This window comes from Pararhizobium sp. DWP3-4, assembly GCF_049898205.1.
GTDB lineage: Bacteria > Pseudomonadota > Alphaproteobacteria > Rhizobiales > Rhizobiaceae > Pararhizobium.
The window spans coordinates 1-57671 of the sequence record NZ_JAFCXF010000016.1; the positions used below are offsets into that span (position 1 = coordinate 1).

Genomic DNA, 57671 nt, shown 5'->3' on the forward strand with positions numbered 1-57671 from the left:
AGCTCGTCAGGCTCATAACCTGAAGGCCGCAGGTTCAAATCCTGCCCCCGCAACCAAATCAATACCAAAAACACACAAAAAGCCCGCCATCCGGAAACGGAGGCGGGCTTTGCTGCGTTTGGAGGATAAGCGAAGAGGCCGAAGGAGGGCAAAGGGCAGCGGAAAAGGATCAATTCGCCTTTCAAGCCACCGAACAGACGTAGCGTCTCGCACCCATCCCTCCGTCAGCGCCCGACAGGCTCACGCCATAACCCCGTAAATGCCGCTGATGGCCGAGAAGGACGTTCGGTGGGGCGGGGGACGTCGGCAGTGCTGGTTTGCCGAAGGGGTCTGTCTCACCTCAGTTGACGCGCGGTGTCGTAAGCGGAAAAACCGAACGGCGTTTGTACTTCGGTAGATCCCGACGATATCCGTCATCAGCCTGACAGACCGTAGAGGTTTTCAAGTTTTTCCCAATTCGCGTCCATCGCATAGGTTGGCGAGAGGAAAGGGATGCTGAAATGGCCGAAGCGGATCGACAATTGGCGTTCGGCCGTATCCTCGTCTGCGCCGGCAATCCGGTTCAGATAGAGCACGGAGGCAAGGCCGGTCCGGTCGGCGCCCGATTTGCAATGGATGAGGATGGGTTTCGGCGCATCGCGCAACAGGGTGACGAGGGTGTTTGTTTCCTCGATCGTCAAGGCTTGGGTGGCCGACATCCTGAAATCGATATGGTTGATGCCGAGGCTGCGGGCTGCCGCAACCTCATCCTTATACCAGGCCGCCCCCTGGCCACTTCCGCGCAGGTTGACAATGGTCTTGATGCCGTAGCGCTGCGCATAATCGGCCACATTCAGGGCCGTTGGCTGGTTTGAACGATAGAGCGCGCCCGGCACGACCTCGGCAAAATTACCGGTGGCCTGAATGGCGAACAGATAGGTTCCAAGCCCCACCGCTGCGGCGCAGCCTGCCATCAAAGCCAGCTTCCAAAATCCGTGCATCATCCACCAGCGGCCTTTGCGATGGGATCAGCTTTGCAGTTTGGGCTGACAACAGCCTGAACGGCGTGCGATGACGGTGGAAGTGGCGGTTTTGCAGTGGCCCGGCGAATGGGTTGGGTGTTTGCAGCGAACGCGCAGGATTTCGCGTCCTTCACAGCCAGGGCATCCGAATGTGTGAAATATATTTCATGGTATGAATTATATTGACTTTGCTCGGTTGTTGCGATTATCTGCCCATACCGGACTTCGAGGAGGAACTCCGGTCTTCATTGGATCATCGGGCCGCCGCTTAAGGCGCCGCCGGGTATTTGGGAGGGGCTTCGGCCTCAAGGAGGAATCTTGCGTAAATTTCTAAGCACGACCGCATTGGCGGTCCTTGCATCGACGCTTTTCGCCGGTGCTGCCAGCGCCGAAACGGACAATCCGTTCCGCTGCAAGCCGGGCGAAAAATACGTCATGAACGTCATGGTCTCGGGCGTCGAATACTGGTTCCCGGTCTATGAAATGTTCAAGCAGGCGGGCCAGCAGCTCGGCTGCGAGACCGCCTATACCGGCACGCCGGAATATGACGTCAACAAGCAGATCGCCACGTTCGACCAGGCGCTGGCCCAGAACCCGGCCGGTATCCTCGTTCACCCGATGAACTCCGACCCGTTCATCGAGCCGATCAACCGGGCGATCGACCAAGGTACGGCTGTCGTTACTTTCGCCGCCGATGCGCCGCTTTCCAAGCGCATCTCGTTCATCACCTCGGACAATACCCGCGAAGGCACCTATGCCGCCGACGCGATCGCCGAGAAGATGGGCGGCAAGGGCGAATATGCCGTTCTGGAAAATCCGGGCCAGGACAACCATGACAAGCGCATCGCCGCCTTCATCGCCCGCATGACCGAAAAATATCCGGACATGAAGCTGGTCGGCCGTGCTGCTTCCAACCAGGATCCGACCAAGGCCTATCAGGCGCTTTCGAGCCTCATCCAGGCCAATCCGAACCTCGGGGCCGTGTTCATGCCGGAGGCCAACTCGGCCATCGGCGCGTCGCAGGCCAACAAGGAAAGCGGCGGCAAGATCCTGGTGATGTGCGCCGACGTCAACGCCAACATTCTCGACATGATCAAGGCGGGCGAAGTGTTCGGCTCGATCAACCCGAACCAGGGCATGCAGGGTTACATGGGCTTCATGCTGCTGTGGCTTGCCAAACACCCGGAACTGATCGACCCGATGAACGACGCCAAGCGCGTCGGCTTCAATCCGATGAGCATTCCGTTCGTCGATAACGGCCTGTCGATCGTCACCGCCGACAATGCCGACGACTTCTACTGGGACAAGTACCTGAAGCGGCGTGGTACGAAGGGCATCGAGGAGTAAGCCCACTGCACAATCCTTAAATCGGTATCGATTTAAGGACAAATTATGCAGCAGGCGGCGCTGTAGGTGCCGGCTGTCCGGGGCTTCATGCCCCGGACAGCCACCGCAAACGTAGGGAGAAGCATGTCATGGCGCCGATGCCGGTTCTGGAAATCCGCAATGTCAGCAAGCATTTTGGTGCTGTGAAGGCGTTGACGGACGTGAGCTTCAGTCTGGAAAAGGGCGAGGTTCATGCGCTGTGCGGCGAAAACGGCGCGGGCAAATCGACGCTGATGAATATCATTGCAGGCGTCCTGCAGCCGACCGAGGGTGAAGTGCTCGTCGATGGCGCGGCGGTCAAGGTGACCTCGCCGGCCGTGGCGCAATCGCTCGGACTTGGCCTCGTGCATCAGGAAATAGCGCTCTGCCCCGATGCGACGGTGGCCGAGAACATGTTCATGGCCGCCACCAACCGCCGCCGCTCGCCTTTCATGAACTATGGCAGGCTGGAGCGGGAGGCTCAAGGTGTGATGAACCGCCTGGCGCCGATCGACGTGCGCCAGAAGGTGGCTGAGCTACCAATTTCCAGCCAGCAATTGGTGGAGATCGCCAAGGCGCTGACGCTCGACTGCCGCGTGCTGATCTTTGACGAGCCGACGGCGGCACTGACGGAATCGGAAACCCAGGTGCTGTTCGGGATCATCCGCGATCTGAAGGCGCAGGGTATCTCGATCATCTATATCAGCCATCGCATGGCCGAAATTTTCAGCCTCTGCGACCGGGTGACCGTGTTTCGTGACGGGCGCTATGTCTCGACCGAAAAAGTCGCGGATCTGACGCCGGATGATATCGTCCGCCGCATGGTCGGGCGCGAGATCACCCAGCTCTATCCGGAAAAGCAGGCGCCGACGGAACGGACGGACGAGACCATTTTGAGCGTCCGCAATCTTGGTGACGGCGATCGCTTCAACAATGTCAGTTTCGAATTGCGCCAAGGCGAAATTCTTGGCGTCGGCGGGCTGATCGGCTCGGGCCGCACCGAGATTGCCAAGGGCATTTGCGGATTGCGGCCGGTGAGGGAAGGCGAGGTGCAACTGCATGGGCAGCGGCTGCGGGCGCGGTCCTATGCGCAGGCCGTACAGGCGGGCGTCGTCTATCTTTCGGAGGACCGCAAGGGGTCCGGCGTCTTCCTGGAGCTGTCCATCGCCCAGAACATTGCCGTGCTCGATCTGAAATCGCTGACCGGGCCGCTCGGCCTGTTGAATTCGAAGGCCGAGGCGGATCGTGCGCGGGATTTGACCAGGCGGCTTGGCGTGCGGATGGGCGGCATCGACATGCCGGTCTCGTCGCTGTCGGGTGGCAACCAGCAGAAGGTGGCGATTGCCAAGCAGCTGGCGGTCAATCCCAAGGTCATCCTGATGGACGAGCCGACGCGCGGCATCGATGTCGGCGCGAAATCGGAAATCCACCGGCTCTTACGCGATCTCGCGCGCTCCGGCATCGGCATCGTCGTCATCTCGTCGGAACTGCCGGAGCTTCTCGGTCTCTGCGACCGGGTACTGGTGATCCGCGAGGGTACGGTTGCCGGTGTGGTCGAGGGCGAGACGATGACCGAAGAGGCAATCATGCGGCTGGCATCGGGTGTCGGCGCTCATAACAATTCAAAGGCATCAGAGCATGCCGCATAAAGAACAAGCAGGGGCAGGAGACAAGGTCATGGCGGACGCTACGTTGGCAACGGCACATCAGGCACGCGCGCCCGGCTGGAAACGGCTGGGGACGATGCGCGAGGCGGGACTGATCGCGATCATCCTGGCGCTCTGCATCGCCATGAGCTTTGCCTCGCCGCATTTCCTGACGCTCGGCAATTTCCGGGCCATGCTGATGTCGTTTTCGGTCGAAGGCATCGTCGTCGTCGGCATGACCATCCTGTTGATCGTCGGCGGTATCGACCTGTCGGTCGGCTCGGTCGTCTGCTTTTCGATGGTGCTGTCGGGCTCGCTGTTCCTGATGGGGCTCGATCCCTGGAGCGCATCGCTGATCGGCATCATTGCCAGCGGCCTGATCGGCTGCGTCATGGGCTTCTTCGTCACGGTGGTGGGGCTCAACCACTTCATCACGTCACTTGCGGCGATGGTGATCGTGCGCGGCATCTGCCTGATCATCACCAAGGGCACGCCGCTGTCGCTGTTTACCTTGCCGCCGTCGTTCAAAGCGGTCGGGCAGGGGACGTTCTATGGCGTCCCCTATGTGATCCTGATCTTCGTCGCCGTCGTCGTGCTGTTCGATTTCCTGCTGCGCCGGGCAACGGCTTTCCGCAAAGTGTTCTACACCGGCAGCAACGAGAAGGCGGCGCTCTATTCCGGCATCAAGACCAACCAGGTGAAATTCTGGGTGACGGTGCTCTGCGCCACGCTATCGGGTGTGGCCGGCGTCATCTACATGTCCCGCTTCGGTGCCGCGACGCCGACCTTCGGTGTCGGCATGGAACTCAACATCATTGCTGCCGCGGTGATCGGCGGCGCCTCGCTGAATGGCGGCTCGGGTACGATCCTCGGCGCCATCCTCGGTATCGCTCTGCTTTCGGTCGTCACCAGTTCGCTGATCCTGCTCGACGTCTCCGTCTATTGGCAAGACATGATCAAAGGCTGCATTCTGCTCGCTGCCGTCTCGATCGACCATTTCCTGCACAAGCGGAAGGCTGCCTGATATGTCGCCCATTAGGCCCATTGCCAAGCTCAAGCCCGCCAATGCGCCGCGCGAGGAAATCGTCATCGCCCGGCAGATGCACCAGGCGCTGGTCCTGCATTTCCTCGAAGGACTGACGCAGGCGCAGATCGCCGATCAGCTCGGCATCTCGCACGCCACCGTCAACCGGCTGATCAAGCGCGGCCGCCAGCTGGGCCTGGTCGAGATCAAGATCAAGTCGCCGGTCGAGCCGCTGGTGGATATGGAAGAGCAGCTCCGGGCATTGGGCGGCATCGGCCGCGCCGTGGTGGTGCCGACCGTATCGGACAATCCGCAGACGGCACTTCAGGCGGTTGGCGAGGCGGCCGCCCGGCTTTTGCTGGAAGAGATTACGGATGGCGATACGATCTGCATTACCGGCGGCAAGGGCGTCAGCGCCGTGGTGGCCGGATTGCAGGCGCAGCGCCGTTTCGATGTCGAGGTGATCCCGGCGACGGGATGCGTCCAGGGCAAGCACTATACCGACGTCAACCACGTCTCGACGATGATGGCCGATCGGCTCGGCGGGCGCTCCTACCAGATCCATGCGCCGCTGTTTGCCGATAGTGCGGCCGAGCGCGGCATGCTGATCAACATGCGCTCGGTTGCCGACGTGTTCAAACGGGCGCGAGAGGCAAAGATCGCCGTGGTCGGTATCGGTTCGATCCTGTCGGACGACTCGAGCTATTATGACCTGCATCCGTCTTCGAGCACCGACCGTGCCGCAATCGAACGCTCCGGTGCATCCTGCGAATTGCTGGCGCACCTACTCGATAACCAGGGGCAGGTCTGCGACTACAGCCTCAACCGGTCGCTGGTATCGCTGACGCTTCCCGAGTTCGCCTCGATCCCCACCAAGATCGGTGTGGCGAGCGGGCCGAACAAGGCCGGGCCGATCCTCAGCGTATTGCGGGGCAATCATCTGGATACGCTGGTGACCGACGAGGCGACGGGTGCGCGGGTACTGGCATTGGCGAATGGCGAAGGAAAATGGGCATGAGCGGACAGCAGTTGACACGTGAGATCGGCAAATCCGGCGTTTCCGCCTCGGCGGTTGGGCTGGGAACCTGGGCGATCGGCGGCTGGATGTGGGGCGGGACGGATGAAAACGAGTCCATTGCCGCGATCCAGGCCTCGCTCGATGCCGGCGTGACGCTGATCGATACGGCACCGGCTTACGGGCTGGGGCGCTCGGAAGAAATCGTCGGAAAGGCACTGGCTGGCCGCCGCGACAAGGCTGTGATCGCCACCAAATGCGGCCTTGTCTGGCATACGCAAAAGGGCCGCCATTTCTTCGATCAGGACGGCAAGCCGGTCCACCGCTATCTCGGCCGCGATGCGATCATGCACGAGGTCGAGGAAAGCCTGACGCGGCTCGGCACCGATTACATCGACCTCTACATCACCCATTGGCAGGACCCGACGACACCGGTCGAGGAGACGATGCGGGCGCTGGAGGACTTGCGGACATCCGGCAAGATCCGGGCGATCGGGGCGAGCAATGTCAGCAAGGACGATCTCAACGCTTATATTGCGGTTGGTGGTCTCGATGCGATCCAGGAGCGGTTCAGCATGATCGACCGTGAGATCGAGATGGATCTCCTGCCGCTGACCCAAGCCAATGGCATTGCGACGCTCAGCTATTCGTCGCTGGCGCTGGGGCTGTTGTCCGGCGCCATCGGCCCGGACCGGGTGTTTTCCGGCGACGACCAGCGCAAGGACAATCCGCGCTTTTCAGTCGGCAACCGGAAGAAGGCAACGGCGCTTGCCGATGCCATCCGGCCGGTCGCGGAAAAGCATGGCGCCAGCATCGCCCAGACCGTGATTGCCTGGACGCTGGCACAGCCCGGCGTGACCTTTGCGCTCTGCGGGGCGCGCAATCCGGCGCAGGCAATCGACAATGCGCGGGCCGGGACCATCCGGCTGGATGCGGCCGACCTAGCCGCCATCGATACGGCCATAGCGGCGAAACTAACTGATATGGACAGGTAGCGGATCGCCATCATGGAACGTCAAGAGATATTGGACGGGCTGCGCCAAAGCCTGAAGGTGGACGTGTGTGTCATCGGCGGCGGCATCAACGGCATCAGCGTCTTCCGGGAGTTGGCGCTGCAAGGGCTCAGCGTGCTGCTGGTCGAGAAGCACGACTACTGCTCCGGCGCCAGTTCGGCACTGTCGCGCATGGTGCATGGCGGGCTGCGCTACCTGGAAAACGGCGAATTCAAGCTGGTGCAGGAATCGCTGGTCGAGCGCGACCGGCTGTTGCGCAACGCGCCGCATTACGTCGCGCCTTTGCCGACGACGGTGCCTGTCTTCGATATCTTTTCCGGCCTCGGCAATGGCATCGTCCGGTTTTTGGGCCTCAGCCGCCGTCCAAGCCGCCGGGGTGCGGTCGCCATCAAGGCAGGCCTCAGCATCTATGATTTCCTGACGCGCAAGCGGGCGATGATGCCGCGCCATCAGTTTCGCGGACGCCGCACGACGCTTGAAAAATGGCCGGCACTGCATCCGGGCATCAAGAGTTCCGCCACCTATTTCGACGCCTGGGTCAGCCATCCGGAACGGCTGGGCATCGAACTGCTGCAGGATGGTCTTTCAGCAAAGTTCGGCGCGGCGGCACTGAACTATGCGGAGCTGCGGCGCACTGACGATGGCCGGTATCGCGTCGAGGACCAGATCGGCGGCGCGTCCGTTTCCGTCGAACCGGCGCTGATCATCAACGCCACCGGCGGCTGGATCGATATCGCCAATCAAAGCCTGTTTTCGCCGGAGGCGCGTCCGGCGCCCTTGATGGGCGGCACCAAGGGCTCGCATCTGATCATCGACAATGACGCGTTGCGCGATGCTCTTGCCGATCACATGATCTATTACGAGAACGAGGACGGGCGCATCTGTATCCTGTTTCCCTATCTCGGCAAGGTTCTTGTCGGCTCCACCGATATTCGCGTCGATGATCCGGAAACGGTGCGCTGCGAGGCGGATGAGCGCGACTACATCCTGCAATCGCTCGCCTTCGTGCTGCCGGATATCAAGATCAAGCCCGAGGAGATCGTCTTCCAGTTTGCCGGCGTGCGGCCGCTGCCGGCCAGCAATGACAGCTTTACCGGCCGCATTCCGCGTGATCATTTCTGCACGGTCGTCGAACCCAAAGATGGTGGCCCGCCGGTGCTGTGCATGATCGGCGGCAAGTGGACGACGTTCCGGTCGTTTGGTGAACTGGCAGCCGACATGGCGCTGGAAAGATTGGGCAGGAGGCGGCGCGTCGCGACAACCGAGAGGCCGATTGGCGGCGGGCGGGCATTTCCCGCCAACGCGCCGGTCTGGCTTGCAAGTGTAGCTGTTGCCAAGGGCATTTCCGGCCAGCGTATGGCTACGCTGTTTGGCCGCTATGGTACGGATGCCGAGGCCGTCGCCGGTTTCATTGCCACAGGCGCGGATACGGCACTGCCGCATGCCGGTTACTCGGTGCGTGAATTGCAGTTCCTGATCCGCGACGAGGCCGTCGAACATCTCGATGACCTGCTCTTGCGGCGCACGACGCTGGCCGTCTCGGGCGAGCTTTCGCTCGACATGATGGACGCGGCGCTCGATCTTTTGGCGCAGGAAAAGCGCTGGACACCAGCGCAGCGCGCCAGCGAGCGCGACCGGTTTCTCACCCTTCTCAACGGACGCCACGGCGTCGATGAAGACATGCTTTCCGCAAGGAACGAACCAAGGAGTACAGAATGCGACACAACAGCAAAGTCCGGATGAACCGGCTGTTCGGCAACGGCCGCTGCCTCGACGTGGCGATCGATCACGGCGTCTGCAACGAGCCATCCTTCCTCAACGGATTGGAAGACATTCAGGCGGTGGTCAAGGCGCTGGTGTCTGCAGCACCCGACGCGATCCAGATGAACTACGGCCAGGCGGACCTGTTGCAGGACGTTCCCGGCAAGGACAAGCCGGCGCTGGTCATGCGCATCGACATGGGCAATCCCTATAACCGCATCCGCCACCGCGACATGTGGGCGGTGTTGCAGAACGAGGCCGAGCCGCTGATCGGCGCGCTTGAGATGGATGCGGCCTGCGTCGTCGTCAACCTGTTCATGCTGCCGGACGAGCCGGACCTGTTCCGTCAGTGCGTACAGAACATTTCCCGCGTGCGGGCCGATTGCGACAAATATGGCATGCCGCTGATGATCGAGCCGCTGGTGATGCAGCCGGTCACGGAAAAAGGCGGCTACATGGTCGATGGCGATGCCGATAAGATCGTCACGCTAACGCGCTTGGCGCGCGAGATGGGTGCCGATATCGTCAAGGCCGATCCGACCGACAATGCCGAGGATTTCCACCGTGTGGTGGAAGCGGCACGCTGCCCGGTTCTGGTGCGTGGCGGCGGCAAGGAAGATCTGCGTGCGGTGTTTGATAAATCCGCGGCCTTGATGCGGCAGGGCGCGATGGGCATGGTCTATGGGCGCAATATCTATCAGCACGCCAATCCAAGCGCCGTGGTGCGCGGGCTGATGGCGATCATCCATGAGAATGCCAGCGGCGAAGAGGCATTTGCTGTTTATCAGCAGGGGTAAGTGGTGAATTCACTTCTCCCCACCGGGGAGAAGTGCCGAGCGTATGCGAGGCGATGAGGGGCGGCTAATTCAGAGCCTGTCGCCCCCTCATCCGGCCCTGCTGGCCACCTTCTCCCCGCTGGGGAGAAGAGGAAGTCAGGTCTGTGTTTTCGGCCGGAATCGCGCAAAACTCTGTCAGAACCTTGGGAGGGGTTCAGAATGAAGCAATATCTTTTGGGGCTGGATGCCGGAAACACGGTCATAAAGGCAGTGATTTTCGACCGGGCGGGCAACGAAATCGCGGCTGCGGCTGAAGAGGGGCATAGCCGCATGCCGAGCCCTAGGCATGTCGAGCGTGGTCTGGACGAGCTTTGGACCAATGCACGGCAGGTTATCCGTGCTTGTATCGAAAAGGCAAAGATCCAGCCGGAGGAGATTGCCGCGATCGGTTGCGCCGGGCATGGCAACGGTCTCTATGCGCTCGATCGCGATGGTGCCCCGCTGCTCGGCATCCAGTCGATCGATACGCGGGCGGCCGGGCTGGTTGACGAATGGCGCGAATCTGGCGTCGGCGACCGGACCTATCCGATTGCCCGCCAGCGTCCGTGGCCATCGCAGACCCCCACATTGCTTGCCTGGCTGAAGCGCCACCGGCCGGAGCAGTTCAACCGGATCGGCACGGTGTTCTTCTCCAAGGATTTCATCGTCAACCGCCTGACCGGCGAGCGTGTCAGCGAGGTGTCGGACATGTCCGGCGCCGGTCTGCTCGATCTTGCCGAGCGCCGTTATGACAAGGTGCTGATGGAGGCCTATGGCCTTGGCGATTGCATGGATCTCTTGCCGCCGCTGATCGAAAGCGCCGATATTGCCGGTACGGTCACCGAAGCGGTTGCCAAGCAAACCGGGCTTGCCGCCGGCACGCCGGTGGTCGGCGGGTTGTTCGATGTCGTCGCTTCGGCGCTTGGCTCGGGCGTTACGCGCACCGGCAGCGCCTCGATCATTGCCGGCACCTGGAGCATCAACCAGGTCATCATCGACGGTCCCGATCTCGACGGACCGGTGTTCATGTCCTCGACCTTCGATCGCAGCCGCTACATGGCCATGGAAAACAGCGCCACCTCGGCCGCCAATCTCGAATGGCTGGTCAGGGAGTTCTTCGAAGGCGAGCATGCGGACGGCGTTTCGCCGTTTGATGCCTGTTGCGCGCTGGCAGGCGCAATCGAGCCCGCGGCAGACGATCCGCTCTATCATCCCTATCTCTACGGCGCCCAGCAGGATGGCCACGCACGCGCCGGCTTCTACGGCATTGCCGGCTGGCACACCAAGGGGCATCTGGTTCGCGCGCTGCTCGAAGGTGTCGCTTTCGGCCATCGCCAGCATATCGAGACGATCCGCAAGGCCGGGGCGGTGTTCAACGAAGCCGTGCTCTCCGGCGGGGGGTCTCGCAGCCTGATCTGGCCGCAGATCTTTGCCGATGTGCTCGGCGTTCCCGTGACCGTCGCCCGTTCGCGGGAAACCGGTGCCCTGGGGGCGGCGATTGCGGCCGGAACCGGCGTCGGCATCTTTGCGGATTTTGAAGCGGGTGCGGCGGCCATGGTGCAGACCGAGCGGCATTATCGTCCGAACGTCTCGCTTGAGGCGCATTATGCGCGACGATACGCTCTGTATAACGATATCGCCGAAGCGATGGCGCCGCTCTGGCGGCGTCTGGCGGCGGTGCAGCCCGTTGTTGCAGGAGTGGCGGCGTGACCATGCGTGTGAATGATGCAGCGATTGATGCGGGACGCTACGATTTCATCGTCGTCGGTGCGGGATCGGCGGGATGTGTTCTGGCCAAACGGCTCTCGGCCGATCCGAAGAACCGCGTGCTTTTGCTCGAAGCGGGCGGCAGCGACCGGTATCACTGGGTTCATGTGCCGATCGGTTATCTCTACTGCATGGGCAATCCGCGCACCGACTGGATGATGAAGACCGCAGCCGAAGCCGGGTTGAACGGCCGGTCGCTGCCCTATCCGCGTGGAAAGGTGCTCGGCGGCTGCTCGTCGATCAACGGCATGATCTACATGCGCGGGCAGGCGGCGGATTACGACGGCTGGCGGCAGGCGGGCAATTCCGGCTGGGGCTGGGACGACGTGCTGCCCTATTTCCTCAAATCCGAGGACAATTATCGCGGCAAATCGCGGGTGCACGGGGCAGGTGGCGAGTGGCGGGTGGAAAAACAGCGGCTGTCCTGGCCGATCCTCGATGCGTTTCGCGATGCCGCCGAAGAACTCGGTATTCGCAAGACCGATGATTTCAACGATGGCGACAACGAGGGCTCGGGCTATTTCGAGGTCAACCAGCGCGGCGGCCTGCGCTGGAACACCACCAAGGCCTTCCTGCGCCCGGCGATGAAGCGGGCCAATCTGCGCGTGCTGACCGGGGCCGAAACCGAAAGGCTGGAATTCGACGGCAGGATGGTGACCGGCGTGCGGTTCCGGCTGAACGGACAGACCCATGTCGCCCACGCTAGCCGCGAGGTCGTGCTGTCGGCAGGAGCAATCAACTCGCCGAAAATCCTGGAGCTTTCCGGGGTCGGCCGTCCGGATGTGCTGTCCCGTGCCGGAATCGAACCAACCCATGAACTTGCGGGTGTCGGCGAAAATCTGCAGGACCATCTGCAGATCCGCACGGTGTTTCGCATCGAGGGCGCCAAGACGCTGAACCAGCTCTATCACAACCTGTTCACCCGGGCGGGCATGGGGCTTGAATATATGCTGCGGCGGTCCGGCCCATTATCGATGGCGCCGAGCCAGCTCGGCATCTTCGCCAAAAGCGATCCCGCCTTGGCGACCGCCGACCTCGAATATCATGTGCAGCCCCTGAGTACCGACCGGCTCGGCGAGCCGCTGCATAAATATCCGGCCGTTACGGTCTCGGTCTGCAACCTGCGGCCGGAAAGCCGGGGGACGGTGCATGTTGCGGGGCCGGAGTTTTCCGCTGCCCCGGACATCCGCCCGAATTATCTTTCGACGGGGGGCGACCGGATGGTCGCGACCAGTTCGATCCGTCACGCCCGTCGTTTGATGGAGACGGGTGCGATTGCCAAATACAGGCCGCAGGAGATGCTACCCGGCACGGAATACCAGAGCGAAGAGGACCTGATTCGCCGTGTCGGCGATATCGCCACGACGATTTTTCATCCGGTCGGCACCTGCAAGATGGGCAGCGATGCGATGGCCGTGGTCGATCCTCAATTGCGGGTGCATGGGCTGTCGAAATTGCGGGTGGTCGATGCGTCGATCATGCCGACGATCGTCTCGGGCAATACCAATTCCCCTGTGATCATGATCGCGGAGAAGGCGGCGGAGCTGATTGTTTCCGGCGTTTGAGGAGACCCGGCTGCAGGCGGCGGCGCTGCTTCAGTCCGGCGGGGACACAGGCAAACCTGGTAGGCCGGAATTATGCGGCATACCGGAAGTGTCGTCGAAGCTTCGATAGGCCATGCGTTTATACGCCTCGACCAGCGCGCGCCCTTCTGTCTCGCCGGTCGAGAGCGCCAGCCGCATGACGCATTCGCCGAAATGCATCACCAGCAAGGCCGATACCTTGAGCCGGTCGAGATCTTCATCCGGCAAGGCGCGCTTCAGCGCTGCCGCAAGAAGAATTGCATTTTGCCGGCTTTCGGCCAGTTCGATCTCCCGCAGGCCCTTGTCTGCCTGCATCGCCGACCAGATGTCGCGGATCACCGGCTCGGCCAGGAAGATGTCGTAATATTCGTCGATCAGCACGGAGAAGGCCTGACGCAGGTCTTCAACCGTCTTCACATGGGCAAGGCCTTCGGCGATGCAGGCGCGCGAGACGGCATTGTAGCGCTCGGCCAGCGTCCGGATGATTGCAGCCTTGTCGGGAAAATACTGGTACAGCGAGCCGATCGAAATGCCGCTCAATTCAGCGACTTCGCTCATCCGCATCGTGTCGCTGCCGCGCTCGGCAATCAGCCGGGAAGCGCTCGCCAGAATATGCTCGACCCTCTCGCGGCTGCGCTTTTGCGTCGGTGATTTGCGCATCGCCCCTTCCTCCTCCTGTGCCGGCGAGGGCGCTGTCTGGTCCACGGCCAAGATCTGTCCTTTCAGGTTTTCTTTGATCGAAATTTCGCTTGACGATCAAAATACGAGGGTTTATCACATTTGGCAAATGTGAGTATCACTCATATTGTTGAGATCAGCGGGAGCGAGACGATGAGCAACGAAACGATTTTGATCCTGGGTGGCAGCGGCAAGACCGGCCGCCGTGTGGCGGAGCGCCTGACGGCAGCAGGCAAAGATGTCCGGCTGGCGTCGCGCTCGACTGTTCCTGCGTTCGACTGGACAGATCCGTCGGGCTGGGCACCAGCGTTTGAAGGGGTCGATGCCGCCTATGTCAGCTACCAGCCGGATCTGGCCGTGCCGGGTGCCGTCGAGGCGATTGGTGCTTTGTCCCGGCTTGCGCTCAAAAAGGGCGTCCGGCATCTGGTCCTGCTTTCGGGACGCGGAGAAGACGAAGCCCTAGCGGCGGAAGAGGCATTGAAACAGTCCGGTATTGGCTACACCATCATCCGTGCCAGCTGGTTCTTCCAGAATTTCAGCGAGGCTTTTTTGCTCGAAGGCATTCAGGCGGGCGAACTGGTTCTGCCGGTCGGCAATGTCAGGGAACCGTTCATCGATGCCGATGATATCGCCGATGTTGCGGTTGCCGCTTTGACGGGACCGGGACATGCCGGAAAAACCTATGAGGTGACGGGGTCGCAGTTGATGACATTCGGCGAGGCGGTGGCGGAGATCGCCCGGCAGACCGGACGCGATATCCACTTCACCACTGTCGATATCGGCGACTATGTCGCCATGCTGGAAGAAGCGCAGATTCCGGCAGATTATATCTGGCTGGTGCGATACCTTTTCACCACCGTGCTGGACGGCCGCAACGAGAGCGTGACGGATGATGTCCTGCAGGTGCTTGGCCGCCCGCCGCGTGGCTTTGCTGATTTTGCGCGTGAGGCTGCTGCAACCGGTGTCTGGGAGGGCCTGAAATGATTGCCGCACTTTTCCCCTGGTTGATCTTTTCGGCCGTGATCGGGACCGGGCTGAATGCGGGCCTGTTCTTCATCTTCTCAGTCTGCATCATGGCGGCGCTCGCCCGTTTACCGGCTGAGCAGGGCATTGCCGCCATGCAGGCGATCAATGTGGTGATCCTCAATCCCTGGTTCCTGCTCGCCTTCATGGGAACGGCGGCGCTGTCTCTCGTCCTCATTGCCGGCGGTTTCGTCTATGGCGGCCCGGCGCGGTTTTATCTGATTGCAGGCGGGCTGCTGTTTCTTGGCGGCGTCATCCTGGTGACGATGATCGTCAACGTACCGATGAACAATGCGCTCGAAGCATTGCAGCCGGGCAGCGAGGAGGCTGCGCGCCTGTGGACATCGACCACTCTCGTCGATTGGGTCCGGTGGAACCACGTGCGCACATTGTCGTCGATCGGCGCACTGGGGTGCTTCGTCCTGGCTTTTCGCGCGGCCTGACCATCAGTCCAGCGCATTGGCCCGCGTCTTGAGGATGGCCGAGAAGCGCGGGTCGAAGGCGCGGCTGATCGGCTCAGCCGCTGCACCCAGTGCGACGGACCACGGATCTGTCATGCCGAGTTGAAGACGGGGTATCGATCGGCCCGGGCGGTTGGCGTTGGATGGAAGCAGCGGGTGGATGGCCTGCAGAAGCTTGCGGGTCAGCGCCTCCGGTCCTGTGGAGCAGAGTATGACGGTCTGCGGATCAAAGATCGTCTCGATGATCTGCACGCCCCAGCGCAATTCTTCGGCGGCGGCATCGATCCATGATGCCATCGCCGGATCGCCGGTATTGACCAGCATGGTCAGCCGTTCCGGCAGGCCGGGATCGGACGGATCGGCGCCGAGATGCTGGTAGAGCGAGGCAAGCGACGCGCGGTGTTCAAGCGACGTCTGGTCCGGGCGCCGCAGTGTGGGGGGTAAAAGCACCATGCCGATTTCACCGGCATTGCCGTTGGTGCCGGCATAGAGTTCACCATTCAGAATGAGGCCAGCGCCGATACCGTAGCCGACATAGAGGCAGACGGCGTGATCGATGCCGTGGGCGGCACCCACCATGCGCTCGGCGGTGGCGCAGGCGGCGGCGTCGTTCTGCAACGCCACTTCCAATCCGGTGCCGGCGGCCAGCGTTTCGAGCAGCGGAAAATTCTGCCAGGCGGCCATCATCCACTGATCGTCATTGTCGGTCGCAAGGCCAAACGGACCCGGCATGGCGACGCCGAGACCGACGAGCCGCTTCTCTGCCTGTTTCGCACTGCCGGCGAGTTCGGTGCGGACCTGTTCGATCAGGTCGAGAATGACCTTGGCGCCGGTGGCCGGGCCGCCCGGCGGCAGGTTGGCGTGGGCGCGCACCAGAACGGTGCCGACGAGATCCACCGCGATCGCCCGTGTCACGTGCCGGTCGATCTGCAGGCCGATGGCAAAGGCGCCGTCCGGCACCAGCCGGTAGGGCGTCGAGGGCTGGCCGCGACCGTTGCGCACGGCGGCGAGCGATACCACCAGTCCGTCCCGTTCCAGATCCTCGATGATGTTGGACACGGTCTGCTTGGTCAGCTTCGTTGCGCGTGCAAGATCGGCGCGCGACAATTGCCCGTTCAGCCGCAGCGCATCGATCATCACACGGCGGTTATGGGCGCTGGTGCCCTCCTGATTGGTGCCGCTTTTGGCCCGGATCGGTCGCATCTCATTCATCCCGCGAAATCCTCTTGACACCATTAGATTATTCAACAAGACTTAAGTCAACGCAATTGACTTAATAAAGAAGCCGCAGAGCTTTTAGGGAACAAACGGCGGCACGGGACCAGTCCTAGTGGCCGCGCAACACTTCGACAAGGCATGCCGGAGGCCGCTTTCAAGTGGTTTTGCGGAAAGGCGCGTGTTTTTGCGGGCCGACGAGACGACTGTTGTTATCACTGGAGAGAAGAACATGCTGAAAGCCAAACGCAATGCGCTGATGGGGGCCGCGCTGGTCGGCGCCTTTTTTGCAACCAACGCCTATGCCGAAACGACGCTCAATGCGTTGTTCATGGCGCAGGCCGCCTATAGCGAAGCTGATGTCCGGGCCATGACCGGTGCATTTGCCAAGGCCAATCCGGACGTCAAGGTCAATCTGGAATTCGTGCCTTACGAAGGCCTGCACGACAAGACCGTGTTGGCCCAAGGGTCCGGCGGCGGCTACGATGTCGTGCTGTTCGACGTGATCTGGCCGGCCGAATATGCCAGCAACAAGGTTCTGGTCGACGTGTCCTCGCGCGTCACCGACGACATGAAGAAGAACGTGCTGCCCGGTGCCTGGACGACGGTTCAATATGACGGCGCCTATTACGGCATGCCGTGGATTCTCGATACGAAATACCTGTTCTACAACAAGGAAATCCTCGAAAAAGCCGGCATCAAGACGCCGCCGAAGACCTGGGACGAACTGGCCGAACAGGCCAAGACGATCAAGGACAAGGGCCTTCTGGCCACCCCGATCGCCTGGAGCTGGTCGCAGGCGGAAGCGGCTATCTGCGACTATACCACGCTGGTCAGTGCCTATGGCGGCGATTTCCTGAAGGATGGCAAGCCCGACTTCCAGACCGGTGGCGGCCTCGATGCGCTGAAATACATGGTGTCGAGCTATTCGTCCGGCATCTCCAACCCGAATTCCAAGGAGTTTTTGGAGGAGGACGTCCGTAAGGTATTCGAGAACGGCGAAGCCGCTTTCGCGCTGAACTGGACCTACATGTACAATCTCGCCAATGCCGGCAAGGACAGCAAGGTTGCCGGTAAGGTCGGCGTCGTTCCGGCGCCGGGCGTCTCCGGCAAGAGCGAGGTTTCGGCCGTCAACGGCTCGATGGGCCTTGGTATCACTGCCACCAGCAAGCATCCGGACGAGGCCTGGAAATACGTTACCTTCATGACCTCGCAGGCCGTGCAGAACCAGTATGCCAAGCTCAGCCTGCCGATCTGGGCATTGTCTTATGAAGACGCGGCCGTCAGCAAGGATCAGGAGGAGCTGATCGCCGCTGCCAAGCTGTCGCTGGCCGCCATGTATCCGCGCCCGACGACACCGAAGTACCAGGAGCTTTCCGTCGCGTTGCAGCAAGCCATCCAGGAAGCGCTGCTTGGCCAGACAAGTCCGGAGGATGCCCTGAAGACCGCCGCCGAGAATAGCGGTCTCTAAGACGCCGGGGTCCGCCCCTTGTCTCGCATCCACCGATCTCCGGGCGGCACCCTCCCTGCCGCCCGGACCCCTTGATCGCCCCTTGCATCCCATGATTTTTTCAGGAAGAGTTGCCCCATGTCCGGGACATCGATGACCACACGTGCATGGCTGCTGATGCTGCCGCTGCTCGCCGTCATGATCGCCGTCATCGGCTGGCCGCTCGCCGATACGGTCGGGCTTTCCTTCACCGATGCCAAGCTGGTCGGCACGGCCGGCAATTTCGTCGGCGTCGACAATTACGTGAAGATGCTCACCAGCGCCAATTTCCAGCGCACGCTGACGACGACAACGATCTTTGCAGTCGTCTCGGTCTTTGCCGAAATGGTTCTCGGCGTTCTGGCGGCCCTTCTGCTCAATCAGCAATTTTACGGCCGCACCGTGCTGCGCGCTTTGATGATCCTGCCCTGGGCATTGCCGACCGTGGTCAACGCCACGCTCTGGCGGCTGATCTACAATCCGGAATATGGCGCGCTGAACGCTGCCTTGGTGCAGATCGGCATGCTGGATGCCTACCGTTCCTGGCTGGGCGAACCGGGCACGGCGCTTACGTCGCTGATCATCGCCGATTGCTGGAAGAACTTTCCGCTGGTGGCGTTGATCGCGCTCGCCGCCCTGCAGGCGGTGCCGCGCGATATCACCGCCGCTTCGCTGGTCGATGGCGCGGGACCCTTCGCTCGCTTCCGCTTCGTCATCCTGCCTTATCTGGCCGGACCGCTGATCGTGGCGCTGGTGCTTCGAACCATCGAGGCCTTCAAGGTGTTCGACATCATCTGGGTCATGACCCGCGGCGGCCCGGCCAACAGCACCCGCACGCTGTCGATCCTCGTCTATCAGGAGGCGTTTTCCTTCCAGCGAGCCGGGTCGGGCGCGTCGCTGGCGCTGATCGTCACGCTTCTGGTGGCGGTTCTGGCGGCGGCCTATGCCGTGCTTGTCCGGCGAACTGCGGGGAGTACGGCATAATGGAGCGCAAGAGTTTTCTATTTTCCGTCTTCCTCCATGCCTGCGCGCTTTTGCTCGCGGTCATCATCCTTGCGCCGGTCGTCTGGCTGTTCATCATGAGCATCTCGTCGGCTGGCGATCTCACGGCCAAGCCGCTTGTCTGGTGGCCGCAGACGGTGGATTTTTCGCGCTATGGAATATTGCTGTCCAGCGTCGAAAACAGCGCTGGTGCCGCCTTCGTCGCGTCGCTGGTGAACAGTATCCTGGTTTCCGGCATGGCCACCATTGCGGCGCTGGCGCTTGCCATTCCGGCCGCCTGGGCGGTGTCGCGGACGCCGTCGGTCGGCTGGTCGCTCTATATGGTGATCGCCACCTATATGCTGCCGCCGGTGGCGCTGGCGGTGCCGCTTTATTTCGGGCTTGCGCATCTCGGCCTGCTCAACAGCGTTTTCGGTCTGGCGCTGGTCTATCTGACCATCCTTGCGCCATTTACCACCTGGCTGATGAAATCCGGCTTCGATGCCATTCCGAAGGAGATCGAGGCGGCGGCGATGATGGATGGGGCGGGGCTGTTTGCCACCTTGCGGATCATCACCCTGCCGCTGGCCGCCCCTGTCATGGCGACGTCGGCGCTATTTGCCTTCCTGCTCGCCTGGGATGAATTCTTCTACGCGCTGCTGTTCACCTCGGACCTGCGCGCCAAAACGCTGACCGTTGCCATCGCCGATCTCGCCGGTGGCCGCGTTTCCGATTACGGCCTGATCGCAACTGCGGGCGTGCTGGCCGCCCTGCCGCCCGTGGTGATCGGTCTTGTCATGCAACGCGCCCTGATTTCCGGGCTCACCAGCGGCGGCGTCAAGGGATGACCATGACCTCAAACGATAATCGTCCATCCGGGCTTCAAGCGATCGACCGCGAAATGGCAAGGCAGAATATCGATGCCATCGCGTCTTTCGAGGATAATGCGGAGACGGCGAACGCCGTTGCCGCGTCGCTGCGCTCGACCGGCCGTGTGCTGCTGCTAGGCATGGGAGGGTCGCATGCGGTCAACCGGGCCGTCGAGCCGCTTTACCGGGCGCTTGGCATCGAAGCGATTGCGATCACCCTCTCCGAACAGCTTGGTATGCCGCTTGCGATCGATGGGCGCAGCGTGCTGATTACTTCGCAATCAGGGGAAAGCGCCGAAGTTCTGCGTTGGTTTTCCGAGACCGGCGGCAATCAGGATACGTTTGGTCTGACGCTGGAGGGGGCATCCTTTCTTGGCAGGACGGCGCCTTGCCTCGTTGGTGCGGGCGGCACGGAGCTTGCCTTTGCCGCGACACGCAGCTTGACGGTCAGTTTCGCGCTGCATCTGGCGGTGCTCTCGGCGCTCGGCGAAAATCCGGCACCGGCGCTGGCCGTGCTTGCGGCGCCCGCCACCAACGATATCACCGCAGCGCTTGCCGCTTTTGAAAATGTCGCAACCGTGGTCACCTCGGGCCGCCGTCTGCAGGGGCTGGCGGAAGCGCTGGCATTGGGGCTGACCGAGCTGTCGCGCTATCCCTGCTTCTCGCTGGAGGGCGGACAGCTTCGGCATGGCCCGATGGAAATGCTCGGCCCGAAGGTCGGCGTCGTGCTGTTTCGCGGCAATGATGCGACCTCCGATCTGGTGACCGCGATGGCCATATCGGCGGTGGAGACGGGGGCTCCGGTCATTATGTTCGATGCGTCCGGTCAGCCGCCGGTGGAGGGGGCGACGACACTCAGCTTCGCACCGGCAACGGGGCTTGCGGCAATCTTCGCGATGCTGCCAGTGGCTCAGCGCTTCATGATCGCCTTTGCCGAAGCCCGCGTCGACAACGCGGGAACGCCGGTGCGTTCCACCAAGATTACCCGGAGCGAATGACATGCGTCCGCTTGCCGTGATCGGAAACGTCAATGTCGATCTGATCCTCGGGCCAGCGGAGCCCTGGCCGAAGGCCGGAACGGAGATCATCGTCGATCACGACGAATTGCGGGTCGGCGGCTCGGCTGGCAATGCAGCTCTTGCCTGGAAGGCGCTCGGGGTCGATTTCGATATCGCGGCCAATACCGGTACCGACGAATTCGGCCGCTGGCTGCGCGAGGCCTTTGGCCGCCAGGCGGAGAAATGGCCGATCCGCCCGGAGGGAACGACGCTCTCGGTCGGCATCACCCATCCCGACGGCGAGCGGACGTTTTTCACAACGCGCGGACATCTGCCGCGGTTTTCGCTCGATTGCGTGTTCGCAACTCTCGACGGCGCCCGGTTATCCGGCGGCTACACGCTGCTTTGCGGCTCGTTCCTCACCGACGATCTGACCACGGATTATCCCTCTCTGTTCGATTGGGCTGACACGCATAACATTACACTGGCGCTTGATACCGGCTGGCCGCTCGATGGCTGGACCGAAACCAACCGGCAGGCGACGCGCGGCTGGCTGTCGCGCTGCGGCTGCGCGCTGTTGAACGCGGTGGAGTCGACGACGCTGTCCGGCCTTGACGACCCCATTGAAGCCGCCCGTGAACTCAAGCGTCATATGCCGGCGAATGCGATCGTCGTCGTCAAGCGGGGTCCGGATGGGGCACTAGCGATCGGTGCCGATGGCGCGCTGGTGTCCGTGACGGCACCGAGCGTTGCGGTTGTCGATACAATCGGCGCCGGTGACGTCTTCAACGCGGCGTTTCTGGCGGCGCTGGCAGACGGCAGACCGCTTGCGGATTGTTTGCAGGCTGGAACAACTGTCGCCTCGCGCGCCATTTCCACGCTTCCCCGCAACTATGGTGGCCCTTTGGCGACTGCTACCGGAGAGACCGCATCATGAGCGCGCTCGAAATCGAGAATATCCGCAAGACCTATGGCGCCCTCGAAACCCTGAAGGGCATCGATATCTCGCTGGAAAGCGGCGAGTTCCTGGTGCTGCTTGGGTCGTCGGGTTGCGGCAAGTCGACCTTGCTCAACATCATCGCCGGCCTTGCCGACGCATCGAGTGGCGATATCCGGATCGGTGGCCGCTCGATCCTTGGGGTGCATCCGAAGGATCGCGACATCGCCATGGTGTTCCAGTCCTATGCGCTTTATCCGAACCTCTCCGTTCACCGCAACATCGGCTTCGGGCTGGAGATGCGCAAGGTGCCTGCGGCAGAGCGGGAAAAGGCAGTGCAGGAAACCGCCAAGCTGCTGCAGATCGAGAATTTGCTGGACCGCAAGCCCGGCCAGCTTTCCGGCGGCCAGCGTCAGCGCGTGGCGATCGGCCGGGCGCTGGTGCGCAAGCCGCAGGTCTTTTTGTTCGACGAACCACTGTCCAATCTCGACGCCAAGCTGCGGATGGAGACGCGCACCGAGCTGAAACGGCTGCACCAGATGCTCGGCACCACAATTGTCTACGTTACCCACGACCAGATCGAGGCGATGACGCTGGCGACGCGGATCGCGGTGATGCGCAACGGCCGGATCGAGCAGCTCGGCACGCCGGAGGAGGTCTATGACCATCCGGCAACGCTTTGTGTCGCCGGTTTCGTCGGCTCGCCGCCGATGAATGTGCTGGATGGCGTGGTCACAAGCGAAGGCGTGCATCTGGACGGATCGGGTGCCATCATCGCCCTGCCGGCCCGGCTCAGGAATGCAGCACCAGTGGGAAGGCGGGTCAAGCTCGGCGTGCGGCCGGAAGCGCTTCAGCTGACGGGGGACGTGTCAGAGAGCCCGGTGCTCGACGTCGAGATCGAGGTTGTCGAACTGACCGGCCCGGAACTGGTGGTGACGGGCCGCGTCAGCGGCCAGCGGGTCACCGCTTGCCTGCCGCCGCGCACCAAGCTGGCGGTCGGCATGAAGCACGCTTTCGGCTTCGACGAGGATGCGCTGCATCTATTCGACGCGCAGACCGAACTGGCGCTTGGCTGACTGGGGCTGCCGGTCTGCGCCGGTTGCAAACAACGCTGCAGGCCCGGTTCCCAAGCGTGATGCTATGTTCTAGAAACGCATCTGATGAAGATCGCATTCTATAGTCCGCTCAAATCCCCCAATCATCCCGTTCCCTCCGGCGACCGGTTGATGGCGCGCCTGTTGATGGCGGCGCTGGTTAAGGCGGGGCACGAGGTGGAGATCGCTTCGGAGTTGCGGGCTTTTTTGCCGGATGCTTCGGCGGATGCGATCGCGGCGCGGGCTGCGGCGATGAACGCGGAGCGGGCGCGGATTTCGGCGCTGTGGCGAGAGCGCGGCGCCCCGGATCTGTGGTTTTGCTACCATCCCTATTACAAGACGCCCGATCTGCTTGGCCCGGAACTCGGCCGCGAATTTGGCCTGGGCTATGTCACGGCGGAAGCGTCCTATTCGGCACGGCGCAACAACGGGTTGTGGGCGGAGATGCAGCAGCATGTGCTGGATGCCGTGCAGCAGGCTTGCGTGAACATCTGCCTGACCCGGCGTGATTTCGACGGGCTTGCGGCAGTGGCGCCCGAGGCAAGTCTGGCCTTGCTGCCGCCGTTCATCGATCCTGCCTTGTTTCTCGAAAAACAGCCCAAGCCTGAACCCGGGCGGCTAATCACCGTGGCGATGATGCGGTCCGGCGACAAGATGGACAGCTATGTGATGCTGGCCGCTGCCCTGTCGCGGTTGAAAAATCTGCCATGGCAATTGTCGGTGGTCGGTGACGGCCCGCGCGCTGCCGATGTTCGCGCCTTGTTTGCCGGGTTCGACGAAGACCGGGTCATCTGGCATGGCGAACAGCCGGCAGCCGAGATCGCCGAGCTTCTGTCGCGCTCTACGCTCTATGTCTGGCCGGGCTGCGGCGAGGCCTATGGTCTGGCTTATCTTGAGGCGCAGGCCGCCGGTCTGCCCGTTGTCGCGCAAGAGATTGCCGGTGTGCCGGAGGTGGTGATACACGGCAAAACGGGCCTTTTGACACCGGTGGGGGATGTTGATGCCTATGCGCAGGCGATCGAGCGGCTGTTGACGGCTGATGATGAGCGGGCAGTGCTTGCACGTGCGGCAAGGTCCTTTGCCGGCGAGGAGCGTTCGCTCGACCGGGCGGCGGTGCGATTGGGTATCATTCTGGACGAATACATAAAACGGGCACGGCATGATGGATGAATTCAAAACAGTGATTGCCGGGGAACTGGACCGCTGGCACCAAGCGGGCAAGGTGGCGCAGTTCTGGTTGCGGGATGACGATGCCATCGAGCCGACTGGGCCGCTTGACCGGTTGCTGGACATATCGGCCGCGTTCGCGGTGCCGCTCACCCTGGCCGTCATTCCGGCTCATACCGGCGAAGCGCTTGCCGATAGGCTGCGGCGGGAACCGTTATGTTCCGTCGCAGTGCATGGCTGGTCGCACCGGAACCACGCAGGCCCTGATGAAAAAAAGCAGGAGCTTGGCCGGCATCGCCCGGCGGCTGACGTGCTTGCCGAGTTGAAGCGGGGTTTTGATCAGCTCGCCGCGCTTTATGGCAGGCAGTTCGTGCCGATGCTGATCCCGCCATGGAACCGGATCGACGCGGCGCTGGTGCCGCAACTGACCGGGCTCGGCTATAGTGCGCTCTCCGTCTATGGACCGGAAAAGCCGGCTGCGTTGCCGCTGGTCAATACGCATGTGGATGTGATGGACTGGCATGGCACGCGGGGCGGGCGCGATCGGCAGGCGCTGGCCGTCGAGATCGTCGCGCGCTTGCGGTTCATGTTCGATCATGGCGGGGCGATGGGGCTTTTGACCCATCACCTGGTTCATGACGAAGCTGTCTGGGATTTCATGACGGCGCTGTTTACGGTGACGGCGGATCATCCCGCCTGCCGCTGGACGCCGGTTGCGGAAATCCTGCGACAACAGCACGCGCCAGTCGGGTAAAATCGCCGTCTCAGAGATCGATGACCTGACCGTCGCGGGCGGTGATGGCGCCGGCGAAATCCTGTTCGGCGAGCCTCTGGATTTCGTCAAGCTCGCTGTCGGTGCGCAACGGCGAATGGTGGATGAAGGCGACCCGCTTGGCCTTTGCCGTCTTGGCAAGCCGGATGGCCTGCTGCCAGGAGGAATGGCCATAGCCGACATGGCGATGCATTTCATCGTCGGTGTACATGCAATCGTAGAGGAAGAGATCGGCGCCATCGATCAGGTCGAGCACGGCGGGATCAAGCGTGCCGGGCTTGTGTTCGGTGTCGGTGACGAGCGCCACCGCGCGGCCACCCCATTCGACGCGGTAACCGATCGCGCCGCCCGGATGGTTGAGGCTGCCGGTGCGGATCGTGACGCCGGGATAGGGGACCAGCGCATCGCCGGAGCGGAAGTCGCGACAGTTGATGCAGGCGCGGCAGATATCCGGTTCGACAGGGAACCATGGCGGCCGCATGAACTCGCCGATCATCTGACGGGTGGACATGCGTCCGGCAAGGTGCCCGGACCACAGGGTCACCGAAGCATGCGGATCAAACAGGGCGGGCAGATAGGGCAGGCCGACAATATGGTCGTAATGGCAGTGGGTGAAGAACAGATTGAAATCGGAGACACCCTCGGACTTCAAGGCCTGGCCGGCGGGCATCAACCCGGAGCCCGCGTCGAACAATAGCCTGTGAGGACCGCATTGCATCTCGATGCAGATGGTGTTGCCGCCATAGCTCTGGAATTCGGCACCCGAGACCGGGAGGCTGCCGCGCACTCCCCATAACCGCACCCGAAACACGTTTTCGTTCACTCTCTCGCCTCAGTCACGAAAAGCCGTTTTGCCTTTCCGTCTGCAACTGTCCCATTTAATTCTTAAGGTCGTCTTTTTACCGGGCCCGATTAACCAAGCCTCATTTCCGCCATGTTAGCCAAACTGCCTGGGTTAAGCGAGACATCAATTCGCTTTTTCTTTCCATATGTGCCAGAGACGACAGGAAACGAATCCGGTTTGAACACGCAGACGGAAAATACTGAAAGAAATGCTGCCCTTAGAGCATCCGCGCATTGCCGTTATCGCCGACGCGCATTTCCATGATCTCTATGCCGATTACGGCTTTCCCGGCATTGCTCAAGATGATCGCCGGCTGACGTTCAGGCTGCTGGCCGACACGGCCCGCTCGACGCGCGTTTTCAACGAGAGCTACTTCGCATTCCATCACGCGCTCGATGATGTCGCCGAACGCGGCATCCGCCATGTCGTGCTGCTCGGCGATTATTCCGACGACGGACAGGTGGAGACCGTCAGCGGCGTGAAGCGGGTGCTCGACAGTTATGCGGCCCGGTTCGGCATGCGGTTTTATGCCACCGTCGGCAATCACGATATTTTTGGGGCGGACGGTCGCCACCGTTCCAAGCGCTTCCTCAACGAGGACGGTGGCTACAGCATACTCAGCAGCGACCCGCATATGCGCGACCGTGGCGCGCATACAGTCATCGCCAGCGACCGGATGTATTGTCAGGGTTATCCGGACGGGCTCGATGCCATGGCGGATTTCGGATTTTATCCGCGTGCCGGCGACCTCCACTGGGAAACGCCTTTCGGCACCGATGGCGATCCGGCGGCGCGGCTCTATGATGTTCATTCGCCGGATGGAAACACCACGCGCCGGCTGATGGATGCGTCCTATCTGGTCGAACCCTTTGCCGGTGTCTGGCTGCTGATGATCGATGCCAATGTTTTCGTTCCCGTCGATGGGGTGACGCCCGGCGAGGAGGGCGATCTTGCCGACAGCACCGGTGCCGGCTGGAATGCGATGATCGTTCACAAGCGGTTCGTTCTCGACTGGATGGCGGATGTTGCCCGGCGCGCGCGGCTTGACGGCAAATGCCTGCTGGCGTTTTCGCACTATCCCGTTCTCGATCCGCTCGATGACACAGTCGAGGACGAGGTGGCGCTGCTGGGCCGGACAGGCATGGTGGAGCGCATTCCAAAGATCGATGTGGCAGAGGCGCTGATCGCTGCGGGCATCGATATCCATTTCAGCGGGCATCTGCATGTCAACGACACGGCGCAGTACCGCAGCGGCGGCCGTTTCCTGACCAATCTCGCCATGCCGTCGCTCGTTGCCTTTCCCGGCGCCTACAAGGTGCTGACGATCGATGATAAGCGTATCGATATCGAGACGGTCGGGATCGAGGCGATGCCGATCGACGACGACTTGCGGCAGGGCTATCGGCGGGAGGTTTTGCCGTCGCGGCTGGAAGCGGGCGGTTTGCTCGAGGTCGATGACTACGGCGGTTTTCTGTTCGCGCATCTCGGTCATCTGGTCGGACGGCGGTACCTCAAGCGGGAATGGCCGAAGGATATCGCAGCGATGATCCGTGCTCTCGATCTTGCCGATCTGGCGACGCTGGCGCTGATCGAAGAACCGGTGGCCGCTGTGGACGCAATGGCGGCAATCGCCGCTGCCCGCACGGACATGAGCCTGCAACAGCGGCTTTCGGCGCATTTGCTGAAACACGGATCCGAGATCGGGGCGCTGCACGGAATTTCCGCACTGGAATATCTCGCGGACTGGTACCGGCTGCGGATGGGCAGCGAACTGGCGCTGGATTGGATCAGCGAGCAGAAGATCGCGTCTTATCTGGCTGTGGGAAACCTGTTTGCCGATCGCGACGGAGATGGGCCGGAGGCTGCACAGGCTCAGTTCACCCTGATATTCCGGATGTTCTCAAACTATATCTCCGGCCTGCCGTCGCGCAATTTCAGCATCGACCGTATCACCGGGGTGATCGAACCGACTTTACGGACATCCTAATCGGCCTTGCGTGCGCGGCTGCGGGCTTCGGACAGTTCGCTGGTCGTGTGGCTGAGGCGATCGGCCAGAACCCGCATGATCTCGATGGTGATTTCTGGAAAATCGGTAAGCAGCTTCAGGAAATGCTCCTTGCGGATGCGCAGGGCTTCCAGCGGCGTCGTCGTCTGCACCGTGGCGGTTCGTGACACGTCGCAGAGAATGGCGATCTCGCCGACGATGGAATTGGTCTCGACTTCGGCGATCTTGATCGGGCCAGTCGAGGAATCGACCAGGATATCCGCCTTGCCGGCCAGGACGACATAGGCCGCGTCGCCGGTATCGCCCTGATGGAAGATGGCTTCGCCGGGATCATAGCTGACACGATCGGACGTGAACGCGAGAAGCTTCAGCTTGCCCGGTTCGACATTCGAAAACAGCGGCACGCGCCGCAGCATTTGAACTTCATCCTTCAGAAGCATAATCGTGCCCATTCCCCATTTTCTTCCTCCCGGATCATTCACTGGCGATGGTCGCCATCACCGTCATCGGGAAGACCGTCCTTGCCTGCATCCCCATCGCACGCATGGACTTCTTCACTGACATTATGATGACACAAGCTCTTTAAAGATACCGTTATTCTCGACCAGCGCTGCATGCGTTCCTTCTTCCACAAGGAAGCCCCTGTCGAAGACCAGAACACGATCGAACAGGCTGGAAAGTGCCGTGTTCGAAAGGACCCAGACGACAGCGGGATCGCGCCCGTCGCGGCGTACCAGCTTGAGCACATCGCGGACGATCTCGTCCTGCAGGCGATGGTCGAGGCCGGGCAGGGGCCTGTTGAAGATGTAATATTCCGAACGCCGGATCAGGGCGCGTGCCAGATTGAGTTTCTGGCGCTGCACCGCCGTCAAACGCTTGCCGCCGGCGCCGAGATTGAAATCGAGCCCGATATCGATGACCCGCTCCAAAAGGCCGAGAGAATTCAAAAGCGAGGTGACGATGGAGCGAATGCGCTTGGATCCGTCAGTATGCTTGTGGCTGATGCGGCCGAACAGGATGTTGTCCATCAGGCTTGCCGACGCCAGATAATGTTCCGGGTCATAGCGCTCGATATCGCCACGCATATTCTCCGGCAGCCCGTCATGGAATTGACGGCGGACATCGACGATCTTGGCCATCAGTTCGTCGGTCAAAAGACCGAAACGATGCCGTGGCTCGATATAGCGGAAACTCAGGCGAATGATCTGGCCGCGATCATCTTCTGATGCCGCGTCAAAGCCCTTGCCCTTCAGCTTCTGCAGCAGCAGCTGGTATTCGGGAATGTCATCCGCCGTCATGAAGGTCAGCTGCTGGAAGAACGGATGATCCGGCGGCAGATCGGCGAAAAGCTCGACCGCGTTCTCGGCGATGCTGTAGCCCATGTCAAACAGGATGCGATCGAGACCGGAGCGGCCGACGACGGAGCGGAAATACGCGTTCTTGCCGATGGCCTTGCCGATCAGCGCCGGCCCGGTTGCCGTGCCGAACAACAGGTTTTCGCCGACCGTCGCCTCGGTATTGTAGGCACCCGGCTCGAACGAGACGACGAGGCTGCTGAGGCCCGCTTCTTCCAATTCCTCGCGAAGGGCGTGGCGCATCTCGACGATGCCCTCGGTCAGACCCGGATACTCGTTCGGAGACACGGTGCTGCGCAGGGCAAGGTCGAGAATGTCCTTCGACAATTGAACCGTATCAAGCACCGAGAGAACCGGCGCGAACAGATCGTCGCGGTTCGTCGCATTGGCTGCGTCGTAGTCGATCCAGTCGCTGTTGACGTCATAGTCCGGATTTCCGGCCAGTTTCGCCTCGTTGATCTGCCATTTGCGATGCGCAGCGCCGCTGCCCTCATACACGGCATCCTTCAGCGGCGCATGCTTGAGGCCGTAAAGCAGGTTGTCCCGCAAGCTGCCGTAGAAGAAATAGGCGTCCGAGGAAACATAGGAGATCGCCCGTCCGGTCACCGATTCCGGCAGTTCCAGAAGGTCCTCGCCGCCTGCCGTCACCTTGCCGCTCTCGGGCCATGTCAGGCGCGCGAACGCTTCCGCCAGCATGTCGCCGCCGCCGGCGGCACCGCCGACGATGGCAACGGTCTCGCCGGGATGGATCTGCACCGACACCCGCTCCAGAAGCTTGGCGCCGCTATCGTCGGCAAGCGACAGATTGACCGCTGCCAGGGGGTGTTTCAACGAACCGGCATTCTTGATGGCGATCGCCTGAATGGTCGGGTCGATGGTGTTGTCGACGCTGAACTGCTCGACCACCTGGACATATTTCACCTGGACGTCCTGGCGGGTCTGGTCCCAGTCGATCAGGTCCTTCAGCGGACCGGGCAGGTCCTTGTAGGCGCTGATCACGGCGATCAGCTGGCCGATATCGAGACGCCCCTGCAGCGCCAGATAACCGCCGATGCAATAGAACAGGAACGGGGTGAGCTGGGCGAGGAAGTTGTTGATGAACTTGACCAGGAATTTCCACTGGTAGAGGTCGTAGCGGATCTTGAAGATGCGGCCGAGACGCGAGGCGATATCGGCGCGCTCGAAGTTGGATGTGTCATAGGCGTGGATCGTGCCGATGCCATCGACGATCTCGCTGACCCGGCCAGCCAGTTCGCGGGCGGTGATCTGGCGTTCGCGGCCGAGGACCAGCAGGCGCCGGCGCATGCGCGGAATGATGATTGCCTGGACGCCGACCATGACGGCGGCGATCAGGCCGAGCCAGGTATTTTGCATGAAGATGAAGAACAGGGCCGTCAAGGCCTGCCCGCCGAGCAGCGCCGGCTGGACGAAAGCATCGCCGGTGAAGCCGCCGAGAGGCTCGACTTCGTCCTTGACCATGCTGGACACTTCCGCGCCCTTCATGCGTTTGAACTGGCCGGGTGGAAAACGCAGGATCCGGTCGACGAGTTCGAAGCGGATGCGGCGCAACAGACGCTCGCCGAGCCGGCCCTTGTAGGTGTTGATATAGAACTTGAAGAGACCGTTGATGATCACCAGCAGCAGGAAAACCATGCTGAGCGCAAACAGGGTCTGCATGCGGGTCAGATCGACGCCGTCAAACAGCGTCACGGTTCCAAGCCATGGCAGGTCGAAACTGATGTTCATGAAGGTTTGGGTGGCGCCCGGCTGGTCGAACCCCTGGCCCTGGATCGGCCCGTTGACGATCTGCTTGGGCAGGTCGAACGACAGGAAATAGGGGATCATCGAGACGGCGACGACCAGAAGGATCCAGAGCTGCTGGCCTCTTGTGTGCGTCCAGATGTAGCGGGCTATGCTTTTTTCCATGGGGAGATTCAACTGGCCGTGTAGCGGGTGTCAAGGACGTAGAAGCGCCGGGCAGCATAGGGCGTGCCGGCGATCTCCGGGTCGTGCAGGTGAAGATCGAACTGTCCGCGGATCGTCACGGCCGGACGGCTGACGATGTGCGGCACTTGGGAGGCGGCGCGTTCGAGCTCCGGCGCGTATTCGATCACGACGGTCTTGGCGTTTTCGATCAGCGCAAACAGCAGATCGCCGAGCGGATCCTTGCGGCCGAAGGGTTTTAGCGAATAGCCGAGCAGGACGAGCCCGTAGCTTCCCGGTTGATAATGATAGTCGATCTGCTGGAACTTGGCCGGAATATGCCGGACATGGCATTGTTGGCCGTTCAGTTCGTTCGCCTCATAGGCCTCGGTCTTGGGATCGACGGAGGTGACCGATAGCGGATGGTGGGTCAGATAAGGGGTGATGGGCCGGATATGGCCACCGATTTCCAGGATGTGCGGGCAGTCGCGCATGAAGTGGGCGGCAAAGACCTGCCGCATGGTTGCCCCCAACCCTGCCAGATGCGGTATGTCCTTTCCCGCCTCCATGGGCGGGGAACCGGAGGCGGCATCCTTCAGGTTGACTTGCATTCCTTGCACTCCAGAAAAGTCCAGACTACAACACGCGCATGATGAAAACCACCCGAGCAAACGAAGCAAACACAACAGATTGGCACGAGAGTGCCTTCGATATTATCCGCGGTCTGTCCGCCTATACGGGAAGCTCTCTGATAGAAGGCCTTGCGAAAGTGATCGCCAAATATCCGGATGCGGACCTCGGCACGGCCTTCAACCACAAGCAGGTTGGAAGCAAGATATGGGCACGCGAAAAGCTGTTTGAAAGCCTTGGCGGAAAATATAAACACATCGTCCTGCTCGGCGGCTGGTACGGCGTGCTTCCGGCCATGTGTTTCGATGACAGCCGTTTCGACATCGACCTGTTCGAGAGCATCGACATCGACCCGCAAGTCGGAAAAATTGCCGAAACGCTGAATGCCAAGGCAGGTGAGCGTTTTCGCACGGTGACGCAGGATATGTATGCGCTGGATTACAGTACCCGCGGTGCCGATCTGGTCATCAACACCAGCTGCGAGCATATTGCCGATCTGCCGGGGTGGCTTGCGCTCTTGCCGCGCGGCACGCAGGTGCTGCTGCAGTCGAACGACTATTTCAGCGAACCGACCCACATCAACTGCGTGCCGTCGCTGGAAGCCTTCAAGGAGCAGACATCGCTCAGCCATCTGGCTTTTGCCGGATCGCTGAAGATGAAGAAGTACACCCGTTTCATGGTGATCGGCACGGTTTGATCCGTGATCAGATCAGTCCGCGCAAGATTTCGGCGGTGCGATGGGCGCCGTCGAGATCGAGGCTGTGGGGCGGGCGGTCCGTTGCTGCGAGTGCTGTTTCGATTGCCCGTGTCATGCTGCCGGCCGACAGATCGTCTTCCGTCAGAATATGCGCCAGTCCAAGCTTCTCAAGACGCTCGGCCCGAACCGTCTGCTCTGTTTCACCACCGGCGGTGAAGGGGATGAGCAGGGCATGGCACCCGGCGCGCAGGATATCGCACACCGTGTTGTAGCCGGCCTGCGAGACGGACAGCTTCGCGCCGGCCAATAGGCTCGCGAAGTCGGGACGGAAGCGGGTGACGCTGACATGGGCGGGCGCGTCGGCCGAAATCGCATCGAAATCGGACTGCGGCAGGTTGGGGCCGGTGATCAGGGCCCAGGACAACGGCCTGCCGATCTTCTTTGCTGCTTCGAGCGCTGCGCGGATCAAGGCATTGCCGACGGCACCACCACCGGCCGAAACGATAACGTCGAAGCGTTCGGTTGGTTGCTGAGGGGCCGGGGCTGCCACGAGCCCGGTATAGATCACTTTATCGACGATATCGGCGGCCAGCGGAAACGTATCTTCCAAACGGGCGAAAGCCGGGTCGCCATGAACCAGCACCCGGTCGAAATATTTTTTTATGAGCGCAACGGTTTCCTCGTCGCGGCCCGGCTTGGAGCGCTCCTGCAGGATATCGCGCAGCGAGGTGACGACCAGCGGCTTGTCATCCATCGCCGCGATCGCCTCAATCAGCGGCAGCAGTTCGAAACGGACCTGGCGGCGGCCGAAGGGGAAGGCTTCGATGATGACTATATCGGGCTGACTTTGGTGAAAGGCAGCGAGTAGCCGTTCCTTGCGATTGTCCTTGAAGGCGTCATCGACCGGATTGCCGTTGATATCGGCCAGTCCAGAAAAACCGGCATCACCGGCGGTGATCGGCGGCAGGGCGACGTGATGGACGAGCGGGCCGGGAAACCCGGTGACCGGTGTGCCGCCTGTGACGACGGTCACATCGAAACCATCTTCTGCCAGCGCGCGGGCGATGCGGCTTGCACGGGCAAGATGGCCAATACCCAGCAGGTGCTGGACGTAGAAAAAGGCGCGGGGGGCTGTGGGCTGGCTATCGGTCATTGCACACTCCGCCATTCACTCTCGAACAGGTCTTTCAGCTGGCGGATGCTGGTTTGATGATCGAAATGGCCGCGCACCTTGCGTTCGGCCGCTTCTCCAAGCTGCTTGCGCAGGGCCGGATCGCGGATGGCCTTTTCAAGCGCTGCGGCCAGCGCCTGCGGGTCTTCCGGCGGGACGACAAAGCCGTTTTCGCCGTCGGCGAGAAGCTCGGGTATGCCGGAAATATTCGTCGATAGGCAGACCAGCGCCTGGCTCGACGCCTCGACAATCACGTTCGGCAAGCCATCGCGGTCGCCATCGGCGGTGATGCGGCAAGCCAGCGCGAAGATATCGGCATCGCGATACTGTTGCAGCACTTCGGTTTGCGACAGCGATCCATGCCAGACGATTTTCTCTGCGATACCCAGCTCCGATGCCAACGCCTGCAGTGTCTTCAACAGATCGCCGCCGCCGATATGCACGAAACGCCAGTGGAGATCGGCAGGCAGCAGGCTCAGCGCTCGCAGCAGGATATCGAAACCTTTCTTCTCGACTGCGCGGCCGACGCTGACGATGGTGACGGGGTGAGCCGGATCCGATCCGTCGGAGGCTTGGCGGTTGCCCTCGAACGGGCCGAAGCGGCTAAGGTCGAGGCCGTGATAGCTGAGATGCACATGCGGCTTGCCGCCGGCAAGGTGGCGCAGGTGCTCAAAGCCGGTCCGCGTGCAGGTCACGGTCCAGCGGGTGCCGGCGAGTTTGCCGGCCAGCTCCCATTCCGGCGACGTCCAGATGTCCTTGGCATGAGCCGAGCAGGTCCAGCCGATGCCGGTGATCATGCTGGCATAGCGGGCGACGGAGGCCGGCGTGTGGATGAAATGCGCATGCAGCCATTCGCCGCCCTTTGGCCATTCGGTCGATAGCACCATCGCCTGGCCGAAGCGGCGAACCCGGTTGCGGGTCGAGTCGCGCCAGAGATCACTGAAGAATGCAGGCAAGGCGCGCCAGAAGCCCGGCTTGGGCAGGCAGCGGAGAAGCGCTCGGGCAACCCGGGCCGGCTCCTCATGCAGATATTCCGGCAGGTAATGGACCGGCGCCTTGATTTCGTCATGGACCGGATGGCGCTTCTTGTCCGTTGGCCGGCGCAGCGCTACCAGTTCGAGGTCGAAGCCTGCCCGTTCCAGTCCAAGCAGTTCCTGGGCGATGAAGGTTTCCGACAGGCGCGGATATCCCTTCAGCACCACGACGATCTTGCGGCGTTCGGTCAATTCTGGCTCGATCCCTTGACGACCGTCAGGTGCTCGCGGTTGCGGCGGCCGAGCCATTCGCCGACGATCTGCGATATGTTCGCCAGGCCTTCGAGTGTCATGCCCTTGGCGCTCTTGGAGGGCGGGTCGCGGTCCGGCAGTGCTTTCAGCGCGGCCGCAAAGCGCATGGGGTCGGCTGCTTCCTCCGGCAGGAGCATATCGATCAGCCCGAGCTCTGCGGCGCGGCTGGCCCTAATAAGCTGCTCTTCGCGCGGCATGACCCTGGGGACGATCAGCGCCGGTTTGTCGAAGGACAGGATTTCGCAATAGGTGTTGTAGCCGCCCATCGCCACAACGGCCTTTGCGCCGGCGATCAGTTCTTCCATGCGGTTGTCGAATTCGATCACCTCGAGATAGGGGATCTTCGCGCATTTCATCAGCAGCTTGTGGCGCTGCTTGACCGGCATATAGGGGCCAAGCACGATCAGCGACTTGTGCGTCAGGGTCGGGTCTTCCTGGTAGGCATCGACGACATCGTGGATCAGATCGGAGCCGTCGCCGCCGCCGCCGGTGGTGATCAGAATATAGTCGCCCTTCGGCTTGTGTTCGGATTCGACATCCTGGGAGACGCTTCTCTGCAGGAAGCCGACGAAATCCATCTTGGCACGCACGGCAGGGGGCACGTCGAGGCCGACCAGGGGATCGTAGAAATCCGGCGGGCCATAGACCCAGACGCTGTCGTAGAACTGGCCGATCTTGCGCATCACGTCGTTGCGCTTCCATTCCGCATCAAGCAGATGCGGCGCGTCCATCACCTCGCGCAGGCCGAGAACCAGGGTGGTTCCCTGTTTTTTCAGATAGGCGAGCGTCTCTTCGACTTCACCCTGAAGGCCCATCGGTTCCTTGTCGACGATGAAGATGTCAGGCTGGAAGGTTTCCGCCGTGTGGCGGATGATCGATCGGCGCATCTTCATCGTTTCGTGCAGGTCGATATGCCTGTCCATCGATGTGTATTCGCCGTTGCGCAGCTTGATGACGCTGGGGATCTTCACGAAATCGACGCGCGCCCGGTAGTCGAAGGCCCCGGCAATGGTCGCACCGGAGATGATCAGGATATTGACGCCGCGATAATCCTCGACCAGCGAGTGCGCGATCGTCCGGCACCGCCGGAGATGGCCAAGGCCGAACGTGTCGTGGCTGTACATCAGGATGCGGGCGTCTTCGATCCGGCGGGTCATGAGCGAAGCCTCTTATCTCCCATGGCGTGGCCAATCTCCGCAAGGAGTGTCCTTAGCATATCGGTATCCACTTCACTTATACGGATCGGCAGCATCGCGCAGCCCGTCGCCCAGGAAATTGAACGCCAGAATCACGAGAATGACCGGAATGGTTGGAAACAATAGCCAGGGATAAAAAGCAATGACGCTGACGCTGCGGGCTTCGGTCAGAAGAATGCCCCAGCTGGTGATCGGCGGGCGAAGGCCCAGCCCAAGGAAGCTCAACGCCGTCTCGCCGAGGATCATGCCGGGAACAGCCAAGGTCGCCGTTGCGATCAGATGCGACATGAACCCAGGCACGAGGTGACGGCCGATGATGCGTCCCGAGCCTGCGCCCATCAACTGGGCCGCCTGCACATAGTCCTCTTCGCGCAGCGCCAAAAGCTTGGAGCGCACAGCGCGCGCAAGCCCTGTCCAGTCGAGCAGGCCAAGAATGGCGGTTATCCCCAGATAGATCAGGATCGGACTCCAGGTGACCGGCATGATGGCCGCAAGCGCCATCCATAGCGGAATGCTCGGTATCGATTGCAACACCTCGATGATGCGCTGGGTGATAAGGTCGAAGATGCCGCCGTGATAACCCGCCAGCCCGCCGATGGTGATGCCCAGCACGAAGCTCATGGTGATGCCGAGCAGACCGATGGTCAAGGATATCCTCGCTCCGTAAAGGATACGTGACAGCACGTCGCGGCCGAGGCGGTCGCTACCCAGCAGGAACAGTTGTCCGTCCTTGGCCGGGCAGGCCAGATGGACGTTGGTCTCGACGAGCCCCCAGAATTTATATTTATCGCCGCGGCAGAAGAAACGGATCGGTTCGATCTTGTCGGGTTGCTCGGTGTAGATCCGGCGCAGCGTATCCATGTCGAGCGTCATCGTGCGGCCATAGACGAACGGCCCGACAAATTTTCCGTCGTGGAACAGATGGACGCTTTGCGGCGGCGAATGGATGAAGTCGACGTTGCGGGTGTGCAGATTGTAGGGTGCCAGGAACTCGACGATGGCAATGGTGGCGTAAAGGAAGACAAGGAAATACAAGGAAAACAGCGCAAGCCGGTGTTTCTTGAATTTCCACCACATCAGCCGCAGTTGCGACGCCTGATAGATCTTCGACTGCTCCTCCGTCATCACATCGACGGAATGCGGATCGAACGGTGCCGTCGAAACGTAGTGTGAAAGCGGCTCGCCGGATTGGGGAAGGGATACCGTCACTTGGTGCTACCGCCTTGCAGTCTGATGCGCGGGTCGAGGAATGCGAGCGCGATGTCGGAAATCAGCACGCCGATCACGGTGAGGAATGCCAGGAACATCAGGAACGAGCCGGCCAGGTACATGTCCTGACTTTGCAACGCTTTTATCAGCATCGGTCCCGTCGTTTCGAGCGATAGCACGATGGCCGTGATTTCGGCCCCGGAAATGATGGCCGGCAGGATCGAGCCGATATCCGAGATGAAGAAGTTGAGTGCCATGCGCAGCGGATATTTGACCAGTGCCCGGAACGGATGCAAGCCCTTGGCGCGGGCGGTCACGACATATTGTTTTTGAAGTTCGTCGAGCAGGTTGGCGCGCAGGCGGCGGATCATGCCGGCCGTACCCGCCGTGCCGACGATCAGCACGGGTATCCACAAGTGTTCGAGAATGGACTTCGCCTTCTCCCAGCTCATCGGTTCGGAAAGGTATTTCTGGTCCATCAGGTGGCCGATCGAGGTGCCGAACCAGATATTGGCAAAATACATCAGGATCAGCGCGAACATGAAGTTCGGAATAGCGATGCCGATCAGGCCGACAAATGTCAGGCCATAGTCACCCCAGCTGTATTGATGGGTGGCGGAATAGATGCCGATCGGAAAGGCAATCAGCCAGGTGAACAGGATGGTGACGAAGGAGACCAGAACCGTCAGCCAGAGACGGTCGCCGACCACTTCATTGACCGGCAGCTGATATTCGAACGAATAGCCGTAATCGCCCTGCAGCAAGCCCGCGGCCCAATGGAAGTAGCGTATCACCGGTGGCTGATCGAAGCCGTACTCCTTGCGCAGCGCATCGATCTCAGCGGTGTCCACGGCTTCGCCCTGGGCGCGCAGTTCGGCAATATAGCTCTCGAAATAATCGCCAGGCGGCAATTCGATGATCGTGAACACCAGCGCGGAGATGATCACGAGCGTCGGGATCATCGCCAGGATACGCCAGAAAATGTAACGCACCATGCTCAGCTAACCTCTTCGCTGTACCAGAACGTATCTGGCATGTAGACCCCGAGATAGCAGGTCGGGTCGAAGCCGTAGAGGCCTTTTTCGGGAATATTTTGGATATGGGCAGAATGCATGACCGGCTGCAATGTTGCGTTGACGATGCCGATCGAAAAGACATTCTGCGTATAGATTGCCAGCATTTCGTGCCAGATGCGTGTGCGTTCCGCTGTATCGACCGTCTTTCGCCATTGCTTGACCAGATCGATCAGCTTGATCGCTTCGGGCAATTCCGGCGCAGCTCCGTTTTGCCCGATGGACAGATAATACATGCCCCAGACGGGCCATTGAAACTGGTCGTCTCTGCTCGGGGCAAGATCGCCGGGGTTCATATCGGCTGTGGGCACCCCATTTTCGATGCCCGACCACATCGACATCATAATCTCGCCACTCATCGTGCGGCTGCTGAAAACGTCGCGTTGCGAGGTCTTGATAAAGAGCGCCAAACCGATTTTTGCCCAATGGTCCTTGACCAGTTCGAGCACATCGGTCTCAAGCGTACTCTCGCCAGCGGTCTCGACAACGATCTGCGCTTCCCGCCCGTCGGGCAGGAGCCGTATGCCATCGCTGTTGCGTTGCGTCAGGCCGACCTCGTCGAGGAGCCTGTTTGCCTGATCCGGATCATGGCTTGCCCAAGCGGCCGCATATTCCGGCTTGAACAGCGGGCTCTCCTCCAGGATCGTGTCGGCGCTTTCCTTGGCAAGCCCGTAGAAGCTGACCATGTTGATTTCGTGCCGGTCGATCGCCAGCGACAGGGCGCGACGGACCCGCACGTCCCAGAACAGGTCGCGCCACACCTTGTCGCTGCAATTAAGATTGGGCAAAAGGGCAAGACGGGAGCCTTGTGTCCTTTTCCAGAGATTGACCTTCACCGGATAGCGTTTTTCGGCATCCTTGAAGAACGCATAATCGGAGAAATCGACGCCGGTGGACTGCAGGTCGGTTTCGCCGGCGCCGGTCTTGGCGGCGATGATCTCCGACGAGCTGATATTGAGCAGCCAGCGGTCGATATAGGGCAGTTGCAGGCCGTTTTCGTCGATCCTGTGGAAGAACGGATTGCGTTCGAACACAAATTGCTCGGCCGGTGGCGCGGTGCGCGGAATCCAGGGGTCCAGCGACGGCAGGTCGGGATTTTCAGGACGGTACTGACGCGACATCTTGATGTGCAGATCGGCCCATTTCTTGACGCGATACTGTTTCATGAGCGCCGACAGGCGGAAATCGTCCTGATACTTCTTGTGGAAGTGCCGCATATAGGCCGACGGCATCAGGATGACGACCGGCGAGGCGGCGGCAAGGCCCGGAAGGAAGTCCGGATTGGGGGTCTTCCAGGTGTAGCGGACGGTCAGCTCGTCGATGATCTCGAATGCCGGCCCTTCGCCGTCTGCGAGAAGCTCGCGCTGGATGCCGCCCTTGCGCAGATCCTTGTTGAGGATGACGTCTTCCCAGGTATAGCGGAAATCTTCAGACGTCAGGTAGCTGCCGTTCGACCAGCGGTGGCCGTCACGGATCTTGAAGGTGAAAATCCGGCCTTCCTGAACGTCGAAACTTTCCAGGATGTCGGGTTGGAACTGCAGGCCTTCGGTATAGCCGACCAGACGGGCATAGCCGTTGATCGTCATCATCCGGATGTCCTTCTGGCTGCCGATCAGCATGCGGGCAGTGCCGCCATATTTTCCGGGCCGCCGGCCCATGGCGGCGAGATTGACCCGCCGTGGGTTTTTCGGCAGGCGGTCGGGCAGATCAGGCAGGGCCTGAGCTCGCAGGTAGGGCCGCAGGAAAGGTGGCTCCGGGGTCGCCCGCGCGATGCCGGGCATCAGAGCGGTGGCAAGCAGGCCAAGGGTAGTGCGTCGTGTGATCATGATACGAGCTCCCTGACATCGGCGGTTTTTCGCGCCAGAACAAGATGGCCATTGCCGAGGTCTGTCGTCCCCAGCACATCTGCCTCGCCATCATCGGAAAAATGCTTGCCCCAGCTGCGCTTGTCGGCAGCGCCGCTTGGGTTCAGCAGGGAAAAATCAAGCGGCCGGTCGAGATCGGGGAAGGGCACGGCGGCGAGCAGCGATTTCGTATAGGGGTGAACGGGCGCTTCCATCAGCGTCTCGCGCGGAGCGATCTCGACGATGCGGCCCCCGCACATCACGGCGATCCGGTCGGCCATGTAATCGACAACGGCCAGGTTGTGCGAGATGAACAGATAGGTAAGCCCCAGTTCCTTCTGCAGATCCTTAAGCAGGTTGAGGATCTGCGCCTGAACCGACACATCGAGTGCCGACACGGGTTCGTCGCAGATCAACAGGTCCGGTCCAAGTGCCAGCGCTCTGGCAATGCCGATGCGCTGGCGCTGGCCGCCGGAAAAACTATGCGGATAGCGATTGAGGTGGCGTTCGTTGAGGCCGATTGCCTTGAGCAGGGCCGTCACCGTCTCGACACGCGACTTGCCGTTGCCGCGTCCATGGATTTCCAGCGGTTCGCTCAGGATGTTCTGCACCGTCATGCGAGGCGACAGCGAGGAAACGGGATCCTGGAATACCATCTGGACCTTGGTGCGCAGGTCCAGCAATCCGGAACCTTCAGCGTTCAGCACGTCGATCGGGCCGCCGCTGCTGTTGAGCATCACCGCGCCCGTGTCGGGCGTGACGGCGCGCATCAGGATCTTGCTGAGCGTGGTCTTGCCGCAGCCGCTTTCGCCCACCAGTCCAAGACATTCGCCGCGCATGATATCGAAGCTGACGCCGTCGACCGCCTTGGTTGCGGGGGACGTATCCTTGCTCAGCCAGCTCGATTTGCGGGTGGTGAAGGTCTTGCTGATATTTCGCACCGACAGCAGGACTTCCGGCTTCAGGGCTTCGTCGGCTGCGACGATCGTCTTTTTTCCGAGCAGGCTGCTGGTGTTGACCGGAACCTCGCGCAGCGCCTTCAAGCGTTCGCCGGGCTTCATGTCGAAATGCGGAACGGCGGCCATCAGGCCCTTGAGGTAGGGATGCGAGGGATTGCGGAAAATCGCCTCGACCGGGCCTGCCTCCATGATCTCGCCGTGATAGATCACGACAACCTCGTCTGCGACATTGGCGACGACGCCGAGATCATGGGTAATCAACAGCATCGCCATGTTCAGCTTGGTCTGCAGTCCACGCAGCAATTGCAGGATCTGCGCCTGGATGGTCACGTCAAGCGCGGTCGTCGGCTCGTCGGCGATCAGAAGCGAAGGATTGCAGATCAGCGCCATGGCGATCATGGCGCGCTGGCGCATGCCGCCCGACAGTTCGAAAGGATACATGTCGTAAGCGCGCGCCGGCTTCTGGAAGCCGACCAGGCCGAGCATTTCTTCGGTGCGTTCGCGCCGCTCGCGGCTGGACATAGGGCTATGGATTTTCAGGGATTCGCTGATCTGGTTACCGATCGTGTGCAGCGGCGACAGCGAGGTCATCGGCTCCTGGAAGATCTTGCCGATGCGGTTGCCGCGCAGATTGCGGATTTCCCGTCCATCGCGGGGCATGGCCAGAAGATCGACCGGCTGTTCGCCATGGGCCGGATCGCAAAACAGGATGCGGCCGCTACATGCTGCCGTCTTCGGCAGGATGCCCATCACCGCCTGGCTGATCACGGATTTTCCCGAGCCTGACTCGCCGACCAGCGCAGTCACCTTGCCTGGCAGGACGCGCAGGCTGGCATTGCGCACGGCATCGATCTGCCCACCGAGCATCGCGAACGAGATACTCAAATTCTCGATCCGCAGCAGGTCCGCGCCTGATTTCATGCCAGCCAGTGTCCTTGTTTCATGGCGGCCCGCGATCTTGCGGAGCGCGCTTCCGGGTTGACGCCCGGTTCCTCGTAAAAGGAGACTATCCCACGGAAATTGACGTGTCCATGACCTTCGGCCGGTAAAGTTCGCACGGATATACTCGCGGCGGCGGCCGGCCGGCGCGATCGGGAAATGTCAATCATTCGAGCGGGATGGTTCTGTTCTGTGTCCCGCCGGTCAATCGCTGCGGATATGCGTCCAATGGGCGATCTTTACTGCAGCAGTTTGTTCCACAGCAGGTCGCGCGGTTGCGGTTTCTTGCTGTTACGATAAAGCAGCATGACCTGCTCTGCCTCGGATCGGGTTGCCATCGCGTCGTTGCGAATGGTCTCGCCATCATCGAGTTTCATATTGTCCTCACCCGGCAGAAGCACGGTGACTTTCTGGCCCACGCCGCGCAGTTTTTCCTGGCCGAGTTTTACCCAGTCGCCGCCGCAATAGGTGGCAAAGGCCTGGCTCGCGACGATCGGCTGGGTGTATTTCTTGGTCAGCTCCTGCAACCGTTCGACTTCGTTGACGGCAGCGCCGAAGGCTGAGAATGTCAGCCGGTCGTTGAGACCGACATTGCCGAACATGACATTGCCGACGTGCAATCCGATGCCGTAGCGGACTTCGGGTAAGTCCTTCTTCTGACGGCCGGCATTGAGTTCGGCCATGTAAGCAGCCGCCTGGCGGACGGCAGCCATCGTCGCAAGGGCTGCGACCTGCGACGGCTCGCGATGGCGGCCGCAGGGATAGACGGCAAGAAAGCCGTCGCCGACGAAACTCAGGATTTCACCGCCGTTACGGCTGAACGGGGTGGCGATCGCATCGAAGAACTGGTTGAGCGTATCGATATAGACCTGCCGGCCCTCCTTTTCCGCAAGCACGGTCGACTGGCGCATGTCGGCCATGACCAGGGCTGCCCGGATGGTTTCACCATCGCCGCGCCGGGTCTGGCCGGACAGCACCCGCTTGCCGGCGTTGGCGCCGAGATAGGTGGTCAGCATATTGTCGGCGAGCTTGCCGAGAACGGCCATCTTGGCAGCAACGGCCAGATTGTTCTGGATGCGCAGCAGTGCCTCGATCACATTGTCGCCAAACCCACCATGGGCATCGGTGGACCATGAGCCGATCATGCCCTGACCGGAGGTTTCGCCGAAAGACTGGACGAAGGCGAGATAGTCGGTGACGCCCATTTCCTTCAGCTCGTCGAAAATCGGGAATTCGGAAGGGCCCGTGGGGTCGATCTGACGGCGCATGTATTCAAGATTGTTGCTCAGCAGATAATAGTAGGGGCTGAGCAGAAACCGGTCCGGCTTGTCGTCGGTCGGGTCGGTACGATAGCCCTCGACGGTCACGCCCTGGCCACGCAGCCAAGTGAAACCCAACGCGTCGTAGAGGGGATGCAGCATCGAAAAACTCAGGTGGACGCGATTGAGCGGCAGGCCGGAGGCAGCCAATCTTTCGCAAAAACCGGTCACGACGGTCTCCAGCGTTTCGCCGTTGAGGGCGGCTTGCTGCAGCCAGTGCGATACGCGGTCCAAAAGGTGAGTTGAAACGGTGGTTGTATTGATGTTCATCGCGTGGCGTGTCGCTTTCTCAACGAAATCCCGGTGATGGCCGGATGTCCGGTCTGCGTCTCGATAGGTCAGGCGTTTGCACCCTCTGCATATAAGAGGTGAAAACGGCAAAAACAGATTGAAAGGCGGCAACAACCGTAGATTTGTTCCGGCGGCGGCGAAGGGCGTGACTGGCACGGTCCTTGACTTCAGGCCAATTAATCCTCAACTGACCGGCATCCGCAAAGGCGCCTCCGCGCGTCACGATCAGTCGAGAACACGCATTTGACCGTCCATTCTTCCGTGAGCGAGGCTCTCCTTTCGAAGATCGCAGACCGTAGCGCCCGTGCCGGCGTGATCGGGCTCGGCTATGTCGGCCTGCCACTGGCGATCACCGCCGCCCGCAACGGCTTTACCGTCACCGGTTTTGACATCGACCCGCAGAAGATCGTCGCCATCGAGGCCGGACGCTCCTATATCGCCGCGGTTCCGGATGCTGTTTTGGCAACGGAGACGGCGGAAGGCCGTTTTCATGCCACAACCGATTTTGGCCAGCTTTCCGCCTGCGACGTCATCGTCATCTGCGTCCCAACGCCGCTGACCAAGCACCGCGACCCGGATCTGTCGTTCATCACCCGCACCTGCGACCGCATTGCCGAGACGCTGAAGCCCGGTCAGTTGATCGTGCTGGAATCGACCACCTATCCCGGCACGACGGATGAAGTCGTCCGGCCAATCCTGGAAAAAACCGGCCTCAAATCGGCGCGGGATTTCTTCCTTGGCTTCTCGCCGGAGCGCGAGGATCCGGGCAACCGCGATTTTCATACGTCGAGCATCCCGAAGGTCGTGGCCGGCGACGGCGAGGCGGCCGCAGACCTGATGAAGGCGTTTTACGGCGCCGTCGTGCAGACGGTCGTGCCGGTGTCGTCACCGGCGACGGCCGAGGCGGTGAAGCTGACCGAGAACATTTTTCGCGCCGTCAATATCGCCCTCGTCAACGAGCTGAAGGTCGTCTACGAGGCGATGGGCATCGACATCTGGGAAGTAATCGATGCGGCCAAGACCAAGCCGTTCGGCTATATGCCGTTCTATCCCGGCCCCGGTCTCGGCGGCCATTGCATCCCGATCGATCCGTTTTATTTGACCTGGAAGTCGCGCGAATACGAATTGCCGACCCGTTTCATCGAGCTTGCCGGTGAAATCAATTCGGCGATGCCGAAGCACGTGGTCGGGCGGCTCGCCGAAGCGCTGGATATCCATCTCGGCAAGGCGCTTAGCCGGTCGAAGGTGCTGGTGATCGGTCTCGCCTACAAGAAGAACGTGCCGGATATCCGTGAAAGCCCGTCGCTGAAACTGATCGAACTGATCGAGGAGCGGGGCGGGCGGGCTGACTATCACGATCCGCATGTGACCGAGATTCCGAAGACACGCGAATACATGGCGTTGAAGGGGCGCATGTCAGTGCCGCTGGACGAACAATCGGTCAAAGGCTTCGATGCCGTTCTGATTGCCACCGATCATGATGCGGTCGATTATGCCGCACTGGCCTGCTGGGCGCCGCTGATCGTCGATACGCGCAACGCCTTTGCCCGGCGTGGCATCGAAGGCGGCACGATCCTTAAGGCCTGACCGGTTTCAGGGCGCCGCAGCGATGGCGGTAGCAGCAGACATATGTTTCTTCATCCGGCTGGCGGCCATGGCATAACCGCCGGACGCGCCATCGATGAAGTGCATGTGATCGCGGCTGAGCGGTGTCGGCACGATGCAGGTCATCAGCGCCGAATCCTGGCGGTGCAGGCCGAAGCGGCAGATGCCGGCACTTGCCGCAGCCTCAAGCCGGGCCTCGATCTGGCGAAACCTGTCCGGATCGACGTCGATGGTCATTTTCAGGCCATCGTCGAATTTGCGGAAATCCGTGTTTCGGGCAACATCCTGCCGGTAGGCCTTCGGGTCGAAACGGCCGAGCGTCAGGCCAAGACGATAGAGGCCGACCGTCAGCAGGTATTGCGCCAGGATGAACAGCCGATGGGTGAAACGTTTCCCCTTTGGCGCCGTTTTCGTTTCCGCCGACAGTCCCGCAGCCGACAGTCCGATCTGCGGCCCCTCCGCCGCAACGGGGTGCCCCTCCCGTTCTTCGCCGGCGGCGAGCGTGACGATGTCGGAAATCAGCATCTGAAACGCATCGGCGTTGCCTGTTCCAGCCGGAACCGCGATGATTGAAACAATGTCGCCATGGCGGGACTGGATCGGGTTCCATCGGCAGGAAAGGCCGACAAGGTCCGGCCGGGCACCCGGCTGCGCCGTGGGAACGGCAAACAGCCCCTCCTTCATCCGGGCCTCGGCCCAGCTGGAGCCACCGCCGGCAAACATTGCGTAGGAGACGTCCGTATTGACCTGAAACCGGGCAACCCGGACTTCAAGTCCAGCTGCGATGACATCGGCAACCGGAACAAGGGCGGCGCGCAGCGTCAGCTGCAACTCTTCGCCGACCCAGGCTTGCACGGCCGAGAGCGCGTCGCGCGCCTTGTCCACGCCCGAGGGAGGAACCGCGACCATTGCGCCGTCGCCGCCGAAGACGAAGGGCAGATCGTTGTTTCCCAGCGCATTCAGGATGGCCGAGATGACACTGGCGCCGGCCATGTTGACCGCCTTGTAGCGCCCGGCCTCGATCGCGCCGGTGGAATCGACGATGTCTGCGGTCGCCAGCGCCCAATTTGCGGGCAATGCCCGGTAGTTGTCGCTGTTGGCGACGCCTTCAAATTCGACGAAGACCGGAAGCGCGGCGAAGAAAGTTTCACTGGAAAGCTGGCTCATGGCCGAAGGCTAACATATTCGCGCCGGGCAGGCGAAGCCGTTTGACGCCCGGTGGCGGAAAAGCCCGGCAGAAACGGCATCATCACATTCCATCACAGATAGGAATTCGGCGCAAAATTCCCGCCGGCGCGGTCGACCCATCGGCGCCTCTCGTGTTAAGCGATGCAACCGGCATAATTTGAATGAATGGATGAAATAAATGAGTCGCCTTGATGGTTTTATCTCCCGCATGCACTCGCAGCGTGCTGTTCTCAACCATATCAAGGAGGCTTCGATGATCGCGCCGGAGGGCGTGATCCTGGAGATCGGGCTTGGCAACGGCCGGACCTACGACCATATCCGCGAACTGTTTCCGAACAACCGCATCATCGTTTTCGACCGGGCCATCGGCTCGCATCCCGGCTCGACGCCACCGGAAGCCGATCTTATCCTTGGCGACATCAAGGAGACGATTGCCCAGTTTTCCGGCCGGGGCGTCGCGTTCGCGCATGCCGATATCGGTACGGCCTATCCGGAAAAGGATGCCAAGACCCTGACCTGGTTGCCGAGGTCGATCGCCGCAGCCTTAAAGACCGGCGGCGTTGCCGCAAGCGGGCTGCCGCTCGAGCATCCTGAGCTTGAGCCGCTGCCGCTGCCGGCCGGTGCCGATGCGGGCCGGACTTACTTCTACCGGAAACGCTGAACGGCTTGCCGGTCGCCCGCCTTGTTGGCGGGCGCTTAGGGCAGCAGCAAAACGTCGAACTGGTCCTGCCCGATCGGCAGGGCAGTGACCTTCATCTCGACCTGGCTGTCTTCGTAAAAGACGATGCAGTCCTCGTAGAAGCCTGCCAGATAATCGACGAATGCTTGAGATCCCACCGGTCCGTAGAAGACCGGCGAAAATTCCATGTAGAACGGCACGCGCCGTTGCAGCAGCGGTCGCATCGAGCGGGCAGCGACCGGCTCATAGCCCTCGATGTCCATCCAGACCAGCCCGACTTCTTCCTGTGCAACGCCGGCCTCAGTCAGCACTGCGGTGACAGGCTGGACCGGAACCTTGATCTCGATATCCCGGTCGCTCTGGCGAAGCGCACTGCTCTTGCCGTGATTGTCCCTGTGCATGAAGAAATCGAGCGTGCCTTGGCTTTCGCCCGCAGCGGTATTGATTGCGGTGATCTGCTCGCTCAATCCATTCTGGTCGATATTGGTGCGCAAAAGCTTGAAGTTGCGCGGATCCGGCTCGACAGTGACGATATGGCGAAACGCGTCACTCAGCGCGAAATAGACGGTCTGGGTGCCGATATTGCCGCCGAGTTCGAGAAGGACCTTTTCCGGTTGCAGCAGACTTCTTTGCCGCAGGACGGACAGCAGCCGCTCGACATTCTCGCGCTGGAAATGGCCCTTGCGGTAGATTTTCCGGCCGATGTAGTCATGCGGGGAAAAAGTCATCAGATGGTCGCCGCAATCGGCGGTCATAGACAGAATTTTCGGGCTGACGGCGTTGACGAGCATTTCGCGGCCGATACGGGTGGCGAGAAACCGCTTTGCCATGCGATTGCGCCATTTGCGCAACCGGCGCTTCCAGGATTTCGTCACTTGCATGCCTTGCCCGTCTCCATCGTGTGCTGATCTTGTTCAACACGAGATTGAGCGGGAAATGAAGGCGTTTCTGCGAAAACGGCGGTCTATGCCGGTTTTGCCGTCGTGCCGCGTCGCACCAGCGGGCCATCGACCTTGATGGTCATCGGGCGCGGCTGCTTGCCGTGAATGGCCATGTCGATGAGGATTTCGGCAGCCTTCTGGCCCATCTCGTAATTGGGCAGGACGAGCGTCGAGAGGGGCGGATGGGTGTAGCGGGCCAGTTCCTGGTCGTCATAGCCCATGACGGACAGGTCTTCCGGGACGCGCAGGCCCTTTTCCGCCGCCGCTTCCATGACGCCGATCGCCATCAGGTCGTTGCCGCAGAGGATCGCCGAGGGCGGATTGGGCATGGACAGAAGATCGAGCCCGGCCTCGTAGCCACGCAACGGCAGCCAGTCGCCGTCGCGCACCAGTGTTTCGTCAAAGGCGATATCGGCGGTGGCGAGCGCCTGCTTGTAGCCCTTCAAGCGATCCATCGCCGCATCCATCCAGGGCTCGCCATTGATGAAGCCGATGCGCCTGTGGCCAAGGCTGGTCAGATGCGCGGTTGCCGTAAAGCCGCCGGCGACTTCTCCGGGCACGATGGCCATATGCTGGCGCGGCTCGGAATAGCAGTTGAGCAGGACGGTCGGGATGCCCTTCAGCTGCGGCGGCACGGTGACCTTGCGGGTGAAGATCGTCGCATAGATGACGCCGGCGATGGAGCGGTCGCGCAAGATCGAGCGCAGCACCGCATCCTGCAGGTCCGGGTTGGAGCGGGTCGCGTGCGCCGACACCAGAAGCCCCTGTTCGAACGCATAGTCGCGGATGCCGTCGAGGCTGACGACCGGATGCGGGCTGGTGGAGATTTCATCGACGATGAAGGCGATGGTGTCCTTCTCGACATGCGGGGTCGTGTCCACCTCGTTGCGTGTCATTGGTAATTTATAACCAATTTTATGAGCAGCTTCACGCACGCGCATCTGGGTCTCGGCGGAAATGCGGGCTCCAGACATCTCGTTGAGAATCAGAGAGACGCTCGATTGTGACACGCCGGCAATCCTGGCCACGTCCGTCATGGTTGGCCGGCCTGTGTCCCCCTGCCTCTCGGAGGCGCTGTTCCGCCCACTTGCTCTTGCCATCGTCCCGTCTCGCTTCCATCCCGATTTCTGCTGCGGTGCAGAATTATTTTTGTGCGCATGCTAATAAATTAGCGCTTGACTGATAATATTATTAGCGCAAGATTTGCGTATGTGAAGCGGAAAATGCTCACTGCCCGGTAGAGGAGTACCGGTAAATTTCGGAGGAGAAAATACCGATGTCCACGATTTCACGTCGCACGTTCATGCTTGCCGCAACGGCCATGGGCGCCATCGCGCTTGCTGGCTCCATTGCCTATGCGGAGCTTCCGGCTTTGGCCAAGAAAGACACCTACAAGGTTGGCTTCGCGCAGACCGAATCCAACAATCCCTGGCGCATCGCCCAGACCAACAGCATGAAGTCAGAGGCTGAAAAGCTCGGCTACCAGCTGGTCTATACCGATGCTGCTGGTTCCGCTGCGAAGCAGGTGGCCGACGTCAACTCGATGATCGCACAGGGCGTCGATGTCATCTTCCTCGCGCCACGCGAAGAAAAGCCGCTGATCCCCGCCGTCATGGCTGCGAAGAAGGCCGGCATCCCTGTCATCCTGCTTGACCGCAACGTCGATCAGTCGCTCGCCAAGGCCGGCGAAGACTACGTGACATTCATCGGTTCAGACTTCATCGCGGAAGGCAAGCGCGTCGCTGAATGGCTGGCCAAGAACGCCAACGGCAAGTCCAAGATCATCGAACTCGAAGGCACGACCGGTTCCTCGCCGGCGAACGATCGCAAGAAGGGTTTTGACGAAGCCATTGCGGCTGCAGGCGGTTTCGAAATCCTGGCGTCCCAGACCGGCGACTTTGCCCGCGACAAGGGCCGCCAAGTTGCCGAAGCGCTCCTACAGGCGCATCCGGACGCGGATATCATCTATGCGCACAACGACGAAATGGCGATCGGTGCGATCGCCGCCATCGAGGCAGCCGGCAAAGTGCCGGGCAAGGATATTCTCGTGCTCTCGATCGACGGCGGCAAGGAAGCCGTGCAGGCTGTGATCGACGGGACAATCGCGGTCGTGGTAGAATGCAATCCGCGCTTCGGACCGAAGGGTTTCGAGATCATGCAGAAGTACGCCGCGGGTGAAAAAATCGAGCCCAAGGTAATCAACGACGACAAGTTGTACGATTCGTCCAACGCCGCCGCGGAATTGGCAACCGCCTATTGATTTCCCAAGACTGTCGCTTCCAGCCGGGGTGGCATCGCCATTCCGGCCGGCTTTTCATGTCTGCTTATTGAGGATGGATGGAACATGCTGCTGTCCATGCAGGATATTTCCAAGGCATTTTCCGGCGTCGCTGCTCTGCGCTCGGCCTCGCTTGAGATCGCTGCGGGCGAGGTCATGGCGCTGGTCGGCCAGAACGGCGCCGGAAAATCGACGCTGATCAAGATTTTGACCGGGGCCTATCAGCGCGATACAGGGGTGATCCGTTTCGAAGATGAGGACGTTGTCTTTGCAACGCCCGGCGCCAGCCAGGCCAAAGGCATCGCGACGATCTATCAGGAAATCAATCTGGCGCCGCAGCGCTCGGTCGCCGAGAATATCTATCTGTCGCGCGAGCCGCGAACGGGGTTTGGGCTGCTCGACCGGCGGGCGATGCGCGACGGTGCCGCTGCTGTGCTGAAAACCTTCAATCTCGATATCGACGTTGACATGCCTGTCGGTCATTTCAGTGCCGCGACCCGGCAGATGATCGCCATTGCCCGTGCAGTGACGCAAAAGGCGCGGCTGGTGATCATGGACGAGCCGACATCGTCGCTGGACGAACGCGAGGTCGGCATTCTGTTCGAGACGATCCGCACGTTGAAAAGGAATGGCGTCGCCGTGCTGTTCATCGGCCACCGGCTCGATGAACTCTATGAGATCTGCGACCGCGTCACCATCATGCGCGATGGCCAGACGGTGGCGCAGAGCGCCATGGCCGACATGCCGAAGATGGAGCTTGTCCGCCACATGCTCGGCAAGGAACTCGCCGCCTTTCAGGCGATTGCCCGCGACATCGGTGACGACGAGGCAAAACCCGTGCGTCTTTCGGTCGAAAGCGCCGGGTCCGGTGTCCGCGTCCGCGATGTCAGCGTCACCGTGCGCGAAGGCGAGATTTCCGGGCTTGCCGGTCTGCTCGGCTCCGGCCGCACGGAAACCGCGCGGATCATCTTCGGTGTCGACAAGCTGGAAAAAGGGTCGATCCGCATCGACGGCAAGGCGCGCAACTATTCCGAGCCGGCCGACGCGATCGCCGATGGCATCGGGTTGGTCTCCGAGGATCGCAAGATCGACGGCATCATTCCCGACATGAGCATCCGCGAGAACATGACGCTGGCGCTGCTGCCGAAACTGAAGAAGGCCGGCATTGTCGATCGCGCCCGCCAGCAGGAGATCGTCATGCGCTACATCAAGGCGCTCGGCGTCAAATGCGCCTCGCCGGATCAGCCGATCAAGGAACTGTCGGGCGGCAATCAGCAGAAGGTTCTTCTCGCCCGCTGGCTCTGCACCGATCCGCGCATCCTGATCGTCGACGAGCCGACGCGCGGCATCGACATCGGCGCCAAGGCGGAAATCCTCAAGCTGCTGCGCAGGTTGGCCGATGAGGGCTTGAGCGTCCTGATGATCTCCTCCGAACTGGAGGAGCTTCTGGCTGCGGCAGACCGCGTCACGGTGTTGAGCGACGGCCGGTCCGTTGCCGTCCTGAAGCGCGACGAACTCAGTGAGACGGCGCTTCTTTCCGCCATGGCCCATCAGGTGAATTGATATGACGACGATCGACACATCCGCTCCTGGCGAGCGTGCCGCCCGCCCGAACATGGCGCAGTTTCTCAGCCGCTATGGCACATTTGCGGCCTTCATCCTGCTCGTTGTTTTCAACCTGATCGCCACGCCGAATTTCCTCTCCTGGCAGACGCTCAACGTCAATCTCACCCAGGTCGCAACCATCGTCATCGTTGCCGTCGGCATGACATTGGTGATTGCAACGGGTGGCATCGACCTGTCTGTCGGCTCGCTTATGGCGATCGCCGGCACTGCAGCGCCGATGATCTTCATGGGGCAGCTGCTGCCGATCGAGAACATGGGCATCCTGATCATACTCTCGTTCATCCTGCCGGTCTTGCTGGTCATGGCGTTCGGATGGTTCAACGGGATGCTGGTGACGCGGTTTTCGATCCAGCCGATCATCGCCACGCTGGTGCTGTTCATCGCCGGACGGGGGATTGCCCAGGTCGCCACCAACGGCAATCTGCAGGTGTTCAAGAACCCGGATTTCCAGTTCATCGCCATGGGCCGCATTGCCGGTGTTCCGGCGCAGGTGATCATCATGATCATCGTCGCGGTGCTTGCCCATTGCCTGATCCGCTATACCGTCATCGGCCGCCAGATCATCGCCGTCGGTGGCAACGAGAAGGCGGCGCGGCTGACCGGCATTCCGGTGCGGCGGGTCAAGACCTTCGTCTATGTTATCAGCGGCGCCCTTGCCGGTGTTGCAGGCTTGATCGTGGTCGCCCGCAATTCGGCGAGCGACGCCAATCTGGTCGGGCTCGGCATGGAACTCGATGCGATCGCCGCCGTCGCGGTCGGCGGGTCGCTTCTGACCGGGGGCAGGGCCAATATCATCGGCACGGTGCTCGGCGCCTTCGTCATCCAGCTGGTGCGCTACACGCTGCTTGCCAACGGCGTGCCCGACGCGGCGGCGCTGATCGTCAAGGCAGGGCTGATCGTCATCGCCGTGTTCATCCAGCAACGTGCCAAGGGGTAACGGACCATGCTCAAAACCCTCTCGCGGCCCTTCATCGCCAAATCCTCCGGCGATTTCGCCCGCCTCGGCGTGCTTCTGGCGCTGGCCGGCCTGATCCTGTTCGGCGCCCTGCGCTACGACAATTTCATCTCGCCGTTCAATATTCTCAGCTTCCTGCGCTACAACTCGATGTTCGCGCTGATCGCGCTCGGCATGGCCTTCGTCATCATCAGCGGCGGCATCGATCTTTCGGTTGGCGGCGTCGCGGCGATGGCGAGCGTTGTTGCCGCCTATCTGTCGCCCTATGGCTGGATTCCGGGGCTTGCCGGCGGCATGATCGCCGGGCTGATTGCCGGCTCGATCAACGGCCTGATCATCACAAGGATGCGTATCCAGCCGTTTATCGCGACGCTGGCGATGATGCTGGCAGCTTACGGTACGGCGCTGCTGCTGGCCAACAACCAGTCGGTCTCGGTGTCTTATGATACCGGCTTCACCACCATCGGGCAGGACGATTTTCTCGGCTTCCCGATCCCGGCCTGGATTGCCGCTCTCGCCTACGTGCTCGGCTGGATTTTCCTCGAGCGGCATCCGGCGGGACGCCATGTGCTGGCGATCGGCGACGGCGAGGCGACGGCCAACCTGATGGGATTGAAGGTCGAGAAGACGCTGTTTGGTGTCTACGCATTGTCCGGGCTGCTTGCCGGGCTTGCCGGCGTCATCCTCGCTTCCCAGTTCGGGGCAGGGCAACCGACCGAAGGCGTGGGCTGGGAACTGTTCGCCATTGCCTCGGTCGTCGTCGGCGGTACGCTTTTGACCGGTGGGTCCGGCTCGGTCGGTGCGACCTTGGCGGGCGCTCTGCTGCTTGCCATGGTGTTCAACATCCTCAATTTCGAAAACGGCCTCGGCTGGATTTCGCTCTCTGCCTATTGGCAGTCCGTCATCCGCGGCGCCTTCCTTCTGGTCGTCGTCGTGCTGCAAGCCCGGTTGATGAAGAAGACCGAGGCTTAGACCTCTCCTCCATCCGTCTCAACGCCAAGCGCGTCCGGGCAACCGGGCGCGTTTTGCGTTTGTCCACATGGAAGCCTGTCCTGTCGCAAGCGCATATCGAATTGCTGCGCCGCCGCATCGAACCTGCTTGACAAATTTTTCAGGCCATGAAAATTCTTTCATCAATAGATAAAAATATCATGCCGTGAAAAAAATGGCAGAGGCGAGGGCGGAGACATGGTTCTGGGCGGAGGTTCACTTCGGGACGACGAGTCGAGCATGGCAACGCGTGCGGCATGGCTGCATTACGCCGGCGGGCTGACTCAGTCGGAAGTTGCCAAACGTCTCGGCCTGACCTCTCTCAAAGCCCACCGCCTGATCACCAGGGCCAATCAGGAAGGCCTGGTGAAGGTCTATATCGACGGCGAAGTCTCCGAATGCGTCGAGCTGGAGCAGAAGCTTTCCGCTCGCTACGGCCTCGACTATTGCGAAGTCGTTCCGGATTTCGATCCGGAGGAGTTGCCGCTGAAGGCGCTCGGTATTTCCGGCGCGCAATTCCTCAAGCGTCAGATCGAGAAGGACGGCTCCCTGCTGATCGGCATGGGCCATGGGCGGACGCTGGCCGCCTGTGTCGAATATCTGCCGCGCACCACCAACAAGGATGTCCGCTTCGTCTCGCTGCTCGGTGGCCTGACGCGGCGGTTCTCCGCCAATCCGCATGACGTAATCCACCGGCTGGCCGAGCGCACCGGCGCCGAAGCCTACGTGATGCCGGTGCCGTTCTTCGCCAATTCGATCGAGGATCGCGACGTGCTGTTCAACCAGCGCGGTGTCCGGGAAATCTTCGATCTCGCCGGCAGCGCCGATCTGCTGCTTGTCGGTATCGGTACCGTCGAGCGGGAAGCCTCGCTGGTGGCGACCGGCATGATCGAGAAGGGTGAACTCGAGGAAATCAAGAATGGCGGCGGTGCCGGCGAATTGCTGGGCCATTTCTTCGACGACAAAGGCCAGCCGATCGAGACCTCGCTGTCCAACCGCACGTTTACGCTGAGCCGCGAGGCTTTGAAAAACCGCCGCACGGTCGCGGTTGCCGGTGGCAAGGTCAAAGCCCGCGCCATCCGCGCCGTGCTGGAAAGCCGGTTTCTCAGCGGGCTGATCACCGACGAGAAGACGGCGCAGACATTGATGGAGGATGCCGCCTGAAACGGCGCTGTCCCGGCATCGGGAATGGGGGCTGACGACTGATCCTGGGAGTGGTTCGGTTCAAGCCTTTCGCGACGCAAGCGTCCAGGCTCTGTGCCACGGGGTGCAAGCGCTGCGCTCTGGAGGAAATACCGGTCGGGTAAGCCGGTACGGCTCAATAGATTGAGCATGTTTTGCCCGTGAAGGAGGAGAAGACCAATGCATGAGAAAGAAAAAGACCTGATCAGTGCATTCCTGCGTGGAGAGGTGGACCGCCGCGGAATGCTCAAGGGCCTGGGCGCCATGGGCGTCACGGCCGGTGCTGCCGGTACGCTGCTCAACATGATGTCCACGAGGGCAATGGCTGCCGATTTCGACTGGAAGAAGCACTCCGGTAAGACCGTCAAGCTGCTGCTCAACAAGCACCCCTATGCCGACGCGATGATTGCCAATCTGCAGTCGTTCAAAGACCTGACGGGCATGGACGTCAAATATGACGTATTCCCGGAAGACGTCTATTTCGACAAGGTGACTGCGGCGCTGTCGTCCGGCTCCACCGAATATGATGCGTTCATGACCGGCGCCTACATGACCTGGACCTATGGTCCGGCCGGCTGGATCACCGACCTCAAGGAATGGATCAACGATCCGGAAAAAACCAATCCGAACTATGCCTGGGACGATTTCCTCCCCGGTGTGAAGAATTCCTGCGCCTGGAACGGCCAGCCCGGCGGCGCGCTCGGCTCCGACGATGCCAAGCAGTGGTGCATTCCGTGGGCGTTCGAGCAGAACAACATCACCTATAACAAGGCGATGTTCGACAAGGCCGGCGTTTCCGTGCCGAAGAATCTTGACGACATGATCTCTGTTGCCGCCAAGCTGCAGAAGGATGTCGGTGGTATCTACGGCGTCGGCGTGCGCGGTTCGCGCTCCTGGGCGACGATCCATCCGGGCTTCCTGTCGGCCTATTCTAACTTCAACGAAAAAGACCTGAACGTCACCGACGGCAAGCTGTCGGCAGCGATGGGCACGGCCGGCTCGAAGGCCTTCCACGCCAAATGGGTGCAGATGATCCAGGAAAGCGGACCGAAGGACTGGTCGACCTATACCTGGTACCAGGTCGGTACCGATCTTGGCGCCGGCGCCTCGGCGATGATCTTCGACGCCGATTGCCTGGGCTACTTCATGAACGGCGGCGACAACAAGATGGCCGGTCAGCTGTCCTATGCCGCCTTCACCGCCAATCCGGATGCGACGGCCTCGACGCCGAACATCTGGATCTGGTCGCTCGCCATGTCCAACTTCTCCAAGGACAAGGACGCCACCTGGTACTTCCTGCAATGGGCGTCCGGTCCGGAGCACGCGATCTTCGGCGCCACCAAGATGGACTTCGTCGATCCGGTCCGCCAGTCGGTCTGGAAGGATGAAGCCTTCCGCACCAAGCTCGACAAGTATCCAGGCTATGTCGACATGTTCGATGCTTCGGCTGCCGGCGCCTCGATCAAGTTCACACCGCAGCCATTGTTCTTCGACGTCACCACCGAATGGGCGGCGACGTTGCAGAAGATGGTCGCCAAGGAAGTGCCTGTCGACGAAGGTCTCGACCAGCTGGTCGAGAGCATCGATCGCCAGCTGAAGGAAGCCGGCCTCGGCTGATCTGCCTCCCAAGCAGAGCCCGGCGCTTGAAAGAGCGCCGGGCACCCGCACACCGGCCGATTGCCGCCTTGAGACAACCTGAGATGCCGATGGACTGGCGCGGGAACACCCGCGTGCCGCGCGCTTTCTTCAAAGACAAAGAACGGAGCTCGACATGGCTTCAACAGCAACCCTCCGCAAGCCGGCTTCAGGTTTCCGCATCAGCCGCAAGATGCTGCCCTATGTGCTGAGCCTGCCGGCATTGCTCGTCTGCATCGGTATTCTGATCCCCTTCTTCACGGCGGTGATCTATTCCTTCCAGCGCTACCGCTTGAGCCAGCCCTGGGCACGGCAGTTCAACTGGGGTGAGAACTACCTCAACTTCTTCACCGACCCGGCCTTCTGGAATACGCTGAAAGTGTCGCTGCTCTACGCCGGCATTACCGTGACGCTGGAGCTGCTGCTCGGCCTCGGTATCGCTCTGCTGTTGCAGCGCCGCACAACCGTCAACAATTTCATCTCGATCATGCTGCTTCTGCCGCTGATGATCGCGCCGGCGCTGGCTGCGCTGATGTGGAAGCTGATGACCAATCCGAGCTTCGGTATTCTCAGCTACCTCGCCAGCCTGATCGGGCTGCATGATTTCCGTTGGGCTTCGTCGCCCAGTACGGCGCTCCTGACTGTCGTTCTCGTCGATATCTGGGTCTATACGCCCTTCATCATGATCCTTCTGCTTGCCGGCCTGCGCTCGCTGCCGACCCAGCCGTTCGAGGCGGCAGCCCTTGATGGCGTGCCGAGGACCTTCGTGTTCTTCCGCATCACTCTGCCGATGCTGACGCCCTACATCCTGACGGCGACGCTGTTTAGGCTGCTCGACTCAATCCAGCAGTTCGATATCATCTATGCGATGACGCAAGGCGGGCCGGGCAATACGCTGACCGTTTTCCAGGTAGAGGCCTATCTCAATTTCTTCCAGTCGACCAATGTCGGACGCTCGGCCGCTTTGATGGTCATCCTCTGGGCGATCACCTACTTCCTGTCGAACATCTTCATCAAGAACTGGCTGCGGCTGCGCGAACGCGCCCGTGGCGAAGCGTGAGGGGAACACCATGGAAACCACATCCACGCTCGAAAAGACACTGCGGCTGATCGCGCTGACGCTGGTCGTCATCTTCTTCATGTTCCCGATCTTCTGGATCTTCCTGATGTCGTTCCA

49 protein-coding genes (1 of these 49 running past the window's edge) are annotated in these 57671 nt (G+C 61.2%); 31 read left to right on the forward strand and 18 right to left on the reverse strand.

The window, feature by feature from the left end; all coding sequences use genetic code 11:
- Positions 1-416 precede the first annotated feature (416 nt).
- Positions 417-983, reverse strand: coding sequence for a dual specificity protein phosphatase family protein (locus ACP7E6_RS26285; RefSeq protein WP_426232644.1), 567 nt, complete (start codon positions 981-983; stop codon positions 417-419).
- 336 nt (positions 984-1319) lie between these two features.
- Here ACP7E6_RS26285 and ACP7E6_RS26290 point away from each other — a divergent pair, with 336 nt between their 5' ends.
- The 9 genes from ACP7E6_RS26290 to ACP7E6_RS26330 all read left to right on the forward strand — a co-directional run bounded on the left by ACP7E6_RS26290 (position 1320) and on the right by ACP7E6_RS26330 (position 12972).
- Positions 1320-2348: a substrate-binding domain-containing protein gene (locus tag ACP7E6_RS26290; protein ID WP_426126390.1), complete on the forward strand. Its 1029-nt coding sequence runs from the start codon at positions 1320-1322 to the stop codon at positions 2346-2348.
- Positions 2349-2476: 128 nt separating this feature from the next.
- Positions 2477-4015, forward strand: coding sequence for a sugar ABC transporter ATP-binding protein (locus ACP7E6_RS26295; RefSeq protein ID WP_426232646.1), 1539 nt, complete (start codon positions 2477-2479; stop codon positions 4013-4015).
- Between the two features lie 28 nt (positions 4016-4043).
- Positions 4044-5036, forward strand: coding sequence for an ABC transporter permease (locus tag ACP7E6_RS26300; protein WP_426232648.1), 993 nt, complete (start codon positions 4044-4046; stop codon positions 5034-5036).
- A 1-nt stretch (position 5037) separates the two neighbouring features.
- On the forward strand, positions 5038-6054 hold the full coding sequence (locus tag ACP7E6_RS26305) for a sugar-binding transcriptional regulator (protein ID WP_426232650.1): 1017 nt from the start codon (positions 5038-5040) through the stop codon (positions 6052-6054).
- Positions 6051-7046: an aldo/keto reductase gene (locus ACP7E6_RS26310; RefSeq protein WP_426232652.1), complete on the forward strand. Its 996-nt coding sequence runs from the start codon at positions 6051-6053 to the stop codon at positions 7044-7046. Before ACP7E6_RS26305 ends, ACP7E6_RS26310 begins: the two co-directional genes overlap by 4 nt.
- 12 nt (positions 7047-7058) lie before the next feature.
- Positions 7059-8807, forward strand: a complete 1749-nt coding sequence (locus ACP7E6_RS26315; RefSeq protein ID WP_426232654.1) for an FAD-dependent oxidoreductase — start codon at positions 7059-7061, stop codon at positions 8805-8807.
- Complete coding sequence (locus ACP7E6_RS26320; RefSeq protein ID WP_426232656.1) at positions 8780-9622, forward strand: class I fructose-bisphosphate aldolase; 843 nt, start codon at positions 8780-8782, stop codon at positions 9620-9622. Before ACP7E6_RS26315 ends, ACP7E6_RS26320 begins: the two co-directional genes overlap by 28 nt.
- 198 nt (positions 9623-9820) lie before the next feature.
- Positions 9821-11350 carry an FGGY-family carbohydrate kinase gene (locus ACP7E6_RS26325; RefSeq protein WP_426232658.1) on the forward strand — a complete coding sequence of 510 codons (1530 nt, stop codon included), beginning with the start codon at positions 9821-9823 and terminating at the stop codon, positions 11348-11350.
- Positions 11351-11352: 2 nt separating this feature from the next.
- Positions 11353-12972 (forward strand): GMC family oxidoreductase, encoded by a 1620-nt coding sequence (locus ACP7E6_RS26330; protein ID WP_426232767.1) that lies wholly within the window; start codon positions 11353-11355, stop codon positions 12970-12972.
- A 30-nt stretch (positions 12973-13002) separates the two neighbouring features.
- On the opposite strand, the gene ACP7E6_RS26335 is transcribed toward ACP7E6_RS26330, so the two are convergent.
- Positions 13003-13650 carry a TetR family transcriptional regulator gene (locus ACP7E6_RS26335; protein ID WP_426232660.1) on the reverse strand — a complete coding sequence of 216 codons (648 nt, stop codon included), beginning with the start codon at positions 13648-13650 and terminating at the stop codon, positions 13003-13005.
- Between the two features lie 171 nt (positions 13651-13821).
- Here ACP7E6_RS26335 and ACP7E6_RS26340 point away from each other — a divergent pair, with 171 nt between their 5' ends.
- Entirely contained in the window at positions 13822-14652 is an 831-nt protein-coding gene (locus tag ACP7E6_RS26340; protein WP_426232662.1) for an NAD(P)H-binding protein, read from the forward strand.
- A complete protein-coding gene (locus ACP7E6_RS26345; protein ID WP_426232769.1) occupies positions 14652-15134 on the forward strand; it encodes a DUF1772 domain-containing protein in 483 nt (160 codons plus the stop codon). Before ACP7E6_RS26340 ends, ACP7E6_RS26345 begins: the two co-directional genes overlap by 1 nt.
- 3 nt (positions 15135-15137) lie before the next feature.
- Here the strand turns inward: ACP7E6_RS26345 and ACP7E6_RS26350 are convergent, their stop codons facing one another.
- On the reverse strand, positions 15138-16364 hold the full coding sequence (locus ACP7E6_RS26350) for an ROK family transcriptional regulator (protein ID WP_426232664.1): 1227 nt from the start codon (positions 16362-16364) through the stop codon (positions 15138-15140).
- Between the two features lie 235 nt (positions 16365-16599).
- Here ACP7E6_RS26350 and ACP7E6_RS26355 point away from each other — a divergent pair, with 235 nt between their 5' ends.
- The 8 genes from ACP7E6_RS26355 (at position 16600) to ACP7E6_RS26390 (ending at position 24656) form a co-directional block, all read left to right on the forward strand.
- A complete protein-coding gene (locus ACP7E6_RS26355; protein WP_426232666.1) occupies positions 16600-17838 on the forward strand; it encodes an extracellular solute-binding protein in 1239 nt (412 codons plus the stop codon).
- A gap of 117 nt (positions 17839-17955) precedes the next feature.
- Positions 17956-18840 carry a carbohydrate ABC transporter permease gene (locus ACP7E6_RS26360; protein ID WP_426232668.1) on the forward strand — a complete coding sequence of 295 codons (885 nt, stop codon included), beginning with the start codon at positions 17956-17958 and terminating at the stop codon, positions 18838-18840.
- Positions 18840-19685, forward strand: a complete 846-nt coding sequence (locus tag ACP7E6_RS26365) for a carbohydrate ABC transporter permease (RefSeq protein ID WP_426232670.1) — start codon at positions 18840-18842, stop codon at positions 19683-19685. The genes ACP7E6_RS26360 and ACP7E6_RS26365 overlap by 1 nt, the downstream gene beginning before the upstream one ends.
- On the forward strand, positions 19682-20704 hold the full coding sequence (locus ACP7E6_RS26370) for an SIS domain-containing protein (RefSeq protein WP_426232672.1): 1023 nt from the start codon (positions 19682-19684) through the stop codon (positions 20702-20704). Before ACP7E6_RS26365 ends, ACP7E6_RS26370 begins: the two co-directional genes overlap by 4 nt.
- Position 20705: 1 nt before the next feature.
- A complete protein-coding gene (locus ACP7E6_RS26375) occupies positions 20706-21641 on the forward strand; it encodes a PfkB family carbohydrate kinase (protein WP_426232674.1) in 936 nt (311 codons plus the stop codon).
- Positions 21638-22717, forward strand: a complete 1080-nt coding sequence (locus ACP7E6_RS26380; RefSeq protein WP_426232676.1) for an ABC transporter ATP-binding protein — start codon at positions 21638-21640, stop codon at positions 22715-22717. Before ACP7E6_RS26375 ends, ACP7E6_RS26380 begins: the two co-directional genes overlap by 4 nt.
- An 84-nt stretch (positions 22718-22801) precedes the next feature.
- A complete protein-coding gene (locus tag ACP7E6_RS26385) occupies positions 22802-23905 on the forward strand; it encodes a glycosyltransferase family 4 protein (protein WP_426232678.1) in 1104 nt (367 codons plus the stop codon).
- Positions 23895-24656: a polysaccharide deacetylase family protein gene (locus tag ACP7E6_RS26390; RefSeq protein WP_426232680.1), complete on the forward strand. Its 762-nt coding sequence runs from the start codon at positions 23895-23897 to the stop codon at positions 24654-24656. Before ACP7E6_RS26385 ends, ACP7E6_RS26390 begins: the two co-directional genes overlap by 11 nt.
- A gap of 10 nt (positions 24657-24666) precedes the next feature.
- Here the strand turns inward: ACP7E6_RS26390 and ACP7E6_RS26395 are convergent, their stop codons facing one another.
- Complete coding sequence (locus ACP7E6_RS26395) at positions 24667-25497, reverse strand: MBL fold metallo-hydrolase (RefSeq protein ID WP_426232682.1); 831 nt, start codon at positions 25495-25497, stop codon at positions 24667-24669.
- 229 nt (positions 25498-25726) lie between these two features.
- On the opposite strand from ACP7E6_RS26395, the gene ACP7E6_RS26400 reads away from it, so the two are divergent.
- Positions 25727-27505 carry a metallophosphoesterase family protein gene (locus ACP7E6_RS26400; protein ID WP_426232684.1) on the forward strand — a complete coding sequence of 593 codons (1779 nt, stop codon included), beginning with the start codon at positions 25727-25729 and terminating at the stop codon, positions 27503-27505.
- Here ACP7E6_RS26400 and ACP7E6_RS26405 read toward each other — a convergent pair.
- From ACP7E6_RS26405 to ACP7E6_RS26415, 3 genes are all read right to left on the reverse strand, one after another.
- Positions 27502-27963, reverse strand: a complete 462-nt coding sequence (locus ACP7E6_RS26405; protein WP_426232771.1) for a cyclic nucleotide-binding domain-containing protein — start codon at positions 27961-27963, stop codon at positions 27502-27504. The genes ACP7E6_RS26400 and ACP7E6_RS26405 overlap by 4 nt on opposite strands.
- 123 nt (positions 27964-28086) lie before the next feature.
- Positions 28087-30804, reverse strand: coding sequence for an ABC transporter transmembrane domain-containing protein (locus ACP7E6_RS26410; protein ID WP_426232686.1), 2718 nt, complete (start codon positions 30802-30804; stop codon positions 28087-28089).
- A gap of 8 nt (positions 30805-30812) precedes the next feature.
- Positions 30813-31412: a hypothetical protein gene (locus ACP7E6_RS26415; protein WP_426232688.1), complete on the reverse strand. Its 600-nt coding sequence runs from the start codon at positions 31410-31412 to the stop codon at positions 30813-30815.
- A gap of 38 nt (positions 31413-31450) precedes the next feature.
- On the opposite strand from ACP7E6_RS26415, the gene ACP7E6_RS26420 reads away from it, so the two are divergent.
- On the forward strand, positions 31451-32128 hold the full coding sequence (locus tag ACP7E6_RS26420; protein WP_426232690.1) for a class I SAM-dependent methyltransferase: 678 nt from the start codon (positions 31451-31453) through the stop codon (positions 32126-32128).
- Between the two features lie 7 nt (positions 32129-32135).
- On the opposite strand, the gene ACP7E6_RS26425 is transcribed toward ACP7E6_RS26420, so the two are convergent.
- The 8 genes from ACP7E6_RS26425 to ACP7E6_RS26460 form a co-directional block, all read right to left on the reverse strand.
- Positions 32136-33281, reverse strand: a complete 1146-nt coding sequence (locus ACP7E6_RS26425) for a glycosyltransferase family protein (protein WP_426232692.1) — start codon at positions 33279-33281, stop codon at positions 32136-32138.
- Positions 33278-34525: a glycosyltransferase gene (locus ACP7E6_RS26430; RefSeq protein ID WP_426232694.1), complete on the reverse strand. Its 1248-nt coding sequence runs from the start codon at positions 34523-34525 to the stop codon at positions 33278-33280. The genes ACP7E6_RS26425 and ACP7E6_RS26430 overlap by 4 nt, the downstream gene beginning before the upstream one ends.
- Positions 34522-35742 carry a glycosyltransferase family protein gene (locus ACP7E6_RS26435; protein WP_426232696.1) on the reverse strand — a complete coding sequence of 407 codons (1221 nt, stop codon included), beginning with the start codon at positions 35740-35742 and terminating at the stop codon, positions 34522-34524. Before ACP7E6_RS26435 ends, ACP7E6_RS26430 begins: the two co-directional genes overlap by 4 nt.
- A 72-nt stretch (positions 35743-35814) precedes the next feature.
- Positions 35815-36990 carry an ABC transporter permease gene (locus ACP7E6_RS26440; protein ID WP_426232697.1) on the reverse strand — a complete coding sequence of 392 codons (1176 nt, stop codon included), beginning with the start codon at positions 36988-36990 and terminating at the stop codon, positions 35815-35817.
- Positions 36987-37985, reverse strand: a complete 999-nt coding sequence (locus tag ACP7E6_RS26445) for an ABC transporter permease (protein WP_426232699.1) — start codon at positions 37983-37985, stop codon at positions 36987-36989. Before ACP7E6_RS26445 ends, ACP7E6_RS26440 begins: the two co-directional genes overlap by 4 nt.
- Positions 37986-37987: 2 nt before the next feature.
- Positions 37988-39889: an ABC transporter substrate-binding protein gene (locus ACP7E6_RS26450; RefSeq protein ID WP_426232701.1), complete on the reverse strand. Its 1902-nt coding sequence runs from the start codon at positions 39887-39889 to the stop codon at positions 37988-37990.
- Positions 39886-41787 (reverse strand): ABC transporter ATP-binding protein, encoded by a 1902-nt coding sequence (locus tag ACP7E6_RS26455; protein ID WP_426232703.1) that lies wholly within the window; start codon positions 41785-41787, stop codon positions 39886-39888. The genes ACP7E6_RS26450 and ACP7E6_RS26455 overlap by 4 nt, the downstream gene beginning before the upstream one ends.
- 257 nt (positions 41788-42044) lie before the next feature.
- Complete coding sequence (locus ACP7E6_RS26460; RefSeq protein ID WP_426232705.1) at positions 42045-43394, reverse strand: adenylate/guanylate cyclase domain-containing protein; 1350 nt, start codon at positions 43392-43394, stop codon at positions 42045-42047.
- Between the two features lie 264 nt (positions 43395-43658).
- On the opposite strand from ACP7E6_RS26460, the gene ACP7E6_RS26465 reads away from it, so the two are divergent.
- On the forward strand, positions 43659-45002 hold the full coding sequence (locus ACP7E6_RS26465; protein WP_426232706.1) for a nucleotide sugar dehydrogenase: 1344 nt from the start codon (positions 43659-43661) through the stop codon (positions 45000-45002).
- Between the two features lie 6 nt (positions 45003-45008).
- On the opposite strand, the gene ACP7E6_RS26470 is transcribed toward ACP7E6_RS26465, so the two are convergent.
- The gene (locus tag ACP7E6_RS26470; RefSeq protein WP_426232708.1) at positions 45009-46187 is read right to left on the reverse strand and encodes a DUF3095 domain-containing protein; all 1179 of its coding nucleotides are present in this window, start codon (positions 46185-46187) and stop codon (positions 45009-45011) included.
- 199 nt (positions 46188-46386) lie between these two features.
- Between ACP7E6_RS26470 and ACP7E6_RS26475 the strand changes: the two genes are divergently transcribed.
- On the forward strand, positions 46387-46869 hold the full coding sequence (locus ACP7E6_RS26475) for a class I SAM-dependent methyltransferase (protein WP_426232710.1): 483 nt from the start codon (positions 46387-46389) through the stop codon (positions 46867-46869).
- A 35-nt stretch (positions 46870-46904) separates the two neighbouring features.
- On the opposite strand, the gene ACP7E6_RS26480 is transcribed toward ACP7E6_RS26475, so the two are convergent.
- Both ACP7E6_RS26480 and ACP7E6_RS26485 read right to left on the reverse strand, forming a co-directional pair.
- Complete coding sequence (locus ACP7E6_RS26480; protein WP_426232712.1) at positions 46905-47768, reverse strand: FkbM family methyltransferase; 864 nt, start codon at positions 47766-47768, stop codon at positions 46905-46907.
- 83 nt (positions 47769-47851) lie between these two features.
- A complete protein-coding gene (locus tag ACP7E6_RS26485; protein ID WP_426232713.1) occupies positions 47852-48865 on the reverse strand; it encodes a LacI family DNA-binding transcriptional regulator in 1014 nt (337 codons plus the stop codon).
- A 239-nt stretch (positions 48866-49104) separates the two neighbouring features.
- Here ACP7E6_RS26485 and ACP7E6_RS26490 point away from each other — a divergent pair, with 239 nt between their 5' ends.
- The 8 genes from ACP7E6_RS26490 to ACP7E6_RS26525 form a co-directional block, all read left to right on the forward strand.
- Positions 49105-50088, forward strand: coding sequence for an ABC transporter substrate-binding protein (locus ACP7E6_RS26490; RefSeq protein WP_426232715.1), 984 nt, complete (start codon positions 49105-49107; stop codon positions 50086-50088).
- Between the two features lie 84 nt (positions 50089-50172).
- Positions 50173-51669: a sugar ABC transporter ATP-binding protein gene (locus ACP7E6_RS26495; RefSeq protein WP_426232717.1), complete on the forward strand. Its 1497-nt coding sequence runs from the start codon at positions 50173-50175 to the stop codon at positions 51667-51669.
- 1 nt (position 51670) lies between these two features.
- Entirely contained in the window at positions 51671-52669 is a 999-nt protein-coding gene (locus ACP7E6_RS26500; RefSeq protein WP_426232719.1) for an ABC transporter permease, read from the forward strand.
- Between the two features lie 6 nt (positions 52670-52675).
- Positions 52676-53659, forward strand: coding sequence for an ABC transporter permease (locus ACP7E6_RS26505; protein ID WP_426232721.1), 984 nt, complete (start codon positions 52676-52678; stop codon positions 53657-53659).
- 216 nt (positions 53660-53875) lie between these two features.
- The gene (locus tag ACP7E6_RS26510) at positions 53876-54841 is read left to right on the forward strand and encodes a sugar-binding transcriptional regulator (protein ID WP_426232723.1); all 966 of its coding nucleotides are present in this window, start codon (positions 53876-53878) and stop codon (positions 54839-54841) included.
- Between the two features lie 198 nt (positions 54842-55039).
- Positions 55040-56476 (forward strand): extracellular solute-binding protein, encoded by a 1437-nt coding sequence (locus ACP7E6_RS26515; protein WP_426232725.1) that lies wholly within the window; start codon positions 55040-55042, stop codon positions 56474-56476.
- Between the two features lie 154 nt (positions 56477-56630).
- The gene (locus tag ACP7E6_RS26520; RefSeq protein WP_426232727.1) at positions 56631-57554 is read left to right on the forward strand and encodes a carbohydrate ABC transporter permease; all 924 of its coding nucleotides are present in this window, start codon (positions 56631-56633) and stop codon (positions 57552-57554) included.
- A gap of 10 nt (positions 57555-57564) precedes the next feature.
- Positions 57565-57671, forward strand: partial view of a carbohydrate ABC transporter permease gene (locus tag ACP7E6_RS26525; RefSeq protein ID WP_113245064.1) — the beginning only. 751 nt of this gene lie beyond the right edge of the window; only the first 107 of its 858 coding nucleotides appear in the window; it begins with the start codon at positions 57565-57567; its stop codon lies off the right edge, out of view.

What these genes read in the sequence shown, in the direction of transcription:
- ACP7E6_RS26360 (WP_426232668.1), top strand. Translation starts at nt 17,956, where the DNA reads ATGTCCGGGACATCGATGACCACACGTGCATGGCTGCTGATGCTGCCG.
- ACP7E6_RS26350 (WP_426232664.1), bottom strand. Translation starts at nt 16,364, where the DNA reads ATGAATGAGATGCGACCGATCCGGGCCAAAAGCGGCACCAATCAGGAG.
- ACP7E6_RS26520 (WP_426232727.1), top strand. Translation starts at nt 56,631, where the DNA reads ATGGCTTCAACAGCAACCCTCCGCAAGCCGGCTTCAGGTTTCCGCATC.
- ACP7E6_RS26315 (WP_426232654.1), top strand. Translation starts at nt 7,059, where the DNA reads ATGGAACGTCAAGAGATATTGGACGGGCTGCGCCAAAGCCTGAAGGTG.
- ACP7E6_RS26375 (WP_426232674.1), top strand. Translation starts at nt 20,706, where the DNA reads ATGCGTCCGCTTGCCGTGATCGGAAACGTCAATGTCGATCTGATCCTC.
- ACP7E6_RS26355 (WP_426232666.1), top strand. Translation starts at nt 16,600, where the DNA reads ATGCTGAAAGCCAAACGCAATGCGCTGATGGGGGCCGCGCTGGTCGGC.
- ACP7E6_RS26485 (WP_426232713.1), bottom strand. Translation starts at nt 48,865, where the DNA reads ATGACGGACGTGGCCAGGATTGCCGGCGTGTCACAATCGAGCGTCTCT.
- ACP7E6_RS26420 (WP_426232690.1), top strand. Translation starts at nt 31,451, where the DNA reads ATGATGAAAACCACCCGAGCAAACGAAGCAAACACAACAGATTGGCAC.
- ACP7E6_RS26405 (WP_426232771.1), bottom strand. Translation starts at nt 27,963, where the DNA reads ATGCTTCTGAAGGATGAAGTTCAAATGCTGCGGCGCGTGCCGCTGTTT.
- ACP7E6_RS26455 (WP_426232703.1), bottom strand. Translation starts at nt 41,787, where the DNA reads ATGAAATCAGGCGCGGACCTGCTGCGGATCGAGAATTTGAGTATCTCG.
- ACP7E6_RS26510 (WP_426232723.1), top strand. Translation starts at nt 53,876, where the DNA reads ATGGTTCTGGGCGGAGGTTCACTTCGGGACGACGAGTCGAGCATGGCA.
- ACP7E6_RS26295 (WP_426232646.1), top strand. Translation starts at nt 2,477, where the DNA reads ATGGCGCCGATGCCGGTTCTGGAAATCCGCAATGTCAGCAAGCATTTT.
- ACP7E6_RS26365 (WP_426232670.1), top strand. Translation starts at nt 18,840, where the DNA reads ATGGAGCGCAAGAGTTTTCTATTTTCCGTCTTCCTCCATGCCTGCGCG.
- ACP7E6_RS26495 (WP_426232717.1), top strand. Translation starts at nt 50,173, where the DNA reads ATGCTGCTGTCCATGCAGGATATTTCCAAGGCATTTTCCGGCGTCGCT.
- ACP7E6_RS26475 (WP_426232710.1), top strand. Translation starts at nt 46,387, where the DNA reads ATGAGTCGCCTTGATGGTTTTATCTCCCGCATGCACTCGCAGCGTGCT.
- ACP7E6_RS26470 (WP_426232708.1), bottom strand. Translation starts at nt 46,187, where the DNA reads ATGAGCCAGCTTTCCAGTGAAACTTTCTTCGCCGCGCTTCCGGTCTTC.
- ACP7E6_RS26380 (WP_426232676.1), top strand. Translation starts at nt 21,638, where the DNA reads ATGAGCGCGCTCGAAATCGAGAATATCCGCAAGACCTATGGCGCCCTC.
- ACP7E6_RS26385 (WP_426232678.1), top strand. Translation starts at nt 22,802, where the DNA reads ATGAAGATCGCATTCTATAGTCCGCTCAAATCCCCCAATCATCCCGTT.
- ACP7E6_RS26300 (WP_426232648.1), top strand. Translation starts at nt 4,044, where the DNA reads ATGGCGGACGCTACGTTGGCAACGGCACATCAGGCACGCGCGCCCGGC.
- ACP7E6_RS26400 (WP_426232684.1), top strand. Translation starts at nt 25,727, where the DNA reads ATGCTGCCCTTAGAGCATCCGCGCATTGCCGTTATCGCCGACGCGCAT.
- ACP7E6_RS26390 (WP_426232680.1), top strand. Translation starts at nt 23,895, where the DNA reads ATGATGGATGAATTCAAAACAGTGATTGCCGGGGAACTGGACCGCTGG.
- ACP7E6_RS26450 (WP_426232701.1), bottom strand. Translation starts at nt 39,889, where the DNA reads ATGATCACACGACGCACTACCCTTGGCCTGCTTGCCACCGCTCTGATG.
- ACP7E6_RS26330 (WP_426232767.1), top strand. Translation starts at nt 11,353, where the DNA reads ATGCGTGTGAATGATGCAGCGATTGATGCGGGACGCTACGATTTCATC.
- ACP7E6_RS26505 (WP_426232721.1), top strand. Translation starts at nt 52,676, where the DNA reads ATGCTCAAAACCCTCTCGCGGCCCTTCATCGCCAAATCCTCCGGCGAT.
- ACP7E6_RS26310 (WP_426232652.1), top strand. Translation starts at nt 6,051, where the DNA reads ATGAGCGGACAGCAGTTGACACGTGAGATCGGCAAATCCGGCGTTTCC.
- ACP7E6_RS26320 (WP_426232656.1), top strand. Translation starts at nt 8,780, where the DNA reads ATGCGACACAACAGCAAAGTCCGGATGAACCGGCTGTTCGGCAACGGC.
- ACP7E6_RS26285 (WP_426232644.1), bottom strand. Translation starts at nt 983, where the DNA reads ATGATGCACGGATTTTGGAAGCTGGCTTTGATGGCAGGCTGCGCCGCA.
- ACP7E6_RS26500 (WP_426232719.1), top strand. Translation starts at nt 51,671, where the DNA reads ATGACGACGATCGACACATCCGCTCCTGGCGAGCGTGCCGCCCGCCCG.
- ACP7E6_RS26335 (WP_426232660.1), bottom strand. Translation starts at nt 13,650, where the DNA reads ATGCGCAAATCACCGACGCAAAAGCGCAGCCGCGAGAGGGTCGAGCAT.
- ACP7E6_RS26410 (WP_426232686.1), bottom strand. Translation starts at nt 30,804, where the DNA reads ATGGAAAAAAGCATAGCCCGCTACATCTGGACGCACACAAGAGGCCAG.
- ACP7E6_RS26435 (WP_426232696.1), bottom strand. Translation starts at nt 35,742, where the DNA reads ATGACCCGCCGGATCGAAGACGCCCGCATCCTGATGTACAGCCACGAC.
- ACP7E6_RS26490 (WP_426232715.1), top strand. Translation starts at nt 49,105, where the DNA reads ATGTCCACGATTTCACGTCGCACGTTCATGCTTGCCGCAACGGCCATG.
- ACP7E6_RS26340 (WP_426232662.1), top strand. Translation starts at nt 13,822, where the DNA reads ATGAGCAACGAAACGATTTTGATCCTGGGTGGCAGCGGCAAGACCGGC.
- ACP7E6_RS26370 (WP_426232672.1), top strand. Translation starts at nt 19,682, where the DNA reads ATGACCATGACCTCAAACGATAATCGTCCATCCGGGCTTCAAGCGATC.
- ACP7E6_RS26415 (WP_426232688.1), bottom strand. Translation starts at nt 31,412, where the DNA reads ATGCAAGTCAACCTGAAGGATGCCGCCTCCGGTTCCCCGCCCATGGAG.
- ACP7E6_RS26425 (WP_426232692.1), bottom strand. Translation starts at nt 33,281, where the DNA reads ATGACCGATAGCCAGCCCACAGCCCCCCGCGCCTTTTTCTACGTCCAG.
- ACP7E6_RS26515 (WP_426232725.1), top strand. Translation starts at nt 55,040, where the DNA reads ATGCATGAGAAAGAAAAAGACCTGATCAGTGCATTCCTGCGTGGAGAG.
- ACP7E6_RS26460 (WP_426232705.1), bottom strand. Translation starts at nt 43,394, where the DNA reads ATGAACATCAATACAACCACCGTTTCAACTCACCTTTTGGACCGCGTA.
- ACP7E6_RS26325 (WP_426232658.1), top strand. Translation starts at nt 9,821, where the DNA reads ATGAAGCAATATCTTTTGGGGCTGGATGCCGGAAACACGGTCATAAAG.
- ACP7E6_RS26480 (WP_426232712.1), bottom strand. Translation starts at nt 47,768, where the DNA reads ATGCAAGTGACGAAATCCTGGAAGCGCCGGTTGCGCAAATGGCGCAAT.
- ACP7E6_RS26305 (WP_426232650.1), top strand. Translation starts at nt 5,038, where the DNA reads ATGTCGCCCATTAGGCCCATTGCCAAGCTCAAGCCCGCCAATGCGCCG.
- ACP7E6_RS26445 (WP_426232699.1), bottom strand. Translation starts at nt 37,985, where the DNA reads ATGGTGCGTTACATTTTCTGGCGTATCCTGGCGATGATCCCGACGCTC.